Raw genomic sequence first — 40533 nt, 5'->3', positions numbered from 1 at the left:
CCTATCAAGCTGATTTTAGCTCAAAACTCACCCTCACCCCTTAATTTTTAACACAGTTCATGTGAACTTACCGTTGCATATTTACTGCCCCTACTCAGATATTATACTGAATCTAGTATAATAAAGTATAAGAATTATCTTTAAAATAAACTTTTATTTACTTACGTTGTTAACACTCTTACTCAACGTCTCCCATTGCTTATACCCTAAAGGGCATGCCAAAACTTATAGACTACCCAAGAACTGGTTATACTGGCGCTTGGGAACTAGCCGAAATAACGGATGATACCGGAGGGAAATCAACCATAGAAACTGCAGCGCGAAAATTGAACCGCAAAGTCAGCGGGTCTTTCAAAGCTATAATCGGGTCGGCTGTTAAATTTGGTCTGGTGACAAGCAAGCGTGAAATGCTAACGACCACGACGCTATTTAAGCGGATAAAACACGCTTACGACAAGCAAGAGGAATTAGTATTTCACCGGGAAGCATTTCTTACACCACCCCTATTTACCCAGCTGTGTCGAAAATTTCGGTCCCGGGAACTGCCAGTGCAAATGCTGGATGTTATGCTGATTCGCGAATTCGGGGTAGAAGAAATAAATGCTCAAGGCGTAGCCAAGGCATTTGTAGACGGAGCGCGCATGGTAGGTCTGCTCGATGAAAACAACACGATTGCTGATATCGATGCTTTGTCAGCCAAACAGACCCCTCGCCGGCAATTAACAGACCAAGCTCTTCGACTGGCAACCTTTCATCCTGAGCAAAATATACTTATGAATATACCCCCGTGGGTGAGCGAAGAAACAAAAACAAACGAAACCGTTGAGCTACCTACCGTCCCAAGAATAACTGAAACGATACAGATAGAGGTGCCCAGTCAAAATCCCAAGACTGGCCCTGATGCTATTGCTAGTCTATTCGGCTTTTTGGAACCTGATGGTAGTCAAACTACACCTTCAGAAAAACCGCCCAGACAACTCACCACAACCGAAAAACCAATTCAGCACCAACCAACTACAATTGGTACCTACTCTAGAGTTACTGCAGTTACTAACGACAACGACTCTTACCAGATTCAAATAAGTGGACCTGGCGTAAATACGGTACTTTCTATATCCGAAGAGGAAGACATTAGGTTGGCAATTGCCTTGTTAGAAAAGATTCGGCGGCAATTAAAATCTTAACCACTTAAAGGTTATTAACCGTAAAGGCCAAATGCAGAGCGCCAAATCTATATAGATTTGGCGCTCTGCATTTGGCTCTTGAAATAACTAAAAGATTAGCCTTCGGTGAGATGACGCGTATTTGGAAGACGGTGCCGCTCTTGCAAAATGCCGATTACTTCCGCTGTTGGAACACCAGCGGCAACTAACAGCACCAATAGATGATAAAGCAGGTCGGCCACTTCCCCAGGCAAAGTAGCCCGACTACCCCCGACGGCGTCAATGACAGTTTCGACAGCCTCCTCTCCTACTTTCTGAGCAATCTTAGCCATTCCTTTATTAAACAGAGAAACAGTATAAGACGTGGGAGCCCGTTCAGGAAAATCATGCCGCTCAATAATTAACCGTTCGAGGGAAGCTAAAAACCCAATCGGCGCAGCTGGAATATGCGACTGTCCCAGTTGCTCGAAGCAACTCAACGTGCCCCGGTGACACGTAGGTCCGGCAGGCGTAGCCCGGACCAGCACCGTGTCGGCATCGCAATCGATGTGCAAACTCACAACACTCAGGAAATTACCACTGCTTTCGCCCTTGGTCCACAACCGGTTTTTAGAACGCGAAAAGAATGTGACCCGGCCCTCCTGTTGCGTACGAGTCCAAGCTTCGGCGTTCAGATAGCCCAGCATAAGCACCTGCCCGGTGTCAGCATCCTGCACAATAGCCGGTGCCAGGCCCGTAACCAGGTCAAAACGCAACTCACTGGAACCGGTAACGGAATCAGAAAAATTCATAAGCAAATAAACGACGTGTCGGGTGACTATACCCAACGCATAAATGACGTAAAGAGACCCTTCTAAACCAACAACTACTCTTACAGACGCACGTGAATGCCGGCGGCGTGCAAATACTGCTTGAGGGCTGGCAAGGCCGTTTCATTGAAATGAAAGATACTGGCCGCAAGCGCAGCATCGGCGCCGCCCGCTTGAAAAACTTCCGTAAAATCGGATGGCTGCCCGGCCCCACCCGAAGCAATTACCGGCACCGAGACGGCATTGCTGACGGCCCGGGTCAATTCCAGAGCGAAGCCGGATTTTGTACCATCGTGGCTCATCGAAGTAAGTAGCAACTCCCCAGCGCCCAAGTCAGCGGCCTCTCGACACCAGTCTACCGCTTGGCGGCCAGTGGCCTGGGTGCCGGCCCGGGTCATTACCTGCCATTCGCCGTCCACTAACCGGGCATCAACCGCGACAACCACGCATTGTGAACCGAAGCGACGAGAAAGGTCAGCAATAAAACCGGGCCGCGCCAATGCCGCAGAATTAATGGAAACCTTGTCAGCTCCACTCAACAGCAACGCTTCCACATCAGCAACGGTGCTGATGCCACCGCCCACGGTAAAGGGAATATCAAGCACCCGGGCAACGTCTCGTACCAACTCAGTGAGCGGCTGACGGCGTTGGTTGGTAGCGGTAATGTCAAGAAAAACCAACTCGTCGGCACCTTCACGAGCATATCGGGCTGCCAGGGCTACGGGGTCGCCCGCATCGCGCAGGCCTTCGAACTGAATGCCTTTAACAGTGCGCCCGTCACGGACGTCGAGGCAGGGGATGAGGCGTTTTTTTACCACTATTGTCGCAGTTTAAAAGGTACTGTGGGCGATGTACTGATTAACGGTAAAATCTTTTACAAAAAAGCTTTTAGATCGGCTAGAGCAATGCTGCCTTCGTAGAGGGCTTTGCCAATAATAGCTCCGTGCATGCCTGCTTCGGCCAGCGCTTCAAGGTCGGCCACGGTGGTAACCCCGCCACTGGCCACAAACTGCGCGGTGGGAAACTCCTTTACCAAGCGCTGGTAGGTTGCCAACGAAGGCCCTTGCAGCAGCCCATCCTTGCTCACATCGGTGCAGATGAAAGTGGTGCCGCCAGCCGCCAGGTAGTCCGTAATGAAACCGGTCAGGGTAAGAGTGCTTTTGTCGACCCAGGCGTTGATGACAATGTGCTGGTCTTTGAAATCAGCTCCTAAGAATACGGTTCCAGCACCGTGCTGTTTGAGCCAAGCATGCACCGTGGCGGGCTCCCGAACTGCCAGGCTGCCCGCCGTGACGTGCGCAGCCCCGGCAGCCAACACCTGCGCCAACGATGCATCGTTCTGAATGCCTCCCCCAGCATCAATGTCCAGCGTAGTTCGCCGGGCAATTGCCTCGAGCACCGCCAGATTTACGGGCTTGCCCGCCCGGGCTCCATCCAGGTCGACCAAATGCAGACGGCGCACTCCCGCATCAGCAAAACGCTGGGCTACGGCCACCGGGTCAACGTCGTAAGTGGTTTGACGAGCGAAGTCGCCGGCACTTAGCCGAACACACTGCCCGTTGATAAGGTCGATAGCAGGGATTATTTCCAAGGGGAAGAGTAGTAAGGCGGTAGAAAAAACTATAAGGCCAAAAAATTGGCCAGGATGCGCGTGCCAACGGCCCCGCTTTTTTCGGTATGGAACTGCACCCCATGAAAATTGCCGTGCTGCACCGCCGCACTGAACGGGGCCGGGTGCGACGCCTGCGCCGTGGTGTAGGCCCCCACTGGCGCGTAATAGCTGTGCACAAAGTACACGTGGTCGGCTTCGGTTAGGCCCGCAAAAAGCGGCCCTTGCAGCGCGAGCAGGTTGTTCCAGCCCATATGGGGTACTTTATGGGCCGCATCGGGGGCAAAGCGCTGGACTGAAAACGGCAGAAGACCCAGCAACGGCGTATCGTTTTCTTCGCTGTGCAACCCCAACAGCTGCATGCCAAGGCAAATGCCCAGGAAAGGTTGCGTCAGCGTGGGCAGAACTTTGTCTAACCCAGCCTCCCGAAGGGCCTCCATGGCTGAGGACGCTTCGCCCTCGCCGGGAAACAAGACCTTATCGGCGCGACGCAGCACATCGGGGTCTGCCGTCAGGATGGGTTGGGCACCCAGTCGCTCCAGGGCAAACAGCACCGATTGCACGTTTCCGCCTTTGTAGTCTACTACTGCAATTTCCATTATTTACAATTTATATTCAAATGCATAATACCGCAAATTAATACATTCGTGTTATTATACATTTGAATAAACTACAATTTTTACAATATACCTTTGGTGCTGGGAATAGCGGAGGATTCATCCCGCTGCAAAGCCATCTTGATGGCCTTGGCTACTGCTTTGAATATGGCCTCGATTTTATGGTGTTCGTTATCACCGGCGCAGGAAATATTGAGCGTAGCGCGAGAGTTGTCTGTGAACGACTTAAAGAAGTGAAAGAACAGTTCGGTTGGTAAGTCCCCTACCCGCTCGCGCTTAAATTCGGCATCCCACACCAACCACGGACGCCCCGAAAAATCAATGGCGGCTTGGGCCAGGGCTTCATCCATGGGAAGCAGGAAGCCGTAACGGGCCAGTCCCCGCTTATCGCCCAAGGCCTGGGAGAAGGCCGTGCCCAAGGCCAGGGCGGTATCTTCCACGGTGTGATGTTCATCAATGTGTAAATCGCCTTTTACACTTATGGATAAATCGACACCGCTGTGCCGACCCAACTGCTCCAGCATGTGGTCGAAAAAACCCAGGCCGGTATGGATATCGGTTTGGCCGGTACCATCCAGATTTAGACGAATGGCAATCTGCGTTTCGTTGGTGTTGCGTTCGATGACTGCCACGCGGGCCGGATAACGCAGGAATTGGTAGATGGCCTCCCAGCTGGTTGTAGTGAGCGCGGCACGCGGGTCCGGCTCCTCTCCTATCAGGATGGCTTGCGAACCCAGATTCACAGCAAGCTGCACATCGGTCGGACGGTCACCGATGACGAAGGAGTTAGCCAGGTCGTAATCGTGGGTGGGGTCCAGGTATTGACCCAGAAGTGCAGTGCCGGGTTTGCGGGTTGGCAAGCTTTCGTGCGGAAAGCTCCGGTCGATGTGCTCAGCGGAAAATCGCACGCCTTCGCTGGCCAGAATATCCCGCATGAGCTGGTGGGCGGGCCAGAAGGTATTTTCGGGGAAGCTGGCAGTGCCCAGTCCGTCCTGGTTGCTCACCAGCACCAGCTCGTACTCGGGCAAATCGCGGGCAATGCGCGCCAGAGCGCTGATTGCCCCGGGCAGAAACTGGAATTTATCGGGCGTGAGGCCGTCGATTTGCTGGCTGGGCTGGGGCTCCACGAGGATGGTACCGTCGCGGTCGATAAATAAGGCCTTTTTCAAGTCGGGTAGCAATTAACAATGAGTAATGGATGGCGCGGGGCGCCGGTGCTGGCAATGCAACCGCTAACAGCCCGCACCAATTTCCTTTAGGGCTTGCAGTAACAGAGCGTTTTCGGTGGCAGTACCCACGGTGAGCCGCAGACAGCCGGCGCAACCGGGTTGCGTGGTACGGTTGCGCACCACGATGCCGCGGGCGCGCAGTTGGTCGTATATCGCCGTGGCGTCGGTGGTGAAACGCACCAGTAGAAAATTTGCATCGGACGGAAACACCTGGGCTACGCCTGGCACCTGTGGCAATTGCTGCGCCAGCTGGTGGCGGTTGGCCAGCAGCTCCGCGCGCATAGCATCCAGGCTTGGGGCGCTGGCTAAGGCGGTCAGCACGTGCTCCTGGGTGGCCGCCGAGATGTTGTAAGGCGGCTTTATCTTATCGAAGTACGCAATGAGGGCGGGACTACCGTAGGCCACCCCCAGCCGGAGGCCGGCCAAGCCCCAGGCCTTGGAGAAGGTTTGCAGCACCACGAGGCGCGGGAACTCCGCGAGCCGCGTGGTCCAGCTGGGGGCATCGGCAAAGTCCGCATACGCTTCGTCCACCACAACCAAGCCTTTAAAACTGCGCAGAATGGCTTCCACCGCTTCCTGCGCCAGCAAATTGCCGGTTGGGTTGTTGGGAGAGCACAAAAACACCAGCTTGGCGGTAGAGGCGGCCAGCGTTTCGACCGCGTTGGCGGGGAGCTGAAAGTCGGCCGTGAGCTGGATTCGCGTCACCCCAACATCATTGAGATTGGCGGCCACTTCGTACATGCCGTAGGTGGGCGGGCAAATCACGATGTGGTCGCGGCCGGGCGTGCAGGTCAGGCGCACCAGCAGGTCAATGGCTTCGTCGGAACCATTGCCCAGAAAAATCTGGTTGGGTGCCACCCCTTTCAAGCGCGCCAACTCCACTTTGATAGCGCGTTGGTGCGGGTCGGGGTAGCGGCTGAAATCAGCGGGACCCACCGAACCCAGGCTGTTTTCGTTGGCATCGAGCATCACCGGAGCCATGCCCTCAAACTCATCCCGCGCCGAGGAATAGGCCTGCATGCGCTCCACGCTGGGCCGGATGAGGCCCGCGTAGGGATTACTAACCGCCGCTGCCGTTGTTTTTTCGCCAGCCAGCGCTTCGAGCCGTAGCGTGACGGCGCGGGCGTGGGCCGTCAATCCTTCGGCCTCAGCCATGGTTTCAACCAACGGCCCCAAGGCACGCAGGCCAACAGGCGAAAGACGCTGAAAGGTGATTTTCCGGATGAATGAATCAAGTGAGACGCCGCTGTATTGGCGGGCATACCCGCTGGTCGGCAGTGTGTGGTTGGTTCCGGAAGCATAGTCGCCCACGGCTTCGGGCGTGAGGTGCCCCAAAAACACCGAACCTGCGTTGGTTACCTCTTTCGCCAAAGCATCGGCCTCGTCCGTGGCCAGAATCAGGTGCTCCGGCGCGTACTGATTAGAGAACGCCAGCATGGCAGCGGCATCAGGGAGCAAAATAGCCCGGCTGTTTTCGAGCGCCAGCGCGGCTACGTCCCGGCGCGGCAGCGTGGCCAGCTGACGCGTAGTTTCGGCCCGAATCTCGTCGAGCATCGCCGCCGAGTTACAGAGGACAACAACCTGCGAATCGGGGCCGTGCTCGGCCTGCGACAGTAAATCAGCCGCGACAAAGGCCGCATTAGCCGTTTCATCGGCAATTACCAATACCTCCGAGGGTCCGGCGGGCATATCAATCGCCACCCCGAACTCCGCCGCGGCCAACTGCTTGGCCGCCGTTACGTAGCGGTTGCCGGGGCCGAATATTTTATCAACAGCCGGCACCGAAACCGTACCCAGCGCCAAGGCCGCAATGGCCTGGGCCCCGCCAGCTTTCACCACCGTGGAGATTCCCAGTAATTGGGCCACGAACAAAATGACCGGGCTCACCGTGCCATCGGACTGGGGGGGCGTGCACACCACTACCTGCGGACAGCCCGCCAGCCGGGCCGGCACGCCCAGCATCAGCAGCGTGCTGAACAACGGCGCTGAGCCGCCCGGCACGTACAGGCCCACCCGCTGCACCGGCACCGCGCGCCGGCTGCAGGCCACGCCCGGCATGGTTTCTACGCGCAGCTCGGGCTCGCGCTGGGCGGCGTGAAAGGCCTCAATGTTGGCCCGGGCCTGGCGAATGGCGGCTTGTAAGTCGGCCGGAACCTGGGAAGCGGCCGCCGCAAACTCAGCCTCGGAAACCAACAGGCGGGTCATTGAGGCCTTGTCAAGTTCACTAGCTAAACTGAGCAGAGCGGCATCGCCACCTTCACGTACCTGGCCAAAAATGGCTCGTACGCGGGCGGCCACCTGCGGGGCTTCGGCAGTAGCGGCCCGCTGCTGCAGAGCGGGCCAGGTGCTGGGGTCGGGATAAGAATAAAGCTGCATGGAATGTCTGGTCTAGGCAATCATCTTTTCAATGGGCAGCACCAAGATGCCCTCCGCGCCCACGGCTTTCAACTGACTGGTGATGTGCCAAAAATCATCCTCCTGCACCACCGACTGCACCGATACCCAACCGGCCTCGGCCAAGGGCGTGACAGTGGGCGACTTGATGCCGGGCAGCAAGCGGCGCACTTCCTCCAGGGCCGATACGGGAGCGTTTAGCACAATGTACTTGCTGCGCTTGGCCCGGCGGACGGCCTGCATGCGGAAGCGCAGCTGCTCCAGCAGGTCGGCTTGCTCGGGCGTCAGGTTAGGTTGAGCGATAAGCACGGCTTCGGAGCGAAACACGGTTTCGACTTCGCGCAGGCCGTTGCCGAGCAGGGTCGAGCCGCTGCTCACGATGTCGCAGATAGCCTCCGCTAATCCGATGCTGGGGGCAATTTCGACCGAGCCGCTGATGGTGTGCAGGTGGGCCTGCACGCCTTGCTCGGCCAGGTAACGACCCAGTATATTGGGGTAGGAAGTTGCAATGTTCTTGCCTTGCAGCGTGGCCGCCGAAGCGTAAGCGTCGGCGCGGGGCACGGCCAGGCTCAGGCGGCATTTGCTAAAGCCCAGGGGTTCGACCTCCAGGTCGGGGTAGCCGGCTTCCACCAACACATTCAGGCCCACAATGCCCAGGTCGGCCACGCCATCCTGCACGTAGCCGGGAATGTCGTCATCGCGCAAAAACAGGATTTCGAGGGGAAAATTGGTAGCCTCCGTCTTGAGCTTGTAGGTGCTGCTGATGAAGTTGATGCCGCATTCACGAATGAGGGCAAGGGAGTCCTCACTGAGGCGACCGGACTTTTGAATGGCTAAACGAAGCATGAAATAAGTTACGAATGGAAGCCGCTCACACGGGTGCGAACAACTGCAGCGCCGACCCCAGGGCCAGCAATGAAATTTCCCGGAAATTGAAAGAGAATAGCCCGGCGCAAGTGTACCCCGGAACGCGGCGGTGGAGACACGGGCAGCCGGTGCTAAGCTAGCACCCGGCGTACGGCCCGGCCTCCCACAGATGGTGGTGATGATGCACGCCCGCAACTGCCCGACGGCCCGTGAGCGGGGCGGCGGCAACAGCACAAACAACGGCGGATAAGGTGGTCATCGGGCACAAAGGTAAAACGGAAACGCAAACGGCAAGCACCAGCCGGGCCGATTTTGTTGCGCCGTCAATACCCGTAACGGAGGCGAAAGGTTTGGGGACAACCAAAAGCAGCTTCGCAATCAAGTAGCGTACTTGCCCTAAAATCCGCAGCAAATGACTTCATTCATTGATTTTCTTCGTCGCATTCAGCCCATTAGTCCTGCTTTGGCGCAAGCCATTACGGAGGTCACCGTGCACGAAAATTTACCCGCCCAGCACCTGCTGCTCCGGCCGGGCCAAGTGGCGCGGCGGGTATATTTCCTCGAAACCGGCCTGGTGCGGGGCTACACGCTGCTGCACGGCCGCGAGGTTTCGTCGTGGTTTATGCAAGCCGGCGACTTCGTGATTTCCATCGTGAGCTTTCTTACCCAGCAGCCTTCGGCCGAATACCTGGAGCTGCTGGAGCCCACCGTGGTGCTTTCCATCTCCTACGAACAGCTTCAGGCACTGTACCGCGACTTCCCCGAGTTCAACCTCACCGGCCGGCTCCTGATGGAGAAGTACTACGTGCTCAGCGAGCAGCGGGCCCAGCACCTGCGCTCGCGCACGGCAATGGAGCGTTACGAGCTGCTGCTGCAAAGCTTTCCCACGGTGTTTCAGCGGGTGGCGGTGCAGCACATCGCCTCGCATCTGGGCATGGCCCCGGAAACGTTGAGCCGGCTGCGCAACCGGCAGACATAGGGCCGAGGCGGCGGGGCGAAAATGATAATTGTCAGAAATGCGACCATCACAAAATAAGAGCTTTGAACATTCTTTCATCAAAGCCTTTTGCCACATGTCAACCAAACCAGTCGCTCCGGTCAGTATACCGTTTTACCTGGCCTTGCCAGTAGGGTTTTTTATGATATTAATCCTTTTCAATGTGGTGGGGGGAGGAATTTCCGCGGCGGCAGTCATGTCTGACAATTACATGAGTGACCACACCATCTACTGCAATTCGCCAGCCGAGGCGCGGGCCGCTGGAGTATTTATCGACACGGTTATCGTCGAGCCACGCGTGGTTCAGTACGGACCGTACACGGTTGCGTTTGAAGACTGCTGGGTTGAGCAGCTGCGCGAAAGCCGCCGCGAGTCGTGGTATTCGCGGCGCGTGGTAACTAAACAAGCCAGAGCCCTGGTCAATCTGAATCTTCGAGCTACCCTCAACAATCAACCCATCGCGGATGCCGACGATTCGCCCATCCTGACCTGTGAGCAAGGCGGCGGCGGCATCTATTTAGGTCAGCAACCCCAGCAGTACCTCAGTGTGTACGCCGACATGCTGCCGGATGGCCGCCTCAACGTAGAACTTCCCCTTGCATTGACGTTGGACTATGGCCTGAAAAAAGCTCCGCAAGTCTGCTTCATTGCCTATCCCGCCAAGAGCAGAACACACCCAGCCGGCCAAGCCAAGTAGCGCTCACCTGGCCGGAGAATAAATGGCAGTGCAGCACATTGCCTCGCATCTAGGCATGGCCCCGGAAACGCTGAGCCGCCTGCGCAACCGGCTGGCATGAGGCCAAGGCGGCGGGGCGAAAATGACAATTGTCAGGAAATAGCGGGGACCTGCGCCGGAATTTTGAGGCATCCAATCACCCTCAAAACCCCTTGCTATGCTCCTCGTCATTTTTGCCGTGTTCGCCGGCTGTTTTTTGCTCGAACGCCTTATTCCGGGCTGGAAGCTGCCCGCCGTGCCCACCTGGACCATTCGGGTGCTGGCCGTTAATTTCTTGCAGCTGCTGGTCGTCATCGTGGCGGGCCTGAGCTGGGAAAAGTGGCTGTCGGCCTACTCGCTGTTTCACCTGTCGCAGCACGTGCCGGCCTGGGCCGGGGGCCTGCTGGCCTATTTCGTGGCCACGTTCGTGTTTTACTGGTGGCACCGCTGGCGCCACACCGTCGATTTTTTGTGGCTGCACTTCCACCAGATTCACCACAGCCCGCAGCGCATCGAAGTCATCACCTCCTTCTACAAGCACCCGGTGGAGATGACGGTCAATTCCATCATCGGCGGACTGCTCATCTACACGCTGCTGGGGCTTAGTGCCGAGGCAGGAGCTATTTACACGCTATGCACGGCGTTGGGTGAGTTTTTCTACCACACTAACGTGCGAACGCCGCGCTGGATAGGCTATATTTTTCAGCGGCCCGAAATGCACCGCATTCACCACGAGTACGAAAAACACGCCAACAACTACGGCGATATCGTGTGGTGGGATATGCTGTTCGGCACTTACCACAACCCCGAAAAGTTCACCACTTCCTGCGGCTTCGACCCACCCAAGGAGGAGCGGCTACTCGATATGCTGCGCTTCAAGGACGTGCACAAGGAGTAGCACGGACTAAAGGTCCGCGCTTGAGACGGACGGTATTTACTCAGGCGCGGACCGTAAGTCCGCGCTACGGTGCTAAAACCGAGCAATCAGGCGCAGGTTGACCAACCGCTGCGACAAATAGCTGGGCACCGAGTAGGTCACGCCGGTCAGGTTCTGCTGCTTCAAGTAATCACTCACCTAACTCCAACAACTTTGCAAAGTTGTTGGAGTTGATTAAAGACAACTAAATGAAATTAAATCGTTCTGGCTGGCTGGTGGGACTACTGCCACTGAGCGTCTTGCTTTTGCTAGGCTACTTGTACCTGGATGTAAGCGTGCGCGACAGCTACTCTGGCATGTGGAACTCCGCTTCATCGGCCGAGGCGCGCAAACAGGGCATTTTACTGAAAGAATACACCGTGGTGCCACGCCGGTTACGCTTTCAAAATTACACGGCGGCTTTCACCGATTGCTGGGTGGAAGAAAAAACGCGTACTGCCCACGACTTCATTTTTTTTCGAAAAATAACTAAGCTGGGCGAACCGCGCTTCGTGCTAAACTACCAAGGCCAGCGCGTAGCGCCCGACCCCGATTCGGCCGGAGCGGCCATGTTGGTGCCGGGTCGTGAAGGGCATGGATTAGACTTGGCCGCATCGGAATATGACCCTCTGCCAAATCGCCTGGCTTATGGACAGTTTGCAAACGTCACATTTCCTGATAGCATCGGCAACGACACGCTGTATTTCAGCATTATTCGCTCGTGGAGTGACAAGCGCAACTTCATCATCAAAGCGTATCCCAAAAACGAAGTACAACACTAATTACAGCATCAGAAACGAGCAATAAGGCGTAGGTTGACCAACCGCTGCGACAGATAGCTGGGCACCGAGTAGGTCACGCCGTTCACGTCCTGTAGGTAGCTGTAGCCGGCCACGTTGTTGGCTCCGAATACGTTGAGGATTTCCAGGCCCAGCCAGAGGCTTTCGAAACTGTAGAAGTGAGCTTTGGGCGCGTTGTTATTTTTCAGGCCGACAACCTTGGAGAAACCCAGGTCGACCCGCTTGTAGCTGCGCTCCAGCGCGTTAGTACCGCGCAAATCGGGGTTGCTGGGCGGACTGAATGGCAGGCCAGTGCCGTAAACGATGTTCACGTAGCCGCGCACCGAGGGATTGTTGGGCAGGTGGTCCTGGAAGAAAACCCCCACGTTCAGGCGCTGGTCCTGGGGCCGCCGGATGTAGTCCCTGGCTTGGCGGCCCGTCGCCTTGCCATTGGCATCGCGCAGAGTAGTTGAGTCGCCGTCCAGGTTTTCCTGGGTGGTAAGCAGCCCAAGGCTGAACCACGATTCGGCCCCCTTCACGAATTCGCCACTCACCCGGGCATCGAAGCCGGCGGCGTAGGCGCGGGCGTTGTTTTTGGCAAAGTAGCGCAGCCGCACGTTGTCCACGTCGTAGGGTACCACATCGGTCAGGTACTTGTAGTAGGCTTCGGCCGAGAACTTGAAGGGCCGCCCATACTGCTGGAAATTGATTTCCTTACCCACGATAAAGTGATAGGATTTCTGAGCCCGCAGCTCGGGGTTGAGGGTAGCCTGCTGCACGCCCAGACTCACTGTTTGCTGGTCGCGCAGCTCGCGGTAGAAAGGCGGCTGGTAATACACGCCCACCGCCGCCTTAAACGAACGATTGGGGTGCCGACGGCTGATTTGCGAGAACTGCACCCGCGGACTGATGACGAACTGGCCGTTGGTGGTCCAGTAGTGGGCGCGCGCACCAACGGTGACGGTGCGCAACGAATCCAGCGCCCAGGTATCCTGCACGAAGCCCTGGCTGCGGCTGCTGAGCAAACTCAAATCGGAACGCAGCCGCAGGCGGCGGGCATCGGGCACGAAATCAGCCGAGTCAGCAAAGCTGTACTCGTCGAGCGTGTCGGTAATTTTTTCGCGGCCCACTTTGGCTCCCCAGCGCACGGTGTGGTTGCCAACGGGCGTCCAGCGGCCGCGGGTTTCGGCCGTGAAAATGCTAGCCGTAAGAAAGTTGCGGGAGTGCTTGAACTGCGAGCCAATATTGCGCTGGCGTACCGCCTGGTTGAAATCGGGCGAAGTCGGGTCGCGGTTGATGTCGGCGAACGTGTAGGCGGCCTCCACGTCCCGGAACTCCGACTCGCGCGAAATCAGCGCTGAGCCCAGCAATTCCATTTGCAGCTTGGAGGAAAAGTCGTGCTTGAGGTTGAGGCCCGTTTGGTAGGTATCAAACTGCATGCGCTCCTGGCCCTGGTACGCGATGAAAACCCGGGTAAACTGGTTGGTACCCGTAGAAAAGGTAGCCTGCCCGGTTTCGGGCGAAAACCGGTAATCGTTGTGGGCAATCACGCCCAGCAGCCCCAGCGTGGTGCGCTGCAAGTCTTCCTTCTTGCCCAAGCCGATGTTGACAAAGGCCTGCGCATCGTAAAAAGTGGGGTTATAGCCGCCCTGCTGCTGTTTGAGAGAATTCAGCACATACTGGGCATTTTTGTAGCGCACCCCGGCCAGGTAGCTCACCCGGCCGTTGGCCGAACGGGCCTCGACGTGGGCCGCGCCGCCCACCAGGCTGCCCGTCAGCGAAGCGGCAAACTTGTCCGGCGTTTTATAGTCCACGCTCAGCACCGAGGCCAGTTTGTCGCCGTACTTCGGCTGCCAGCCGCCGCTGCTGAATTCCACCTGCTTCACCAAGTCGGGGTTGATGAAGCTCAGGCCTTCCTGCTGCGCCGAGCTAACGAGAAACGGCCGGTATATCTCGAAACCATTGACGTACACCAGGTTTTCGTCGTAGTTGCCGCCGCGCACATTGTAAGTACTGCTCAGCTCGCTGTTGGAAACAACCCCAGGCAGCGTCTTCAAAATGGCGTTGAAATCGCCAAACGGCGACGGAATTTCTTTGGCCGAGCGCGGGTCGATGCGCGTGATACTGACTTGCTCGCGAGTATCGGCCTGGTCGGAACGGCCGAATACGCGCACGCCACCCAGGGCTTTGGTGTCCAACCGCATGGTCAGGCGCAGTGGGCGGGCGGCATCGGCGGGCAGCCGCAGGGCTTGGCGCAGCGTGAGGTAACCGAGGCGACGCACCACTAACACCACGGGTTGGCCGTCGGCCAGCACGCGCACTTGCAATGCAAATGTGCCTTCGGCCGTGGTATTAGCCCCACCGGGCCGACCTTCTATGCCCACTGCGGCAAGTTCCAACGGCTGCCCGTTGGCGTCACGCAAACTTCCCGCAACGGTAACAACTACTGCGTTCGGTGATTCCGTTGGGCTGGTTGTTTGGGCCAGCGCCGGGCTACCAATTAAGAGTAGCAATCCCAGGCCACTGGCTGTTACGAGGCCAACACCTGATTTATTCTGCAACAAGGACACGAACGGCAGACGCGGCGTAGGAAGTCTTTTCACGAGGGCAGGAACGAGCGAGCGGCGTAAACTATTGCCGGCGGTCAGCGGCCGCGGTATTCATTTCCAGCCCGGCCAGATGGTCGCGCAGGTTGGCAAGGGCCGCCACGGGACCTTCGGGGGCGCTGAAGACGAAATTTCCGGCTACCAGCACGTCCGCACCAGCTTCTACCAACGGGCCGGCATTGGTCATGTTTACCCCGCCATCCACTTCAATCAGGGCATCAGAGCCGGCATCGAGCAGTAGGCTCTTCACCATGGCCACCTTCTTAAGGGTATTGGGAATAAATGCCTGCCCTCCGAAACCGGGGTTAACTGACATAATGAGCACCAAATCAAGGTCGGCAGCGATGTCTTCGAGCAGCGCCACCGGAGTGTGCGGATTCAGGGCCACACCGGCCCGGCAACCCAACTGCTTGATTTGTTGAACTACCCGGTGCAAATGCGGGCAGGCTTCGTAATGCACCGTGATGATGCTGGCCCCGGCATCGCGGAAAGCCGACAGGTAGTTTTGGGGCTCCTCAATCATCAAATGCACGTCGATGGGCTGCTTGGCGTAGCGGGCCACGGCTTGCAGCACGGGCAAGCCAAACGAAATATTGGGCACGAAGCGGCCGTCCATCACGTCAAAGTGCAACCAGTCGGCGGCGCTGGTTGCCAGGCGCTCGGTTTCGGCTTGAAGGTTGGCCAGGTCGGCGGCCAAAAACGACGGGGCCAGCAAAGGGGCGCGGCGGAGTAAATTCATGGGGGCGAAGATACAGCCCACTCGCACTCCCCAAACCTGGACCGGCCGGCGCGGGGGCTCTACTTTTGCAGCGGTACGGCTAGCGCCTTTCGTTTTGATTTGGCCAGCTTTCGCCAATAGTTTCTACTTACCTGTTCACTGCTCGTGCCTCACCTCGTTCCTCTTCTAATTCGCGGCATCAACAACCTGTCCGACGCCCGCTACTGCGCCGGCATGGGTGCCGATAAACTAACCTTTATTCTCGACCCGGCCCTGCCTGGGCACCTTGCCCCCAAGACGATGAAAGAACTAGCCGGCTGGATTGCCGGAGTTGAACTGATTGGTGAATTCGACCAACTCAGCGCCCATAAAATCAATAGCATATCAGCCGAGTGCGCGCTGGATGCCGTCTTACTCCGAAGCCCCCGTACCGCCGCTGAGCTGGCAGAAATAGCCCCACCCGTCTACATCGAGCTACCGGGCGACGCATCGGTTTTTACCCAAACTTTTCCCGAATCGGTATTGGGTTTAGTGGTCGAATTACCTACATCCACCTCGGCCGAAACCTTGGCAGCCTTGCAGCAAATTGCCCGTGAGCGTCCGCTCTGGCTGGGTCCGGGCCTGCTACCCGAACGTGCCCGCGACCTCGCCACGCAGCTGCCACTAGCCGGGTTGTCCTTCCCCTCGGGCGATGAAGTAAAGCCGGGCCTGCGCGATTTTGACCAGTTGGAAGCAGTATTCGAAGCGCTGGAAATCGACTGAATGAACCAGGAGCCGCGTCCCGCCGCCGCCGAAACCAACCACTGAGTTTCGGCGGCGCTGGGACGCGGCTTTTACCGGAATTGTGTAGCTACAAATCTGCCGCCCTATCCCCGCCAGTTACGTGAGGCGGAACTGCACATACTTAATGGGGACACCAACTGACCGATATTTCCCTTCGAAGTTGGTCTGGATAGCCTGTGCTTCGATGAATTCGGATGCGGTTTCGGCGTATAAGTCTCGCGTAACCCGCTCAATAGTAGTGCCGAGCCGCGCCGCCAGTATTTCCAGCGTGTATTCGAACAAGTCCTCGTTATCCGTCTTGAGATGCAGCAGTCCTCCGGGAATTAACAATTGTTCGTATAAACCCAGGAAGCGCGGCGAGGTCAGCCGGCGTTTGATATCCCGGTCGCGCGGACGCGGGTCCGGAAATGTAATCCAGATTTCGCTCAGCTCACCCGGTCCAAACTGCGCAGCCAGGTCCTCCGCCCGCATGCGCACGAAACCGACATTGGTCAGACCTATTTCGGCCGCGCGGGAGCTGCCTCGCCAAATGCGCTCGCCTTTAATATCGAGCCCCAAAAAATTCCGACCGGGATGGCGCTGCGCCAAGCCCACCGTGTACTCACCCTTGCCGCAGCCTACTTCCAGCGTTAGGGGATGCGGCTCCCGGAAGAAATCGGTGCGCCAGCGGCCACCGAGCTGCTGGTATTCAGGTTTGCCCGGTTCAATGATGTCCGGACGGGTAGCGTTGTCGGTAAAACGCTGAAGTTTAACGCGAGGCAAATTAATAAAGCTAAAAATGAAACCCAGCCGGATGGGCCGATGACCAGACCACCCCTGCTATCAATAGTTAAGAATACAACTCTTCCACTTCGGCCACCACAAAGGTGCTGCCGCCAATAAAAATCACATCATCGGCAGTGGCCGCCGCCCGAGCCGCTGCTATTGCCGCCGCTACCGAACCACAAACCTGTCCCTGCAAGCCCGCCGTAGCCGCTGCCAGGGCCAACTCAGCGGCCGGCATAGCCCGGGGAATATTGGCCGCACAAAAGTAAAACACGCCTTCTATGGGCAACAGAGCTAACATTTCGGCCACGTCCTTGTCGTTGACGGTGCCAATTACCAAATGTAAACGCTGATGCGGGAGGCGGCGCAATTGGGCCACCACCATCTGTAAGCCCGCCACATTGTGCCCGGTATCGCATACCACCAATGGGCGGCGGCCGATAATGCTCCAGCGCCCGCGCAGCCCGGTGAGCTTCGTAACCTGACGCAACCCGGTGCGCACCGCCGCCTCAGTAATGCGGAAACCCTGCGCCCGCAACTCGTCCAGGGTCGCGAGTACCCCAGGCAGATTATACTGCTGGTAGTCACCGGGCAGGCCTAGCTCCGCATTAGGCAGGTAGGGCCGGCCGTGCTGGGTGATGGTGAGAGGCCGCAAACCCGTTTCGGGCGAAGGCTCCGCAACGAAGGAAGCCTGATAAATCTGGTCGGCAAAAACCAGGTGGGCCAACTGGTCTGTGGCTTCTCGTTGAAATACCGGGGCCACTTCGGGCTGGGTCTGGCTCACCACCACCGGCACGCCTTGCTTTATGATGCCCGCTTTTTCGCCCGCGATTTCGGGCAGCGTGTTGCCCAGCAGTGCCTGGTGGTCGAAACTGATATTGGTAATGAGCGAAACCAGGGGCGTGATGATATTCGTCGAATCGAACCGCCCGCCCAGGCCGACTTCCACAATGGCCACATCCACGCGTTGCTCGGCAAAGTAAGCGAACGCCAGAGCTACGCACATTTCGAAGAACGAAGGCTGCACTTCCTCAAACAACGGCTGCCAGCGCGCCACCCACTTCACCAAGTAATCCGGAGCCAGCTCCTGACCATTTACTTTAATACGCTCCGTAAACTCACGCAAATGCGGCGAGGTGTAAAGCCCAACCTTGTAGCCCGCCGCCTGCAGCACCGCCGCCAGCAAGTGCGAGCTGCTCCCCTTGCCATTGGTGCCGGCCACATGCACGCTCCGAAACTGCCGTTCCGGGTGGCCCTGCGCCTCGGCCAATACCAGCGTATTGCCCAGTCCTTTTTTATAGCCGGCCGCCCCCACCCGTTGGAACATGGGCAACTGCTCGTACAGGTAGGTAAGGGTTTCGGAATAGGTCACGAATAGTTGCTTAGAATGGCCGGGAACATGCAAATTAACGCTAGCAGCGGTTTACCAAACTAGAGAGCCCCGTATCTGCCAAGCAGAACACGGGGCTCTTTGGTGTTACTGAGAGGGTTACCGAACTGAAAAGCGGAATGTATAGAAACCAGCCGCGCCACCAACCGCGCTGTTCGTCTTCACGAAGTTGGCATCGAGCAGCTTATCACGGCAAAGCTTTTCTTGAGCGGCCGAAACGTTGCCCGACACTTTGGTAACGGCTTCTACTTCGCCATCGGCAGATATTTTAATCTTGAAGCGAACAACTCCGGACTCATCGTCGATTGCTGCCACGTGGGGCGTACTCTCGAACCGCCATCCGCTCATCTCCAAGCCATTGCCATCGCCTACTCCCCGGCCACGGCCCCGGCCGCTGCCGTCGCCATCACCGCCGTTGCCATACAGCGCCTTGGAATCGAGTGAGCCATTCGGGTCGCCCTGGTCGCCCACAGTACCGGGGCGGTCGCCGTTGTTGTTGCCAGTAGGAGCATTGCTGGTGCCGTTCACGCCGTTGCCGCCGCCGGTAGTGCTGCCCTTGGGCGAGAAGGCCACGGCTACTTTACGCGGAGCTTTAGGAATGACTTTTACTTCCTCCTTGGCCGGAGCCGGGGTTTCGACGGGTGCCACCGAAACCGGGCTCTCGTCGGCTTCGCTGGTGATGATTTTTTCCTGCGAAGGCGGCGTGGGGTCAGGCGTGGCCGTAGCCATAGGGCGCGGCTGCGGGTCGGGGCTGGCCACGGGTGGACGGCTGTCCTCGCGGTTGCGCGAGTCGTTGGCCGGAGCCATGCTCTGGATATCGCCCGAGCCGGCAGGGTCCAGGCCGTAGTTCAGTTCAACGCCATCACCGCCCCCCAGCGCGGCCAGCGGCGGGTTCGGCCCCTTGAACACCATGAAGATGAAGAGCAGCAGCAGTAACCCATGGACTACCAGGGTGCCAATCAGGGCCTCGCGGCGGTGCGGTTCGGGATAATCAATAGCCATGACGAAGGGTACGTTGGTCTGAGTGAATCAACTTACTTGCCGGCGGCTTGCTGCGCCTGCGTGGCCATCACCATTTTCAATTTGAGACGGTTACCAATCTCCAGAATGTCAACCAGCTTCTGAACGTTCAACGAAGCATCGACGCGCAGTACCACGGTGGGCTGCACCTCGGTGGGCGTACTGCCCACCAAAGCCACTAGTTCCTGCTCCACGGATGCCGGACTCACGGGCTTTTTGTTGACGAAGTACTGGCCAGCCGCATCAATGGATATGGTGATGGGCTGCTTCATCACCTGCTTGCTCGATTTAGCATTCGGCAGCAAGAGCTTAATAACGTTGGGGTTAACCAGCGTGGAGGCAATAAGGAAGAACAACATCAGGAAGAACATGATGTCGTTCATGGCCCCAGTTTCGACGTGCGACGTGAGACGATGACGGCGGGAAAGATTCATAACTCACAACTCAATTAGTTGTCCTGGAGAATGTCCATAAACTCGATGGCCGAATTTTCCATGCGGAATACCATGCGCTCGACCAAGATACTGAGCCAGTGGTAGCCTACGTGGGCAATGATGCCGACGATAAGGCCCGTGGCCGACGTTACCAACTTTACATACAAACCATCGGCTACCTGAGGAATACCAAACTCTTTAGTCGCCGCGATGGAATAGAAAATCTTAATTACGCCGATAATCGTGCCCACAAAGCCAATCATCGGCGCGATGCCGGCGATGATGCCCAGGATGCTGATGTTCTTTTCGAGGCGGGCAATTTCAATCTTGCCCACGTTTTCCACGCTGGTTTCGATTTCCTTCAGGGGCAGGCCGATGCGGCGCAGGCCTTTCTCCACCATGCGGGCCAGCGGCGAGGGCGTTTGAGCGCAGAGCAGTTTGGCCCCGGCCAGGTCGCCCTTCACCATCAGCGAGCGGATGCCCGCCATGAAAACCTCGGGGTTCCCGGCCGCCTTACGAATAGTGAAATACCGCTCGATGATGATGTAGCCCGACAAGATGGACAGGGCAACCAGCGGAATCATAATCAAGCCCCCGCGCATCAGCAGGTCGATGATAGGGACTTCGGTGTTTACAATTGGAGCAGCAGTGACGGCGGTGTTGAGGCTATCGGCAGCGGCAGGAACCACTTGCAAGAGGAATACGGACATGCGGACGGTTAAAATTTCAACGTATTGTAATCACAGCGCGTGCTCACACGCAGGCGCTGGGCTTCGCGCTGGGCCGACGCCAAATCGGGGTAGTCGGCGGCGGTGAGACGGTACAACCGGCTGCCGTAGGGCGGCAGGATGATGCGGGAAGCGTGGCCCGTGCGGACCAATAACTTGCGGCCTTTCTCAGCCCCGGACAGGTTTCGGTAGGCCCCGGCAATAACGTAATAACGACCAGTGCGGAATTTAATTGTCGGGGTATTAACCTTGGTTGAAGCCTTGGGGGCGGCAGGAGCCGCGACAGTGGATGCCGCTTTAGCTACAGCAGCATTGGTCGAAACGGTTTCGGTGGGTTTAGCCGGTAGTATTACGGCAGGCGCTGGCTTAGTCGGAGCCGGAGTCACTTCCGCCGTCACGGGCTCAATTACAGGAGCCGAAGCTGAAGGAGCCATTTCAGGAATAGAAACCGGCGTTCCTACCGGCGTCATTCCTTCGGCAGCATCGGGAGCGGCAGTGAAATCGTGCTGGCCAAGGGTGGCTTGCTGGGGCTCGGTGAGAACAATGGCCGTGGCTGGGCGCTGGGCCCACTCCCACTTAGGCAGCTGGCTGCGCCAGTTACCGGATAAGCTGGCTACCTGGTAGTTGGCCATCAAAAAAAGACCGGCGGCCATTGCAATTGCACCGGCGGGCAACAGCTTGGTCCAGCGCGAACGGCGGGTGGCCGTGCCACGCAATGCCGGCTGTGGACGCTTAAGACGGGCATCGTTGGCCCGGACTGGACGAGCGGCTAACTCGGGCAGGCCGAAAGCCGACGCCAGAAGATTGTCGGTGCCCGTGTACTCGAACGCAAGCCCCCGGCCCACGGCCCGGCGGAAAATACCAATGCCGGGCAACTCGGTGCGGTTGGTTTCGTCGAGCTCGCGCTGTAGACCGGCTACGGCGGTTCGCACCGTTTCCCGGGCCTGGGCAATGGTCAGGCCAAGGTGCTCGCTCAGGGCGTCAACCAATAGTCCGTCGTTGCGGGTCAGCGCCTGATTAAATGCCACCAATTTAGTGGGCGGACTCAGCGACTGCCGGCCGGGCTGGGCGCGGGCAGCGGATACGTCGGCCACCAGTCCGCCAAAGTCCGGGATTATCACGCAGTCGTGGTCTCGGAGCAAAGGGCGAATGTGGTCGGCGAGGTGCAGCATAGGAGATTCAGTTTTTGAGTTTTGAATGTTGAGTTAAAGAGGCAAGTTGCTTGTTCACCAGCTGTTACTCATTAGCACACTCAAAAATCAGCATTCAACATTCAATACTTAAAATGTGTAAGTCGCCCCTCCCAATACGTTGATGCCCTTCACGGGATAGCCGTAGAAGCGCTGGTATTGGCGGTTGAGGAGGTTGTTACCCATTGCAAAGATGGATATTTTTGGCGTAATGCGGTAGTCGGCGCGCAGATTAAGGTCGACAATCGGGTCGGTGGCGCGGTAAAAATCGGCCGCCCGGGCCGCACCCACGGTGGTGGCTGGCAAGTAGCTGATGCCGTAGCTGGCCGCAAAGAAATAACCTTCGACACCGAGCATCAGTTTGTCGAAAACATTGTAGGTACCGAACACCGAACCCTGAAATTCGGGGCGATGAAAGGGCTGCGGCAGGTTTTTGAGGGCGTACTTATTGTAATCCACCCGCGTGCCGAGGCGAAATTTCTCGGCCGCGTTGTACAACAGCTCGCCGTGGATGTTGAGTACGCCGGTGGCATTCTGGTCATACACCAGGTCGAACTTGGTGGGGTCGACGGGATTGTTGAGGTAGAAATACAGGTTGCGGTCGCGGGCGTAGGTGGCCCGGGCATTGAACTCCAGGCCCCGGGCGGGCGTGGAGGTGAAACCGGCGTAAATGGTGGGGCCGCGGTGAGTATCGGCCACGTTCAGGCCACGATTGAGCCACGGGTTCTCGGTGCTGAGGTCGTAGCGGTTTACGCGTTGCATGGCCCCGCCCAGTCCGGCGTATACCATGAATTTCTCGGGCTCCACGGTGTAACCGAGGCGCACGGCCGGGTACACCACGGTTTTGCTCACGCTCGTGGCCGTGTCCGAAGAATAGCCCAGCGTGGCTCCCAAAGAGAAAGCAATGCGCTTACTCAGGAATTCATAGGCCGGCGTGGCTTGCACAAACGAGCGGCTGCGCGTAGCTGCCAGCGGATTGGGCCGCGCCAGCGTTACGGCCGCCTGGTCTTTGTCCGAAATAAAGGAAGCATCGGCCGCCACGGTTACGCGGCTGGATTCACCCAACGCGTAGCCAACTTTGGCATTAAGCCGCACATCGTTCTCAGAAGCGGCGAAATTATCGGCCCAGTAGCGGTAGCCGATGCTGGCATCGTACTGCAGTTGCTGCGCAGGGTCGCGGTTATGAGCGTAGGCTTTTACCCCGACGCGGGTGAAAATCTGCTTGATGTCGCCAGCTTCGGGGGCGACTAACCGGCCACCGTTGGCGGCCTTCTCGTAACCGTAAAAATTGTACCGCTCGCGGCCCAGGTCCAAGTTCGCTCCAAAGGCCGCAGTGCCCCGGTACAGCTCGCCCATCAGGTGGGCACTGGTTTCGGACATGCGGGAGTTTTTGCCGTCAACCGGGCCTTGAATAGAGCTTATATGCTTGATATCAAGCCCGTAGGCGTGGTCGGTGTTGCGGGTGCTGTGAAAATATCCCCGGCCGTAGAAGGTGCCGTAGTTGCCAATAGCGGCCTTCACGAAATTGCCGGTGAGCGGTGCGGGCTCCTCGGCCCGGATAGTCAGCACCTTGACGGATGGATTCAACCGGTCGGTCGGCAGGCGGAAATCAGGATAGGTATACGCCACCTTGCGCTCCACTTTGGGCGGCGCGGGCAGCTTGATTTTATCAAAGTTGCGCGTGGCTTCGGGTAGCTGATTGACCCGCTCCTTCACGATTTCAATCTCGGCCTCTTCGATGTTGCCCTTGTATTTGCCCTTGGTGGGCTGGCCCTGGGCTATGGCAGTGGGCACCACCGCCGTCACCAGCACCGCCGCCAGCGCCACACTAGCGGCTAAGCCGGCGCGCCCCTGAGGCTTGGAATTTAATATTGACAAACGCTTCATCAGCAAATGGTTTTCAATGAGGGAATGCGCCGGGCCTAACGCTGGGTGCTATCGGCCGGGGCAGTGGTATTACCGCGCAGGTTGGTGCGGGGCACGGTGGTTTTGCCCTTGGCTGGTGCTGGCGTGGCCGCTGGCTTGGCCGGAGTTTTGGTGGGCGCTTTCGCCGGGGCTTTGGCGGGCGTTTTGGCCGGCGTGGCTTTGGAGGGCGTAGCGGGGCTGGCGGTGTCATCGGGCTGGTCGGCCCCCAGTGTTTTGAGGCGCTGCCTGGCGGCTTCTACAATTTCAGCCACCGGGAAATTATTATCGATGATGGAGTTGAGCGTACCGCGGGCCTGAAAGTTGTCGCCTTCGGCCGCATACACTTCGGCTACCAGCAGGAAAGCCCGGCCCTGCCACAGCGAGTAGTTGCTGAAGTCTGAATTGACCTTAAGTGCCGCCGCCTTGGCTTCCTCATTCTTCTTCTGCTTAAACAGCGTTTCGGCCAGGTAGTACTGGGCCTCCGCGCCATTCACATCGTTGGGCGCGGCCGTGACGGCGGCGGCCAGCTCGGTAGCGGCCTGGTCATAGCTTTCGGCGCGGAAGCTGGCTTTGCCCAGGTAGAGCAGCGCTGCGTTGGTCGCGTTGGCAGTAGCTCCGGCCTGGGTGCGGAGTTCCTCGGCTACGCGGCGGGTGCCAGGATAGTCACCGGTTTCGTACAGGCTGCGCATCTGGCCCAGGGTCGCATTGGCAATTTCGCGGCGGTTGGCGCTGGCCCCGCGCAGGCGCTCGTAGTATTTGGCGGCCTCGGCGTAGTGCTTATTTTCAAACTCCAGGTCGGCGAGCCGGCCCACGGCGCGGTTCACAAACTCGCTTTTGCCCTCGGTCACCACGGCTTGCAGGCGGGTCAGCGCTTGCTGCTTGTCGCCGGTTTTCAGGTAAGAATCCGCCAGGAAAAATCGGGTATCCGGACCCAGAGCCGAAGCCGGGTACTGCTTCAAGTAAGACTCCAAACGTAGAATGGCAGACTGGTATTTCTCAGCGAGATACAAAGACTTGGCTGCTTCGAATTCCACGCTCTCAGTAGCCTTGCTGTCCGGGTTCTGGATTTTAAAGGAAGCCAGGGCCGCGTCAAATTCCTCGGTCCGACCCAAGGCCGTCAGGCTTTCCTGCAAGCTGTAGAGCGCCTGCGAAGCGGCCTCACTGCGCGGGTACTCCGTGAGCACGCGCTGGAAATCAGCTACGGCCTTTTCCTGCTGCTGCAGGTTGGCGTAGGCCACGCCGCGCTTCTGCAGCGCCTGCGGCACCAGCGGGCTATTGGGCCGGTTATCCAGCAGGCGCGAGAAGCCCGTCACGGCCGGTTGGTACTCGCCGGCCTCGAAGGAAAGCTGCGCTTGCTGGAACACGGCGTCCTCGGCGTAACGGGAGTTGGGGCTGGTTTTGAGCAGCGCGGCCAGGGTGCTGGTGGCCTCGTCGCGGCGGCCCATCAGGCCCAGGGTGCGGCCTTTTTGGAAGTAGGCGTAGTCCTTATCGGCGGCGTTGGCCGTTATCACCTTGTCGTAGAGCGTGAGGGCCTGCGGGTAGCCTTTGGCCACGTAGTAAGTATCGGCCAGGCGCAGGGTAGCGTCGTAGTAATTAGGGTCCGAGGGCTTGGCGTCGGTGTCGCTCAGAAAGGCCTGGAACTGCGGCCGGGCCCGGTCGTACTGCTTGGTGTTGTAGTAGGCATAGCCCAGGCCGTAGCGGGCTTTCTGCTCAAAATCAGCTTCTTCGGGGCTCACACCGCCTTGCCGGGCCGAGCGGGCGGCCGCCACGTAGGCCGCGATGGCATCGGGGTACTGCTGGCCCACGCTGTAAATCTCGCCGCGCAGCACCTGCGCCGCGGCGCGCAGCGCGTCGTCGGCCGGGTATTTCAGCGACTTATCGAGCAGTGGCAGGGCCGCGCCGTAGTTGCCATTGTTATAGAGCGTGGCGGCCTGCGAATACGCGACCCGCTGGTAGGTGGCGTCCAACTTGGCGCTCCGGTCATCAATCCCTTCGAGGTAGGTTAGTGCCTGGGCATAATCGGTTGAAGTCAGGAAGCTGCTGCTCAGCAAATCATCAACGGCCACCTGATTTTTGGAGCGGGGGAATTTCTTGCGGAAATCCCGGAGCACGGCAATGGTTTCGGGCAGGTTGCCGAGCTCGTACTGCACCTGCCCGAGCTTGAGCGTGGCATTTTCGGCAATGCCCCGGTCAAATGTGCTTTGGCGGGCGGCCTCAAAAGCCGTGACAGCCTGCGGCTTTTGGTTGGATTGCAGGTAACTAAGGCCAAGGTGATAAGCGGCGTTCTGGCCGAGGGAGTCGCGGCGCACGGCCACGTTGCTCAGGCTGGCAATGGCACCCTTGAAGTCACCCATCTTGTAGTTAGCGAAACCAATCTTGTACTGCAGCGCCGGCTCAATCTTGTTCTTGTGCATGGCCGCGTACTTGTCGAAATTCTCCGCCGCCTCTTTGTATTGCTCCTTCTGATAATAAGCATCCCCGAGCAGCAGCTGAATTTCGTCGGCGTTCTGGGGCGGCGGCGTGTTCTGCAACGCCTTAGCGGCGTAGGCAATCAGGCCGTCGTAGTTGCCTTCCCTGTAATATATCTGCGTAACCACGGCCGGCACCACCGGCTTGTAGGCGTCGTTTTGCTCGGCCACGGCCAGGTCGGCGCGGGCGGCGGCGTAGTCGCCGGCGCGGTAGCCCAGGTAGCCGGCGTAGTAGGCGCTGGCGTACTTGTACTGGCTCTGCACCTGCTTGTTGCGGTCGAACAGCAGCCGGGCCTTCTCATAGTCTTTCTGCTCGAAGTAGCTGTAGCCCAGCTTAAAATCGGATTCGGCCCGCTGGTCGTTGCTCAGGTTGTCGGGCGCGACCTTGGCAAAGTAGCGGATGGCCGACTCGTAGTTTTTCTGGTCGAAGTAGAACTTGCCCAGCTCAAAGTAGGCGGTAGCGGCCTGCGGGTGGGCCGGGTGCTGCGCGGCAAAGTCCAGAATCAGGCCCTCAGCATCGGGGTGCGAGAGGTAGAGGCCGCTCACGGCGTAGTAGTATTCGGCGTCGGCGGTGCGGTCGGTGGCGGTGGGACCGACCTGGCTGGTGTGCACTGGCTCAATGGCGAGGTAGGCCCGAAAGGCTTCCTTAGCCGCGCCGTACTGGCCGCGGTCAAACAACTCCAACCCTTCCTGAAAATGCCGCTCATCGGAGGCGAAAACCTGGGTTTGCTGGGCCTGAGCAGCCATTGGCGCCGCAGCACTCAGAGCGGCGGCCAGCGCCAGCCGGGGAAATAGCTTCATGTAAATACCTGTCGTGGAGGGGCCGCACCGGGCCCGGGAACTCGCCAAAAGTAGCGATAAATGCCCGTAGGTTGCCCAGCTAACGCGGAAATGGGGGTTGCTATTGCCGACTAGGACCATTGTCATTGCGAGCGCAACCAGGTGAAGCGCGGCAATGACAAGGGTCAGTGTCAGTAACCTTATGAAGTGATGGGCCCCAATAGTAACGACATGACTGCCATAAAGCACTGCCGCTGCCATAGCTTCGGTCAGCATCTTGCCGCTGTGGAGCCTGCCCCACGCCCACGACCTCACCGCCGAGCGCAACCGGCTCTTGCAGCAGCTAGCGCAGGAGGCACCGGAAGGTGTACCGGAGCCATCGGAAGGACTTTCAATGGCTTCACAAACCATTCCCACCGCAAACCAGACTCAAAAAAAAGGTCCCGCCAGCAACTGCTGGCGGGACCTTTTTTTTGCTTTTAAGCGTGGCCGAAGCCGCTTGCCTATTTTGGGGAAGTGATACCGGGTACGTTCAGGTTCCCACTTTTGTAGCGCTTGTACAAATAGGCCGCGCCGGCAGCCAGCAAAGCGCCGCCCACCAATTTGCGCGAGGGTGAAGCGCCGGCCCGCGTACCGTCATTATTGGTTCGGCCGCCGAACAAGTCGGCAATCAGGCCCCCGAGGGTGCCACTGGGTTGGTTATTGCTCATGAGTGAAATCAGCTTAAGGTGATACCCTCCTTGGTACGGCCAGTATCGGTCCCTTGTTACCCCAGCACCCCGGCCGGCACGTTGTGCAGAATCAGCCACACCAGCTCCCGCAGAATCTCGGCGTCGTCCATGCTCCCGCTTTCGATGCCCTTGCTCTGCGCATCGGCCCTTCTAATGTTGTGAATGAGGCCTACCACCCGCTCGGCCGGGTACACGCGCAGGGCCTGCTGGTACTCCTTTTGCGCGAAGCTGTTCATAATGCCCAGACTTTTAAACACGCCATCCGTCGGGTTGGGACCGGCCTGGTGCAGCACCAGCAGCTTGGTGAAGAAGTTGAAGAGCAGCGTCAGGTTCGGGATGAGCGGGTTGGCCTTGGGGTTGGCGGCGAAGTAGGCCAGAATGCGGTTGGCCTTGAGCACATCGCGCTGCACGAGGGCTTTTTGCAGCTCGAAAATATTGTAGTCCTTGCTGATGCCCACCATCCGCTGCACCAACTCCTCGTCGATGGGATGGCCGGGCTTCAGGTTCAGCACCAACTTATCCACTTCATTGGCCAGCCGGCCCAGGTCGGCCCCGATGTACTCGGCCAGCATGGCGGTGGCCTGCCCCGTGATTTGCTGGCCGCGCCCGCGCACGTTGGCCGTGAGCCACTGCGGCACCTGGTTATCGTAGAGCTTTTTGCTGGTCATGAGCACCACTTGCGACTCTTTGCCGCCCAGCAGCTTGCCCAGCTTCTTCCGGCTGTCCAGGGTCTTGTGCTTGTAGCAAAACACCAGCACGGTGCTGGCCAGCGGATTTTTCAAGTAAGCCTCCAGAAAAGGCCAGCTCCGCTCCTGCTCCAGGTCGGCCACCGTCTGGGCCTCTTTCACGATGACGACACTGCGCTCGGCCATCATCGGAAACCGCTTGGCCTGGCCCAGAATGCCCGTCACGTCTACATCCTTCCCGTAAACAATGACTTGGTTGAAGCTGCGCTCGTGCTCGGCCAGCACCGTTTTTTCAATCAAATCCGCCACCACATCAATATAGTACGGTTCCTCGCCCTGCAAAAAATACACGGGCTGAAACTGCCGCTGCTGGAGCTGCTTAAGTATCGCGTCGGCTTCGAGTATCAATGGGAGAGTGGCTGAATGAGTGGATGGGCGAATGGGTTGGTGGTTCCATTCTTTCGGGCTGGCAAAGGTAAAGCCGCCTAGTACCTTTGGGGCCACGTTTTGCGGGTGAATCATAATCCCATTCGCCCATTCACTCATTCAGCCATTCTCCCCTTGAATCTAATTGAAGAACTCACCTGGCGCGGCATGTACCACGACGCCATGCCCGGCACCGCCGAACACCTGGCCACCCACGCGCCCATCACCGGCTACATCGGCTTCGACCCCACGGCCGCCTCGCTGCACATCGGCAACCTGGCTACCATCATGCTGCTGGTGCACTTGCAGCGCGCCGGCCACCGCCCTGTGGCCCTCGTGGGCGGGGCTACCGGCATGATTGGCGACCCCAGCGGCAAGTCGGCTGAACGCAACCTGCTCGACGAAGCCACTCTGCGCCACAACCAGGCCGGTATTCAGGCGCAGCTGGAGAAGTTCCTCGACTTCAGCGAAGGCCCTACCGGTGCGCTGGTGGTCAATAACTACGATTGGTTCAAGGAAATTGGCTTCCTGGGCTTCCTGCGCGAAGTGGGCAAGCACCTCACCGTCAACTATATGATGGCCAAGGATTCGGTAAAGCGCCGCATCGGCGGCGGCGAAGAAGGCGACAGCAGCGGCATCAGCTACACCGAGTTCAGCTACCAGCTATTGCAGGGCTACGACTTCGTGCACCTCAACAAAACGCTGAATTGCACCCTGCAAATGGGGGCCAGCGACCAGTGGGGCAACATCACCACCGGCACCGAGCTCATTCGCCGCCTCGCCAACGCCGAAGACCGCGAAGCCAAAGCCTACGCCCTCACCGGCCAGCTCATCACCAAAGCCGACGGCACCAAGTACGGCAAGTCCGAAACCGGTACCGTTTGGCTCGACCCCAGGCTGACCTCGCCCTACCAGTTCTACCAATTCTTCCTCAACGCCGCCGATGCCGACGCCCCACGCCTCATCCGCGTGTTTACCCTGCTCTCGCAGGAAGAAATTGAGGCACTAGAAACCGAACACGCCGCGGCCCCGCACCTGCGCACCCTGCAAAAGGCCCTGGCCCAGGACGTAACCACCCGCGTCCACTCCGCCGAAGCCACCGAAGCCGCCATTGCCGCCTCGCAAGTCCTCTTCGGCGGCGGCGACCTCGCTTCCCTGGATGAAGCCACGCTACTCGATGTCTTTGCCGGTGTTCCCCTGCTACGCGTCCTCCGGGCCGATTTGCCCGACCTTAACGTTGCCACGCTGCTCAGCGACACCACGCTGCAGCAAATCTTTGCCTCCAAAGGCGAAGCGAAGAAGATGATTCAGCAGGGCGGCGTGAGCATCAACCGCGAGAAAATAGCCACGCCCGATGCCCATGTTGCCGCGCTAACCTATTTGGCGGGCAAATACCTGGTGGTGCAGAAGGGCAAGAAGAACTACTTCCTCATCGAGTTGGTCTAATTCCAGCCATCTGCCTTGGCACAAAAAAGGTCCCGCCAATCGACGGGACCTTTTTTGCTGTCCACAAAATCCGCCGAATTCGATAAATCCGCGCGAATCCGTGGTTCAGATTACTTCTTCTTGGCAGGAGCAGCCGCTTTCTTAGCAGCAGGAGCAGCCGCTTTCTTAGCAGCGGGAGCCGCTTTCTTAGCAGCGGGAGCAGCGGCAGCGGCACCCGTGTTTTTGGTGTTCTGCACCTCAGTGCGGAACGCCTGAGCCATCGTTTTCAGCTCCTGCATGCCTTTACGTACACGGGTACCGGCAGCGGCGTTCTGCTTCTCGTAAAATTTCGAAAAGTCGTCTTCGAGCGACATCACGAGGTCCTTCAGTTTGCCAAAATTGTTCATTGGGAATTGGGATTAGGTGTGAAAAATGGGTTTGTAGCGGTGTTAAGCCGGCTCTAATATACAGGGATTTCAAATGCATGCAAGTTTTTCGGATTTTTTTAAAAACCCCCTCCCCTGCTTAGAGAGGCCTATTTTGTTAAAAAAAAGGCCATTTGCGCACAATCATTGTCCGTAGTTCGGCTTAGAATAGTACAAAAACAAAAGCGCCGACCATCCTCTCGGATGACCGGCGCAAAGTGCCCTGACGGGCTGTTCTAGGCTATTTGGACCGGGACCGCAGCTTTGCTGTAAAGGCCCTTATCAAGCTTGGCGGCCATGGCTTCAAACGCCACAATCGTTTCCTGCACGTCGGCGAGCGTGTGCTTGGCCGTGGGGATAAGGCGGAGCATAATCACGCCCTTCGGCACCACCGGATACACGACAATAGAGCAGAAAATGCCGTGATTCTCACGTAAATCGAAGGTTAGGGCCGTTGCGTCCGACAATTCACCGTTCAGCAATACGGGCGTCACCGGCGACTCGGTGGTGCCAATGTTGAAGCCTTTTGCGCGCAGGCCGCTCTGCAGGGCCCGCACAATGGTCCAGAGCTGCTCGCGGTATTCGGGGTGGTCGCGAATCAGCTCCAGGCGCTTGAGCGCGCCGATTACTAACGGCATGGGCAACGATTTGGCGAAAATCTGGCTACGCATGTTGTAACGCAAATATTCAATCACGCTTTCTTCGCCGGCCACGAATGCGCCGATGCTGGCCATGCTCTTGGCGAAGGTGTAAAAAATTAGGTCTACGCCCTCCTGACAGCCCAAATGTTCGACTGTTCCGGCTCCGGTAGCGCCCAACGTGCCAAAACCATGAGCATCGTCGACGAAGATGCGGAAGTCAAATTTCTCCTTCAGTTTCACGATTTCCGGCAGCTTGCCGAGGTTGCCCGACATGCCGAACATGCCCTCCGTAATCACCAGAATGCCGCCGCCGGTTTCGTCGGTGAGGCGCTTGGCGCGCTCCAGCTGCTTTTCGAGGCTGGCCATATCGTTGTGATTAAACACAAACCGCTTGCCCTGGTGCAGGCGCACGCCGTCGATGATGCAGGCGTGCGACTCGGCGTCGTACACAATCACGTCGTGGCGGCTCACCAGCGCGTCGATAATGCTCACCACGCCTTGGTAGCCAAAATTGAGCAGTAACGCCGCGGGCTTGGTCACAAAATCGGCCAACTCGTTTTCCAGCTGCTCGTGCAGCGTCGAGTTGCCGCTCATGATGCGCGCGCCCATTGGGTAGGCCATGCCAAATTCGGTGGCCCCGTCGATATCGGCCTGCCGCACTTCGGGGTGGTTGGCCAGGCCGAGGTAGTTGTTGAGGCTCCAGGTGAGTACCTCCTTGCCTCTAAACTGCATACGGGGCTGGATTTGACCCTCCAACTTGGGGAAAGCAAAATAGCCGTGGGCGTAGTGCGAGTGCGAGCCCAGCGGGCCGCGATTGGCCGAAATCCGGTCGAAAATATCCACTGAAGAAACGGGAATAGGGTGAGAGTAAAATGCGGGGAAACGGGCAGTTGGGGTGCTGATGTGATTACCCAGTTCTGGTCTAATCACAAAGATAACCCCAGGCTGCGGTTGTACATAATTTGGGCTTCTCAACCGGCAAATGGCCAGCAGGTTTGCGGCGAGCGTGCAGTTTGGGACTTTCTTTGTGTTCTTAACACGTCCCGCCCAAGAATTCCGATGAAAAAAATCACCAAGCTGCTCGTCGCTAACCGGGGCGAAATTGCCCTGCGCGTCCTCCGTTCTGCCAAGGAAATGGGCATTGCCACCGTGGCCATTTACTCCGAAGCCGACCGCAACGCCCTGCACGTGCGCTACGCCGACGAGGCCGTGTGCGTAGGCCCGCCCGCCTCCAAAGACAGCTACCTGCGCGGCGACAAGATTCTGGCGGTCTGCAAAGAGTTGGGGGTCGATGCCATTCACCCCGGATACGGTTTCCTCTCCGAAAACGCCGGGTTTGCCCGCGCCGTGCGCGAAGCAGGCCTGATTTTCGTCGGCCCCAGCCCGGAAGCCATGGAGATGATGGGCGACAAGCTCTCGGCGAAGCAGGCCGTGAAGGCCTACAACATCCCGCTGGTACCCGGTACCGATGAGGCCATTTCCGACGTGCCTGCGGCCAAACTCATTGCGCAGGAAGTAGGCTTCCCTATCCTTATTAAGGCATCAGCCGGCGGCGGCGGCAAGGGCATGCGCATGGTGCACAACATCGACGAGTTTGAGGAACAGATGCAGCTGGCCATCAACGAGGCGGTGTCGGCCTTTGGCAACGGCGCGGTGTTCATCGAGAAGTTCGTGACCGGCCCGCGCCACATCGAAATTCAGGTGCTGGGCGACGAGCACGGTCACATCGTGCACTTGTTCGAGCGCGAATGCAGCATCCAGCGCCGCCACCAGAAGGTGATTGAGGAAGCGCCCTCCTCGGTGCTCACCCCGGAACTGCGCGCCCAAATGGGCCAGTGCGCCGTAGACGTGGCCCGCGCCTGCGCCTACACCGGCGCCGGAACTGTGGAGTTTCTGCTCGACGACAAGCACAACTTCTACTTCCTGGAGATGAACACCCGCCTCCAGGTAGAGCACCCCGTGACGGAGCAAATCACGGGGCTCGATTTGGTAAAAGAGCAAATTCGAGTGGCCCAGGGCGAGCCCCTCGCCTTCTCGCAGGCCGACCTCACCATTACCGGCCACGCCCTAGAGCTGCGCGTGTACGCCGAAGACCCGCAAAATAACTTCCTACCCGACATCGGAACCCTAACCACCTACGTGCGCCCCCAGGGCCCCGGCGTGCGCGTCGATGACGGCTTCGAGCAGGGCATGGATATTCCGATTTACTACGACCCGATGATTGCCAAGCTGGTCACCTTCGGGGCCGACCGTGCCGAGGCCATTGCCCGCATGCTGCGCGCCATTGAGGAGTATCAAATCACGGGCATCGAAACCACGCTGGGCTTCGGCCGCTACGTGCTGACGCATCCCGCCTTCGTGAGCGGCGATTTCGACACGAACTTTATCAAGGACCATTTCACGCCCGCCACCCTCGCCCCATCAGCACCGGACGAGGCCACGGCTAAAGTAGCCGCCGCGCTGGGCGCCCTGCTGCTCAGCGAGAAGAAACCGAAAGCGGCTGCCGCAACTGGCGAAACGGCCGGCGCGGAGGTTTCGGGCTGGCGCCGGAATCGGTTGGGTGTGCGGTAGCCCAACGTTTTATTACACCCTATATGGAGGACAATTTAAATAAATCCTTAATTGCCTCAGTAGCCTCTGATTTAACACCGGTGACTGTTGATTTAATAGAGGTTGTATTCGACTCTCTTTTAAAAGACGGCTTCTTAAAAGACATGCCTTTCGGCAACACGATTATTTCCCTCATTAAAACGGGAGCGAATATGCGTGAACGAATATTTGCGAAGAAGCTTTTCAAATTTCTCTTTGAGTTGAAGTCCATCCCCCAACTCGAACGCATTCAGTTTGCGGAACGCCTAGAGGATGATGAAGAAACGAGAAACTCTGTTGGAGAAAAAGTATTAACTATACTTGACAAATTAGATGACAATGGGAAAGCATCCATGGTTGGAAAACTATTTAGAGCTTTCATTCATCAATGCTTTGATTACACTACCTTCTTAAGGCTATCTTATATAGTCAACAGGTCTTTCACTTCAGATTTGAACTCACTGGGTTCCTGTTTTTCACTTGATAAACATACCTACAATTTACCCTTGCAACTTGGCAGCAAATTGCATTCAATAGGTCTAGCGGAAATCAAGATAGTGTACGATACACATGCAAACACTTTGTTTGAAACAACTACAGGCAGAAAACGTGATGAATTAGCGTACAGATTTGAATACGAATTAAATCATGATGCTTATGCAATAGTCAAAGAGTTGTATAACATAGCTTGGATTAAATATGGCGAAGATGCCTATCCACGATATAAGACTCAGATTTAATTATAGCGTGTAAGCTCCCCCTGTAAGTAGGCCAGTCAAAAGTAGAGAGGAGTAGTAACTGATGTTACGCAGTAGTTTTCCGGTCTAAATACGCTTTTCGATGGCCTGCACCCTGGATTTATACACGGATTACCTCATCAGCTCAACGGGCCAAACGTCGGCCACAGGGCTTTCCCGGCTCTTCGATGGGCAGCTGAGCCACGACCAGGTGACGCGCTGGTTGAGCAGCGTGTACCTGGATTCGCGCCAGGTCTGGGCCCACGCCAAACCGCTCGTTCGACGCGCCGAACAGGCGTTGGAAGCGGCTGATTTCGCCGTGCTGGTCGTCGATGATTCGATTCTGGAAAAGGCCCACACCGACCCCAATGCCCTGCTCTGTACGCACTACGACCACAGCCTGGGGCGGTATGTGAAGGGCCTCAATTTCGTCAGCCTGCGCTATGTAGCCGGCTCGCTCTCCGTGCCGATTGCCGTGGAGCTGGTGGAGAAAACGCAGGCTGTAACGGACCCTAAAACGCAGAAAGTGAGCCAGAAAAGCCCGCTGACGAAGAATGAAATGCTCCGCGCCATGTTGCGCGTCGTGCAGCAACAAGTGGCCTACCGCTACCTGCTGGCCGACAGCTGGTACGCCTCGGCCGAGAACATGAACCAGGTGCGTGAACTGGGTCACGACTTTATTTTTGCCCTGCCCACCTCGCGCACCGCCGCCCGGAGCGAAGTGGCACGCGGCAACGGCGAGTTTCAGGCCCTTGATACGCTGGTTTTCCCAGAGGGGCAGCCCCTGCGCGTCTGGCTGCGGGGCGTCGCGGAGGCGGTGCTCGTGGTCCGGCAAGTCTTTACAAACAAGGACGGCTCGCAGGGGGTGTTATAGCTGGTCAGCAGCGATACAAGTTTGACCTGGGAACAAGTGACGATAATCTATCAGAAAAGGTGGAAAATTGAGGAGTACCACAAATCGCTCAAGCAAAACACGTCGATGGGCAAGTCGCCCACGAAAACCGTCGAAACGCAGGCCAATCATTTCTTCTCTTCTATCCTGGCTTACATCAAGTTAGAAAAATTAACGCTGCGATTAGGCATCGGCCATTTTCGCCTCAAAGCCCAACTTTATTTGCGCGGACTCAAAGCCATGCACTACATGTTGACCAAAATGGCTGCGTAACATCAGGTAGTAACTTTTCACTTTCTCTATTTTTAACTGTTCATGAAAAAGAGTCGCTTCAGCGAAGGCCAGATTCTGGGCAGTTTGCGCCAACAGGACCAAGGCCAGACCGTGGCCCATATTTGCCGGGAGCACGGCATTAATGGCCCTGCCTTCTACAGTTGGAAAAGTAAATTCGGGGGAATGAGCGTGAGCGAGTTACAGCGCCTCAAGCACCTGGAAGACGAAAACCGCCGCCTCAAGCAACTCTACGCCGAGTTGAGCCTGGAACATCAGGTGATAAAGGAGGTCTGACGTGAACCAGACAGCCACTGGCAACCGATAACCAATAGCCCGTTTAAACTTTTAGACCAAATTTCTAACCAAGGCTAATGACCACGCCCCGCGCCTCCTGCCACGCGGTGGCCGCGTTGGGTTCGAGCCGGTGCAGCAGGCGCGTGAGTTCGTCGTGCACCACCACGGGCCCGACGTGGACCCGGGCGACTTCCGTGCCGCTCACCGCGGTAAGGCTGGCTACCAAAAGTTGAATTTATTCCTCTGCCGCCACCTTCGGCCTGTTCATGCCCACAGTTAATTCGCATAACCAACTGCGCAAGCCCTAGCTCTATCATCCACCATGTCTTTTTCCTTACTCATTATTTCCCCCGAGCAGCGACTGGCGTCTGAACCTCAGGTGCTGGCGCAGCTATTCGCGGCGGGCCTGACAACTTTTCACGTACGCAAACCCAGCTGGACGCGGGCCGAACTGGGGGCGTACCTGAAGGCTATTCCAGCGCAGTACTACCCCCGCCTTGTGCTGCATACGCACTACGAGCTGGCGTTGGAGTACCCGCTCAAAGGCATTCATTTAACAACCCGGGCGCGGAAGGAACCCGGGCTGGGCCGGCTGTTGCGCCAGTTGCGGGGCCGCAGCATCTCCGCCTCGCTGCACAGCCTGGCCGAAGTAGCGCGGCACCGCCGACGCTATGATTACGTTTTCCTGAGTCCGATTTTTGACAGCACCAGCAAAGCTGGTTACCGAAGTGGTTTTAAGTTGCCTGAAGTGCAGCAGGCGCTGGCTGCCTGGCAGCAGCGCCGCCAGTATCGGCCGCGCGTGGTGGCCCTGGGGGGCATCACCCCCGCTACGTTGGGGTGGGTGCAGCAGGCGGGCTTTGCCGGGGCCGCCGTGCTGGGCGGTATCTGGCAGCAGCCCGACCCGGTGACGGCATTTCGGGCCTTACTGGCAGAAATATAGCGGCTTACTGGCTTGGGAAACTCATCAGGGCGTTATCCCAGTCCTTCCACACGGGCTCGTAGCCCTGGCGGCGGAGCATGGCGGCAATTTCGGCCGGGCTGCGCTCGTCGGAAATCTCGAACTGCTCCAACGACTCGGGCGCTACGGCGTAGCCGCCGGGGTTGGTCTTGGAGCCCGCGCTGATGCTGGTGATGCCCAGCTTCACGACGTGGTCGCGGAAGGCCGGGCTTTCGCGGGTCGAAATCGACAGCTCGACTTCCTCGTTGAGCAGGCGGTAGGCGCAAATCAGCTGCACCAACTCCCGGTCGCTCATCTCCACTTTGGGCGGCAGCATCCCCTCGGCCGGCCGCAGGCGTGGGAACGAGAGGCTGTATTTGGTCTGCCAGTAGGTACGTTCCAGATAGCCCAGGTGCAGGGCGGTGTAGAAGCTGTCGGTGCGCCAGTCTTCGAGGCCGATAAGCACGCCCAGCCCCAGCTTGTGGATGCCGGCCCGACCCAGGCGGTCGGGGGTTTCTAGGCGGTAGTGAAAGTTAGACTTTTTGCCCTTGGGGTGGTGCTTTTTGTAGTCCTCCTGGTGGTAAGTTTCCTGGTAGACCAGCACCGTGTTCAAGCCTTCCGGAATCAGGCGCTCGTACTCGTCCTGGTCGAGCGGCTGCACTTCCATGGAGAGGTGGGCGAAGTGCGGACGCAGCGTGCGCAGGGCTTGTTCCAAGTAATCCACGCCCACGGTTTGGTTGGCCTCGCCGGTCACCAGCAGCACATGGTCGTAGCCCCAGCCTTTGAGCACGGCGGCCTCCTGCAAAATCTCGACGCTGCTCAGGGTTCGGCGGCGAATTTTATTATCCAGGCTGAAGCCGCAGTACGTGCAGATATTCTGGCATTCGTTGCTCAGATACAGCGGCACGTAGAGCTGCACGGTATTACCGAAGCGCTTGCGCGTGGCCGCCTGGCTGAGCTGGGCCATCTGTTCCAGGTAGGGCGCGGCAGCGGGCGAAATCAGGGCCTTGAAGTCTTCGAGCGTGCGCTTGGGCGCGCGCAAGGCCTGCTCCACGTCGGCCGCCGTCTTGGCGTAGATGCCGGCCTTCACCTCCTCCCAGGGATGGGCCTCGAAAATGGGTCGAAAGCTCATGTTAATCCAGAAAAGACGTGAGAGGGCTGCTGGCTACGGCATGGGCCCGCGGAGCGGCCAAGCGCGCTTCATAGGCCAGGCGGCCCGCCTCCACGGCCAAGCGAAAGGCGTGGGCCATGGCCACCGGGTTGCCGGCCACGGCAATAGCCGTGTTCACCAGTACGGCATCGACTCCCATCTCCAGGGCCGCCGCCGCGTGCGAGGGCGCTCCCAGGCCGGCATCGACCACGACCGGCACCCGGCTCTGGTCGATGATGATTTCCAGAAACTCGCGGGTCAGCAAGCCTTTGTTGGAGCCGATGGGCGCGCCCAGCGGCATCACCGCCGCCACGCCCACTTCCTCCAGGCGCTTGCACAGCACCGGGTCGGCGTGCACGTAGGGCAGCACCACGAAGCCGAGCTTCACCAATTCCTCAGCCGCCTTCAGGGTTTCAATCGGGTCGGGCAGCAAGTACTTAGGGTCGGGGTGAATTTCGAGCTTGAGCCAGTTGGTTTCCAGCGCCTCACGGGCCAGCTGCGCGGCGAATACCGCCTCTTTAGCCGTGCGCACGCCCGAGGTATTGGGCAGCAAATTGAACTGCGGATGACTCAGGTGACGCAGCAAATCATCCTCCGGGTTGGTCACATCCACGCGCTTGAGTGCCACGGTGACCAGCTCCGAACCGGAGGCCAGCAGGGCTTCCTCCATCAGCGCGGCCGAGCTGAACTTGCCCGTGCCGGTGAACAGGCGGGAGGTAAATACCCGGTCGGCGATGCGCAGGGGTTGGGTTTTCATATGGAAGTGGGCAGCGCCTGAACGTGGTTGACAAACAAGGTGGCCGCCGCCACGGGGTCGGCGGCGTGGGTGATGGCCCCGGACACGGCCACGCCGTGCAGGCCCGTGGCCAGCAGCGCCGGCACGTCGGCCAATGCAATGCCGCCAATGCCCACGATGGGTACCGTCAGGCCCGCCGCCCGGACCTGAGCCAGCAGCGCCTGGTAGCCCGCCAGGCCCAGAATTGGACTCAGGTTCTGCTTGGTGGTGGTGAAGCGAAACGGTCCCAAGCCGATGTAGTTCGCACCCGCTGCCGTCAGCTGCTCGATGTCGGCAAACGTGTTGGCGGTGCCGCCAATAATGAAGTCCGGTCCCAGCAGCTGGCGAGCCTCGGCCGGTGCCATATCCGTCTTGCCCAGGTGCACGCCGTCGGCCCCGATGGCGCGGGCCAGCGCCGGGTTATCGTTGATGATGAGCACGGCACCGTAGCGCCGGCAGACGAGTAGCGTAGCCCGCGCCGCCTGTTCCCAGGCTTCGGGCGAGGCGTTTTTTATTCGAAGCTGTACCCAGCGAACGCCGCCGGCGCAAGCCGCTTCGGCCTGCGCCGGGGTGGCGACCAGGCATTGGAGCGTGCTAATTTTCATGCGGGAGAGAGTTGTGGAAATGATACCCCAGCAGGCTGGGGTTGCTGGCCAGCACGGTGGCGGTGTAGGCCTTGCCCACGCGGCAGGCGTCGGCCAGCGCCGCGCCCCGGGCCAGCTGCGCCAGGATGGCGGCCGACAGCACGCAGCCGCTGCCGTGCTTTTCGCCGTGGGGCAGTCGCGGGGCCGAAAAAGCCTGCACCGCGCCCGACCCAAACAGTAGGTCCGTGGCTTCCGCCCCGGCCGCGTGGCCGCCTTTGAGCAGCACCGGGCACCAGGCGCTGACGGCTTCGGCAGCAGCTTCGGCGGTAGGGGCCGGCCAGAGGCGCAGCACCTCCGGCCGGTTGGGCGTGAGCAGGGCCATCTCGGCACACAAAGCCCGCAGCAGCTCGGGGTCGGGCCGCTGATGAAACTCGAAGCCGGCCGTGGCCTTCAGCACCGGGTCCCACACGAGTTGCAGGCGCGGGTTCTGACCTTTCAGCCAACGAGTTAGCTCCAGCAGCTGGGGCAGGCTTTCAAACAGGCCGATTTTTATAAAGTCAATCGGGAAGCGCGCCAGCAGCAGCCGGATTTGGTCCCGAATGTCGGCTGGCGCTACCCAGCTCACCCGCTCAAACGTGACGTCGTTCTGAATAGTCAGGGCCGTGCACACGCCCAGACCGTACACGCCGTTGGCCTCCAGCGTTTTGCAATCGGCCAGCAGGCCCGCGCCGCCGCTGGGGTCGAAGCCGGCAATGCTCAGGGCGCAGGGACGCGGGGTGGACATTAGTAGAAGAAGTGTGCTAAGTGCCAAGCCCTAATTAAACGAACAATGAAGCCGGTATAATCACTTGGCTATGAGAACAAAAGCTGACAGCTATTAGCTAAAAGCTAGTGGCTTGGCACTTATTATTTGAACGTCATGCTGAACGAAGTCGAAGCATCTCGCTCGCTTCGTTAAACGATTGGATTACTTCCCCGAGCGAGATGCTTCGACTTCGCTCAGCATGACGTGGCTTTTTGCTTAGAAGCTGTTTGAGTTAATTTTGCAAGATGGATACCTCCGCTATTTTGACCCGAAAGTTATAT

General features: G+C 58.4%; 36 protein-coding genes and 3 pseudogenes. 12 read left to right on the top strand and 27 right to left on the bottom strand.

Annotated features, from left to right (window positions below; genetic code table 11):
- Positions 1 to 215: 215 nt before the first annotated feature.
- The gene (locus IEW17_RS16360; protein WP_188563135.1) at positions 216 to 1184 is read left to right on the top strand and encodes a hypothetical protein; all 969 of its coding nucleotides are present in this window, start codon (positions 216 to 218) and stop codon (positions 1182 to 1184) included.
- A gap of 95 nt (positions 1185 to 1279) precedes the next feature.
- Here the strand turns inward: IEW17_RS16360 and hisIE are convergent, their stop codons facing one another.
- From hisIE to IEW17_RS21270, 8 genes are all read right to left on the bottom strand, one after another.
- Complete coding sequence (gene hisIE, locus IEW17_RS16355) at positions 1280 to 1954, bottom strand: bifunctional phosphoribosyl-AMP cyclohydrolase/phosphoribosyl-ATP diphosphatase HisIE (protein WP_188563134.1); 675 nt, start codon at positions 1952 to 1954, stop codon at positions 1280 to 1282.
- An 80-nt stretch (positions 1955 to 2034) separates the two neighbouring features.
- Positions 2035 to 2790 carry an imidazole glycerol phosphate synthase subunit HisF gene (gene hisF / locus IEW17_RS16350; protein ID WP_188563133.1) on the bottom strand — a complete coding sequence of 252 codons (756 nt, stop codon included), beginning with the start codon at positions 2788 to 2790 and terminating at the stop codon, positions 2035 to 2037.
- A gap of 56 nt (positions 2791 to 2846) precedes the next feature.
- Positions 2847 to 3563, bottom strand: coding sequence for a 1-(5-phosphoribosyl)-5-[(5-phosphoribosylamino)methylideneamino]imidazole-4-carboxamide isomerase (locus IEW17_RS16345; RefSeq protein ID WP_188563132.1), 717 nt, complete (start codon positions 3561 to 3563; stop codon positions 2847 to 2849).
- A 29-nt stretch (positions 3564 to 3592) separates the two neighbouring features.
- Positions 3593 to 4180, bottom strand: a complete 588-nt coding sequence (hisH, locus tag IEW17_RS16340) for an imidazole glycerol phosphate synthase subunit HisH (RefSeq protein WP_188563131.1) — start codon at positions 4178 to 4180, stop codon at positions 3593 to 3595.
- An 80-nt stretch (positions 4181 to 4260) separates the two neighbouring features.
- Positions 4261 to 5367 (bottom strand): bifunctional histidinol-phosphatase/imidazoleglycerol-phosphate dehydratase HisB, encoded by a 1107-nt coding sequence (hisB, locus tag IEW17_RS16335; protein ID WP_188563130.1) that lies wholly within the window; start codon positions 5365 to 5367, stop codon positions 4261 to 4263.
- A gap of 63 nt (positions 5368 to 5430) precedes the next feature.
- Positions 5431 to 7803, bottom strand: a complete 2373-nt coding sequence (gene hisD, locus IEW17_RS21370; protein WP_308420629.1) for a histidinol dehydrogenase — start codon at positions 7801 to 7803, stop codon at positions 5431 to 5433.
- Between the two features lie 12 nt (positions 7804 to 7815).
- Positions 7816 to 8667: an ATP phosphoribosyltransferase gene (gene hisG / locus IEW17_RS16325; protein ID WP_188563129.1), complete on the bottom strand. Its 852-nt coding sequence runs from the start codon at positions 8665 to 8667 to the stop codon at positions 7816 to 7818.
- A gap of 157 nt (positions 8668 to 8824) precedes the next feature.
- The gene (locus IEW17_RS21270) at positions 8825 to 8947 is read right to left on the bottom strand and encodes a hypothetical protein (RefSeq protein ID WP_262891841.1); all 123 of its coding nucleotides are present in this window, start codon (positions 8945 to 8947) and stop codon (positions 8825 to 8827) included.
- Between the two features lie 153 nt (positions 8948 to 9100).
- Here IEW17_RS21270 and IEW17_RS16320 point away from each other — a divergent pair, with 153 nt between their 5' ends.
- From IEW17_RS16320 to IEW17_RS16305, 4 genes are all read left to right on the top strand, one after another.
- Entirely contained in the window at positions 9101 to 9667 is a 567-nt protein-coding gene (locus IEW17_RS16320; protein ID WP_188563128.1) for a Crp/Fnr family transcriptional regulator, read from the top strand.
- A gap of 94 nt (positions 9668 to 9761) precedes the next feature.
- The gene (locus IEW17_RS16315; RefSeq protein ID WP_229749065.1) at positions 9762 to 10382 is read left to right on the top strand and encodes a hypothetical protein; all 621 of its coding nucleotides are present in this window, start codon (positions 9762 to 9764) and stop codon (positions 10380 to 10382) included.
- A gap of 196 nt (positions 10383 to 10578) precedes the next feature.
- Positions 10579 to 11298 carry a sterol desaturase family protein gene (locus tag IEW17_RS16310; protein ID WP_188563126.1) on the top strand — a complete coding sequence of 240 codons (720 nt, stop codon included), beginning with the start codon at positions 10579 to 10581 and terminating at the stop codon, positions 11296 to 11298.
- A 314-nt stretch (positions 11299 to 11612) separates the two neighbouring features.
- Positions 11613 to 12098, top strand: coding sequence for a hypothetical protein (locus tag IEW17_RS16305; protein WP_188563125.1), 486 nt, complete (start codon positions 11613 to 11615; stop codon positions 12096 to 12098).
- A gap of 8 nt (positions 12099 to 12106) precedes the next feature.
- Here IEW17_RS16305 and IEW17_RS16300 read toward each other — a convergent pair whose 3' ends face one another.
- Together IEW17_RS16300 and rpe are read right to left on the bottom strand one after the other, a co-directional pair.
- Positions 12107 to 14518, bottom strand: a complete 2412-nt coding sequence (locus IEW17_RS16300; protein WP_229749064.1) for a TonB-dependent receptor — start codon at positions 14516 to 14518, stop codon at positions 12107 to 12109.
- A 208-nt stretch (positions 14519 to 14726) separates the two neighbouring features.
- Entirely contained in the window at positions 14727 to 15440 is a 714-nt protein-coding gene (rpe, locus tag IEW17_RS16295; protein ID WP_188563124.1) for a ribulose-phosphate 3-epimerase, read from the bottom strand.
- Positions 15441 to 15584: 144 nt separating this feature from the next.
- Here rpe and IEW17_RS16290 point away from each other — a divergent pair, with 144 nt between their 5' ends.
- Positions 15585 to 16181 (top strand): beta/alpha barrel domain-containing protein, encoded by a 597-nt coding sequence (locus tag IEW17_RS16290; protein ID WP_188563123.1) that lies wholly within the window; start codon positions 15585 to 15587, stop codon positions 16179 to 16181.
- 117 nt (positions 16182 to 16298) lie between these two features.
- Here the strand turns inward: IEW17_RS16290 and trmB are convergent, their stop codons facing one another.
- The 10 genes from trmB to holA form a co-directional block, all read right to left on the bottom strand.
- Positions 16299 to 16964, bottom strand: a complete 666-nt coding sequence (gene trmB / locus IEW17_RS16285; protein WP_188563122.1) for a tRNA (guanosine(46)-N7)-methyltransferase TrmB — start codon at positions 16962 to 16964, stop codon at positions 16299 to 16301.
- Between the two features lie 67 nt (positions 16965 to 17031).
- Complete coding sequence (locus IEW17_RS16280; protein WP_229749063.1) at positions 17032 to 18339, bottom strand: bifunctional folylpolyglutamate synthase/dihydrofolate synthase; 1308 nt, start codon at positions 18337 to 18339, stop codon at positions 17032 to 17034.
- Between the two features lie 117 nt (positions 18340 to 18456).
- Positions 18457 to 19359, bottom strand: coding sequence for a hypothetical protein (locus tag IEW17_RS16275; RefSeq protein WP_188563121.1), 903 nt, complete (start codon positions 19357 to 19359; stop codon positions 18457 to 18459).
- Between the two features lie 32 nt (positions 19360 to 19391).
- Positions 19392 to 19811: an ExbD/TolR family protein gene (locus tag IEW17_RS16270; RefSeq protein ID WP_188563120.1), complete on the bottom strand. Its 420-nt coding sequence runs from the start codon at positions 19809 to 19811 to the stop codon at positions 19392 to 19394.
- A gap of 14 nt (positions 19812 to 19825) precedes the next feature.
- Entirely contained in the window at positions 19826 to 20521 is a 696-nt protein-coding gene (locus tag IEW17_RS16265) for a MotA/TolQ/ExbB proton channel family protein (RefSeq protein WP_188563119.1), read from the bottom strand.
- A gap of 8 nt (positions 20522 to 20529) precedes the next feature.
- On the bottom strand, positions 20530 to 21711 hold the full coding sequence (locus tag IEW17_RS16260; RefSeq protein ID WP_188563118.1) for an HU domain-containing protein: 1182 nt from the start codon (positions 21709 to 21711) through the stop codon (positions 20530 to 20532).
- 108 nt (positions 21712 to 21819) lie between these two features.
- Positions 21820 to 23616 carry a TonB-dependent receptor gene (locus IEW17_RS16255; RefSeq protein ID WP_229749062.1) on the bottom strand — a complete coding sequence of 599 codons (1797 nt, stop codon included), beginning with the start codon at positions 23614 to 23616 and terminating at the stop codon, positions 21820 to 21822.
- Positions 23617 to 23651: 35 nt separating this feature from the next.
- Entirely contained in the window at positions 23652 to 26903 is a 3252-nt protein-coding gene (locus tag IEW17_RS16250) for a tetratricopeptide repeat protein (RefSeq protein ID WP_188563116.1), read from the bottom strand.
- A gap of 482 nt (positions 26904 to 27385) precedes the next feature.
- Complete coding sequence (locus IEW17_RS16245) at positions 27386 to 27592, bottom strand: hypothetical protein (RefSeq protein ID WP_188563115.1); 207 nt, start codon at positions 27590 to 27592, stop codon at positions 27386 to 27388.
- A gap of 56 nt (positions 27593 to 27648) precedes the next feature.
- Positions 27649 to 28707, bottom strand: a complete 1059-nt coding sequence (gene holA / locus IEW17_RS16240; RefSeq protein WP_229749061.1) for a DNA polymerase III subunit delta — start codon at positions 28705 to 28707, stop codon at positions 27649 to 27651.
- A gap of 153 nt (positions 28708 to 28860) precedes the next feature.
- Between holA and tyrS the strand changes: the two genes are divergently transcribed.
- A complete protein-coding gene (tyrS, locus tag IEW17_RS16235) occupies positions 28861 to 30171 on the top strand; it encodes a tyrosine--tRNA ligase (protein WP_188563113.1) in 1311 nt (436 codons plus the stop codon).
- Positions 30172 to 30386: 215 nt separating this feature from the next.
- On the opposite strand, the pseudogene IEW17_RS21365 reads toward tyrS, so the two are convergent.
- Both IEW17_RS21365 and IEW17_RS16225 read right to left on the bottom strand, forming a co-directional pair.
- Positions 30387 to 30557, bottom strand: a pseudogene (locus tag IEW17_RS21365) (BF3379 family histone-like protein); the annotation flags it as partial.
- A gap of 254 nt (positions 30558 to 30811) precedes the next feature.
- Positions 30812 to 32059 (bottom strand): aminotransferase class I/II-fold pyridoxal phosphate-dependent enzyme, encoded by a 1248-nt coding sequence (locus tag IEW17_RS16225; RefSeq protein ID WP_188563136.1) that lies wholly within the window; start codon positions 32057 to 32059, stop codon positions 30812 to 30814.
- 216 nt (positions 32060 to 32275) lie between these two features.
- Between IEW17_RS16225 and accC the strand changes: the two genes are divergently transcribed.
- The 4 genes and pseudogenes from accC (at position 32276) to IEW17_RS16200 (ending at position 36001) form a co-directional block, all read left to right on the top strand.
- Positions 32276 to 33787, top strand: coding sequence for an acetyl-CoA carboxylase biotin carboxylase subunit (gene accC / locus IEW17_RS16220; protein WP_188563111.1), 1512 nt, complete (start codon positions 32276 to 32278; stop codon positions 33785 to 33787).
- Positions 33788 to 33810: 23 nt separating this feature from the next.
- Positions 33811 to 34545 carry a hypothetical protein gene (locus tag IEW17_RS16215; RefSeq protein ID WP_188563110.1) on the top strand — a complete coding sequence of 245 codons (735 nt, stop codon included), beginning with the start codon at positions 33811 to 33813 and terminating at the stop codon, positions 34543 to 34545.
- Between the two features lie 100 nt (positions 34546 to 34645).
- A pseudogene (locus IEW17_RS16210) lies at positions 34646 to 35707 on the top strand (IS701 family transposase).
- A gap of 42 nt (positions 35708 to 35749) precedes the next feature.
- Complete coding sequence (locus IEW17_RS16200) at positions 35750 to 36001, top strand: transposase (RefSeq protein ID WP_188563107.1); 252 nt, start codon at positions 35750 to 35752, stop codon at positions 35999 to 36001.
- A 79-nt stretch (positions 36002 to 36080) separates the two neighbouring features.
- Here the strand turns inward: IEW17_RS16200 and IEW17_RS16195 are convergent.
- Positions 36081 to 36236, bottom strand: a pseudogene (locus tag IEW17_RS16195) (IS701 family transposase); the annotation flags it as partial.
- A gap of 87 nt (positions 36237 to 36323) precedes the next feature.
- Here IEW17_RS16195 and IEW17_RS16190 point away from each other — a divergent pair.
- Positions 36324 to 36941 carry a thiamine phosphate synthase gene (locus tag IEW17_RS16190; RefSeq protein WP_188563105.1) on the top strand — a complete coding sequence of 206 codons (618 nt, stop codon included), beginning with the start codon at positions 36324 to 36326 and terminating at the stop codon, positions 36939 to 36941.
- 4 nt (positions 36942 to 36945) lie between these two features.
- On the opposite strand, the gene thiH is transcribed toward IEW17_RS16190, so the two are convergent.
- The 4 genes from thiH to IEW17_RS16170 are packed head-to-tail and all read right to left on the bottom strand — an operon-like array spanning position 36946 to position 40231.
- Positions 36946 to 38070: a 2-iminoacetate synthase ThiH gene (gene thiH, locus IEW17_RS16185; RefSeq protein WP_188563104.1), complete on the bottom strand. Its 1125-nt coding sequence runs from the start codon at positions 38068 to 38070 to the stop codon at positions 36946 to 36948.
- Between the two features lies 1 nt (position 38071).
- Entirely contained in the window at positions 38072 to 38845 is a 774-nt protein-coding gene (locus IEW17_RS16180; RefSeq protein WP_188563103.1) for a thiazole synthase, read from the bottom strand.
- Complete coding sequence (locus IEW17_RS16175; RefSeq protein ID WP_188563102.1) at positions 38842 to 39468, bottom strand: thiamine phosphate synthase; 627 nt, start codon at positions 39466 to 39468, stop codon at positions 38842 to 38844. Before IEW17_RS16175 ends, IEW17_RS16180 begins: the two co-directional genes overlap by 4 nt.
- A complete protein-coding gene (locus tag IEW17_RS16170; RefSeq protein WP_188563101.1) occupies positions 39458 to 40231 on the bottom strand; it encodes a hydroxymethylpyrimidine/phosphomethylpyrimidine kinase in 774 nt (257 codons plus the stop codon). The genes IEW17_RS16175 and IEW17_RS16170 overlap by 11 nt, the downstream gene beginning before the upstream one ends.
- Positions 40232 to 40533: the final 302 nt, after the last annotated feature.

Origin of the sequence: Hymenobacter frigidus (assembly GCF_014640435.1) — a bacterium.
GTDB classification, from domain to species: Bacteria; Bacteroidota; Bacteroidia; order Cytophagales; family Hymenobacteraceae; genus Hymenobacter; species Hymenobacter frigidus.
The sequence above is the reverse complement of the archived record's forward strand: the minus strand, read 5'-3'. Positions and strand labels throughout refer to the sequence as shown.

Bases quoted from the DNA above. Each gene is read 5' to 3' on its own strand.
- IEW17_RS16245 (WP_188563115.1), bottom strand. From the start codon at position 27,592: ATGAGCAATAACCAACCCAGTGGCACCCTCGGGGGCCTGATTGCCGAC.
- IEW17_RS16180 (WP_188563103.1), bottom strand. From the start codon at position 38,845: ATGAAAACCCAACCCCTGCGCATCGCCGACCGGGTATTTACCTCCCGC.
- IEW17_RS16170 (WP_188563101.1), bottom strand. From the start codon at position 40,231: ATGTCCACCCCGCGTCCCTGCGCCCTGAGCATTGCCGGCTTCGACCCC.
- IEW17_RS16360 (WP_188563135.1), top strand. From the start codon at position 216: ATGCCAAAACTTATAGACTACCCAAGAACTGGTTATACTGGCGCTTGG.
- IEW17_RS16190 (WP_188563105.1), top strand. From the start codon at position 36,324: ATGTCTTTTTCCTTACTCATTATTTCCCCCGAGCAGCGACTGGCGTCT.
- IEW17_RS16315 (WP_229749065.1), top strand. From the start codon at position 9,762: ATGTCAACCAAACCAGTCGCTCCGGTCAGTATACCGTTTTACCTGGCC.
- IEW17_RS16250 (WP_188563116.1), bottom strand. From the start codon at position 26,903: ATGAAGCTATTTCCCCGGCTGGCGCTGGCCGCCGCTCTGAGTGCTGCG.
- IEW17_RS16310 (WP_188563126.1), top strand. From the start codon at position 10,579: ATGCTCCTCGTCATTTTTGCCGTGTTCGCCGGCTGTTTTTTGCTCGAA.
- IEW17_RS16270 (WP_188563120.1), bottom strand. From the start codon at position 19,811: ATGAATCTTTCCCGCCGTCATCGTCTCACGTCGCACGTCGAAACTGGG.
- accC (WP_188563111.1), top strand. From the start codon at position 32,276: ATGAAAAAAATCACCAAGCTGCTCGTCGCTAACCGGGGCGAAATTGCC.
- hisH (WP_188563131.1), bottom strand. From the start codon at position 4,180: ATGGAAATTGCAGTAGTAGACTACAAAGGCGGAAACGTGCAATCGGTG.
- IEW17_RS16260 (WP_188563118.1), bottom strand. From the start codon at position 21,711: ATGCTGCACCTCGCCGACCACATTCGCCCTTTGCTCCGAGACCACGAC.
- hisIE (WP_188563134.1), bottom strand. From the start codon at position 1,954: ATGAATTTTTCTGATTCCGTTACCGGTTCCAGTGAGTTGCGTTTTGAC.
- IEW17_RS16275 (WP_188563121.1), bottom strand. From the start codon at position 19,359: ATGGCTATTGATTATCCCGAACCGCACCGCCGCGAGGCCCTGATTGGC.
- IEW17_RS16200 (WP_188563107.1), top strand. From the start codon at position 35,750: ATGAAAAAGAGTCGCTTCAGCGAAGGCCAGATTCTGGGCAGTTTGCGC.
- IEW17_RS21270 (WP_262891841.1), bottom strand. From the start codon at position 8,947: ATGACCACCTTATCCGCCGTTGTTTGTGCTGTTGCCGCCGCCCCGCTC.
- IEW17_RS16320 (WP_188563128.1), top strand. From the start codon at position 9,101: ATGACTTCATTCATTGATTTTCTTCGTCGCATTCAGCCCATTAGTCCT.
- thiH (WP_188563104.1), bottom strand. From the start codon at position 38,070: ATGAGCTTTCGACCCATTTTCGAGGCCCATCCCTGGGAGGAGGTGAAG.
- IEW17_RS16255 (WP_229749062.1), bottom strand. From the start codon at position 23,616: ATGAAGCGTTTGTCAATATTAAATTCCAAGCCTCAGGGGCGCGCCGGC.
- rpe (WP_188563124.1), bottom strand. From the start codon at position 15,440: ATGAATTTACTCCGCCGCGCCCCTTTGCTGGCCCCGTCGTTTTTGGCC.
- IEW17_RS16265 (WP_188563119.1), bottom strand. From the start codon at position 20,521: ATGTCCGTATTCCTCTTGCAAGTGGTTCCTGCCGCTGCCGATAGCCTC.
- IEW17_RS16215 (WP_188563110.1), top strand. From the start codon at position 33,811: ATGGAGGACAATTTAAATAAATCCTTAATTGCCTCAGTAGCCTCTGAT.
- hisG (WP_188563129.1), bottom strand. From the start codon at position 8,667: ATGCTTCGTTTAGCCATTCAAAAGTCCGGTCGCCTCAGTGAGGACTCC.
- hisD (WP_308420629.1), bottom strand. From the start codon at position 7,803: ATGCAGCTTTATTCTTATCCCGACCCCAGCACCTGGCCCGCTCTGCAG.
- IEW17_RS16175 (WP_188563102.1), bottom strand. From the start codon at position 39,468: ATGAAAATTAGCACGCTCCAATGCCTGGTCGCCACCCCGGCGCAGGCC.